The sequence below is a fragment of the Roseibium denhamense genome, from assembly GCF_009711415.1.
In the GTDB taxonomy this organism is placed as follows: Bacteria; Pseudomonadota; Alphaproteobacteria; order Rhizobiales; family Stappiaceae; genus Roseibium; species Roseibium denhamense.
Genome location: NZ_SMLZ01000102.1, coordinates 57672 through 101874, shown reverse-complemented (window position 1 = coordinate 101874; position 44203 = coordinate 57672). Strand labels below are relative to the sequence as shown.

At 57.7% G+C, this 44203-nt stretch carries 42 protein-coding genes (1 of these 42 running past the window's edge); 17 read left to right on the top strand and 25 right to left on the bottom strand.

The annotated features are described in order from the left end of the window. The first annotated feature begins 151 nt into the window (after positions 1 to 151). The 7 genes from E1180_RS08245 to E1180_RS08215 all read left to right on the top strand — a co-directional run bounded on the left by E1180_RS08245 (position 152) and on the right by E1180_RS08215 (position 7829). A complete protein-coding gene (locus E1180_RS08245; protein ID WP_155190695.1) occupies positions 152 to 1636 on the top strand; it encodes a replicative DNA helicase in 1485 nt (494 codons plus the stop codon). Positions 1637 to 1764: 128 nt separating this feature from the next. Continuing rightward, positions 1765 to 2907: an alanine racemase gene (gene alr, locus E1180_RS08240; RefSeq protein WP_283404454.1), complete on the top strand. Its 1143-nt coding sequence runs from the start codon at positions 1765 to 1767 to the stop codon at positions 2905 to 2907. Between the two features lie 18 nt (positions 2908 to 2925). After that, positions 2926 to 4326 (top strand): DNA repair protein RadA, encoded by a 1401-nt coding sequence (gene radA / locus E1180_RS08235; protein WP_155190694.1) that lies wholly within the window; start codon positions 2926 to 2928, stop codon positions 4324 to 4326. Positions 4327 to 4394: 68 nt separating this feature from the next. Next, the gene (locus tag E1180_RS08230; protein ID WP_155190693.1) at positions 4395 to 5006 is read left to right on the top strand and encodes a CvpA family protein; all 612 of its coding nucleotides are present in this window, start codon (positions 4395 to 4397) and stop codon (positions 5004 to 5006) included. Between the two features lie 69 nt (positions 5007 to 5075). Continuing rightward, a complete protein-coding gene (purF, locus tag E1180_RS08225; RefSeq protein WP_155190692.1) occupies positions 5076 to 6548 on the top strand; it encodes an amidophosphoribosyltransferase in 1473 nt (490 codons plus the stop codon). A gap of 115 nt (positions 6549 to 6663) precedes the next feature. Further along, complete coding sequence (locus tag E1180_RS08220) at positions 6664 to 7392, top strand: SDR family NAD(P)-dependent oxidoreductase (RefSeq protein ID WP_155190691.1); 729 nt, start codon at positions 6664 to 6666, stop codon at positions 7390 to 7392. Positions 7393 to 7457: 65 nt separating this feature from the next. Beyond that, the gene (locus E1180_RS08215; RefSeq protein WP_155190690.1) at positions 7458 to 7829 is read left to right on the top strand and encodes a VOC family protein; all 372 of its coding nucleotides are present in this window, start codon (positions 7458 to 7460) and stop codon (positions 7827 to 7829) included. Between the two features lie 8 nt (positions 7830 to 7837). Here E1180_RS08215 and E1180_RS08210 read toward each other — a convergent pair whose 3' ends face one another. From E1180_RS08210 to E1180_RS08165, 10 genes are all read right to left on the bottom strand, one after another. Beyond that, positions 7838 to 8638: an inositol monophosphatase family protein gene (locus E1180_RS08210; protein WP_155190689.1), complete on the bottom strand. Its 801-nt coding sequence runs from the start codon at positions 8636 to 8638 to the stop codon at positions 7838 to 7840. 99 nt (positions 8639 to 8737) lie between these two features. Next, on the bottom strand, positions 8738 to 10165 hold the full coding sequence (der, locus tag E1180_RS08205; protein ID WP_283404455.1) for a ribosome biogenesis GTPase Der: 1428 nt from the start codon (positions 10163 to 10165) through the stop codon (positions 8738 to 8740). 50 nt (positions 10166 to 10215) lie between these two features. Beyond that, positions 10216 to 11568, bottom strand: coding sequence for an outer membrane protein assembly factor BamB family protein (locus E1180_RS08200; RefSeq protein ID WP_208997009.1), 1353 nt, complete (start codon positions 11566 to 11568; stop codon positions 10216 to 10218). Then, positions 11565 to 12248 (bottom strand): tetratricopeptide repeat protein, encoded by a 684-nt coding sequence (locus tag E1180_RS08195; protein WP_155190688.1) that lies wholly within the window; start codon positions 12246 to 12248, stop codon positions 11565 to 11567. Before E1180_RS08195 ends, E1180_RS08200 begins: the two co-directional genes overlap by 4 nt. A 215-nt stretch (positions 12249 to 12463) precedes the next feature. Next, positions 12464 to 13039 carry an NnrU family protein gene (locus E1180_RS08190; RefSeq protein ID WP_155190687.1) on the bottom strand — a complete coding sequence of 192 codons (576 nt, stop codon included), beginning with the start codon at positions 13037 to 13039 and terminating at the stop codon, positions 12464 to 12466. Positions 13040 to 13254: 215 nt separating this feature from the next. Further along, the gene (locus tag E1180_RS08185; protein WP_155190686.1) at positions 13255 to 14388 is read right to left on the bottom strand and encodes a Gfo/Idh/MocA family protein; all 1134 of its coding nucleotides are present in this window, start codon (positions 14386 to 14388) and stop codon (positions 13255 to 13257) included. Between the two features lie 9 nt (positions 14389 to 14397). Then, positions 14398 to 15162: a sugar phosphate isomerase/epimerase family protein gene (locus E1180_RS08180; RefSeq protein ID WP_155190685.1), complete on the bottom strand. Its 765-nt coding sequence runs from the start codon at positions 15160 to 15162 to the stop codon at positions 14398 to 14400. 138 nt (positions 15163 to 15300) lie between these two features. Further along, the gene (locus E1180_RS08175; RefSeq protein WP_155190684.1) at positions 15301 to 15708 is read right to left on the bottom strand and encodes a Fur family transcriptional regulator; all 408 of its coding nucleotides are present in this window, start codon (positions 15706 to 15708) and stop codon (positions 15301 to 15303) included. Then, positions 15705 to 16532 carry a metal ABC transporter permease gene (locus E1180_RS08170; RefSeq protein ID WP_283404456.1) on the bottom strand — a complete coding sequence of 276 codons (828 nt, stop codon included), beginning with the start codon at positions 16530 to 16532 and terminating at the stop codon, positions 15705 to 15707. Before E1180_RS08170 ends, E1180_RS08175 begins: the two co-directional genes overlap by 4 nt. Next, positions 16522 to 17376 (bottom strand): ATP-binding cassette domain-containing protein, encoded by an 855-nt coding sequence (locus E1180_RS08165; protein ID WP_155190683.1) that lies wholly within the window; start codon positions 17374 to 17376, stop codon positions 16522 to 16524. Before E1180_RS08165 ends, E1180_RS08170 begins: the two co-directional genes overlap by 11 nt. 169 nt (positions 17377 to 17545) lie before the next feature. Between E1180_RS08165 and E1180_RS08160 the strand changes: the two genes are divergently transcribed. Both E1180_RS08160 and pcaF read left to right on the top strand, forming a co-directional pair. Then, complete coding sequence (locus tag E1180_RS08160; protein WP_155190682.1) at positions 17546 to 18931, top strand: mannose-1-phosphate guanylyltransferase/mannose-6-phosphate isomerase; 1386 nt, start codon at positions 17546 to 17548, stop codon at positions 18929 to 18931. 223 nt (positions 18932 to 19154) lie between these two features. Next, positions 19155 to 20360 carry a 3-oxoadipyl-CoA thiolase gene (gene pcaF / locus E1180_RS08155; RefSeq protein ID WP_283404457.1) on the top strand — a complete coding sequence of 402 codons (1206 nt, stop codon included), beginning with the start codon at positions 19155 to 19157 and terminating at the stop codon, positions 20358 to 20360. A 37-nt stretch (positions 20361 to 20397) separates the two neighbouring features. On the opposite strand, the gene E1180_RS08150 is transcribed toward pcaF, so the two are convergent. Then, positions 20398 to 20793: a hypothetical protein gene (locus E1180_RS08150; RefSeq protein ID WP_155190681.1), complete on the bottom strand. Its 396-nt coding sequence runs from the start codon at positions 20791 to 20793 to the stop codon at positions 20398 to 20400. Positions 20794 to 21053: 260 nt separating this feature from the next. Then, a complete protein-coding gene (gene puuE, locus E1180_RS08145; protein WP_155190680.1) occupies positions 21054 to 21962 on the bottom strand; it encodes an allantoinase PuuE in 909 nt (302 codons plus the stop codon). 171 nt (positions 21963 to 22133) lie between these two features. On the opposite strand from puuE, the gene E1180_RS08140 reads away from it, so the two are divergent. Continuing rightward, on the top strand, positions 22134 to 22289 hold the full coding sequence (locus tag E1180_RS08140; protein WP_155190679.1) for a hypothetical protein: 156 nt from the start codon (positions 22134 to 22136) through the stop codon (positions 22287 to 22289). A 72-nt stretch (positions 22290 to 22361) separates the two neighbouring features. Here E1180_RS08140 and E1180_RS08135 read toward each other — a convergent pair whose 3' ends face one another. Further along, a complete protein-coding gene (locus E1180_RS08135) occupies positions 22362 to 22730 on the bottom strand; it encodes a hypothetical protein (protein WP_155190678.1) in 369 nt (122 codons plus the stop codon). 287 nt (positions 22731 to 23017) lie between these two features. On the opposite strand from E1180_RS08135, the gene E1180_RS08130 reads away from it, so the two are divergent. The 4 genes from E1180_RS08130 (at position 23018) to E1180_RS08115 (ending at position 29765) form a co-directional block, all read left to right on the top strand. Continuing rightward, positions 23018 to 23575: a PadR family transcriptional regulator gene (locus tag E1180_RS08130; protein WP_155190677.1), complete on the top strand. Its 558-nt coding sequence runs from the start codon at positions 23018 to 23020 to the stop codon at positions 23573 to 23575. Positions 23576 to 23600: 25 nt separating this feature from the next. Continuing rightward, positions 23601 to 24704: an efflux RND transporter periplasmic adaptor subunit gene (locus E1180_RS08125; RefSeq protein ID WP_155190676.1), complete on the top strand. Its 1104-nt coding sequence runs from the start codon at positions 23601 to 23603 to the stop codon at positions 24702 to 24704. Beyond that, positions 24701 to 28672, top strand: a complete 3972-nt coding sequence (locus E1180_RS08120; protein WP_155190675.1) for an efflux RND transporter permease subunit — start codon at positions 24701 to 24703, stop codon at positions 28670 to 28672. Before E1180_RS08125 ends, E1180_RS08120 begins: the two co-directional genes overlap by 4 nt. A 133-nt stretch (positions 28673 to 28805) precedes the next feature. Further along, on the top strand, positions 28806 to 29765 hold the full coding sequence (locus E1180_RS08115; protein WP_155190674.1) for a helix-turn-helix domain-containing GNAT family N-acetyltransferase: 960 nt from the start codon (positions 28806 to 28808) through the stop codon (positions 29763 to 29765). Positions 29766 to 29782: 17 nt separating this feature from the next. Here E1180_RS08115 and E1180_RS08110 read toward each other — a convergent pair whose 3' ends face one another. The 4 genes from E1180_RS08110 to E1180_RS08095 all read right to left on the bottom strand — a co-directional run bounded on the left by E1180_RS08110 (position 29783) and on the right by E1180_RS08095 (position 33027). Continuing rightward, positions 29783 to 30304: a GNAT family N-acetyltransferase gene (locus E1180_RS08110; protein WP_155190673.1), complete on the bottom strand. Its 522-nt coding sequence runs from the start codon at positions 30302 to 30304 to the stop codon at positions 29783 to 29785. 31 nt (positions 30305 to 30335) lie between these two features. Continuing rightward, positions 30336 to 31148: a CDP-diacylglycerol--serine O-phosphatidyltransferase gene (gene pssA / locus E1180_RS08105; protein ID WP_341873549.1), complete on the bottom strand. Its 813-nt coding sequence runs from the start codon at positions 31146 to 31148 to the stop codon at positions 30336 to 30338. A gap of 67 nt (positions 31149 to 31215) precedes the next feature. Next, positions 31216 to 31920, bottom strand: a complete 705-nt coding sequence (locus tag E1180_RS08100) for a phosphatidylserine decarboxylase (protein WP_155190672.1) — start codon at positions 31918 to 31920, stop codon at positions 31216 to 31218. Between the two features lie 156 nt (positions 31921 to 32076). Then, positions 32077 to 33027, bottom strand: a complete 951-nt coding sequence (locus tag E1180_RS08095) for a LysR family transcriptional regulator (protein ID WP_155190671.1) — start codon at positions 33025 to 33027, stop codon at positions 32077 to 32079. A gap of 775 nt (positions 33028 to 33802) precedes the next feature. On the opposite strand from E1180_RS08095, the gene E1180_RS08090 reads away from it, so the two are divergent. After that, positions 33803 to 33985: a hypothetical protein gene (locus tag E1180_RS08090; RefSeq protein ID WP_155190670.1), complete on the top strand. Its 183-nt coding sequence runs from the start codon at positions 33803 to 33805 to the stop codon at positions 33983 to 33985. Positions 33986 to 34019: 34 nt separating this feature from the next. Here E1180_RS08090 and E1180_RS08085 read toward each other — a convergent pair whose 3' ends face one another. The 3 genes from E1180_RS08085 to E1180_RS08075 form a co-directional block, all read right to left on the bottom strand. Beyond that, complete coding sequence (locus E1180_RS08085) at positions 34020 to 35855, bottom strand: ABCB family ABC transporter ATP-binding protein/permease (protein ID WP_155190703.1); 1836 nt, start codon at positions 35853 to 35855, stop codon at positions 34020 to 34022. 150 nt (positions 35856 to 36005) lie between these two features. Beyond that, positions 36006 to 36395 carry an ArsR/SmtB family transcription factor gene (locus tag E1180_RS08080; RefSeq protein ID WP_155190669.1) on the bottom strand — a complete coding sequence of 130 codons (390 nt, stop codon included), beginning with the start codon at positions 36393 to 36395 and terminating at the stop codon, positions 36006 to 36008. A gap of 129 nt (positions 36396 to 36524) precedes the next feature. Beyond that, a complete protein-coding gene (locus E1180_RS08075; RefSeq protein ID WP_155190668.1) occupies positions 36525 to 38216 on the bottom strand; it encodes a LysM peptidoglycan-binding domain-containing protein in 1692 nt (563 codons plus the stop codon). A gap of 303 nt (positions 38217 to 38519) precedes the next feature. Here E1180_RS08075 and E1180_RS08070 point away from each other — a divergent pair, with 303 nt between their 5' ends. Then, entirely contained in the window at positions 38520 to 39137 is a 618-nt protein-coding gene (locus E1180_RS08070) for an LOG family protein (protein WP_155190667.1), read from the top strand. A 105-nt stretch (positions 39138 to 39242) separates the two neighbouring features. Then, complete coding sequence (locus E1180_RS08065; RefSeq protein ID WP_155190666.1) at positions 39243 to 40496, top strand: GGDEF domain-containing response regulator; 1254 nt, start codon at positions 39243 to 39245, stop codon at positions 40494 to 40496. A 10-nt stretch (positions 40497 to 40506) separates the two neighbouring features. Here E1180_RS08065 and rarD read toward each other — a convergent pair whose 3' ends face one another. The 5 genes from rarD to cysS form a co-directional block, all read right to left on the bottom strand. Next, positions 40507 to 41421 (bottom strand): EamA family transporter RarD, encoded by a 915-nt coding sequence (gene rarD, locus E1180_RS08060; RefSeq protein WP_155190665.1) that lies wholly within the window; start codon positions 41419 to 41421, stop codon positions 40507 to 40509. Positions 41422 to 41546: 125 nt separating this feature from the next. Beyond that, entirely contained in the window at positions 41547 to 43142 is a 1596-nt protein-coding gene (gene cimA / locus E1180_RS08055) for a citramalate synthase (RefSeq protein ID WP_155190702.1), read from the bottom strand. Then, positions 43142 to 43645, bottom strand: a complete 504-nt coding sequence (locus tag E1180_RS08050) for a GFA family protein (RefSeq protein WP_155190664.1) — start codon at positions 43643 to 43645, stop codon at positions 43142 to 43144. Before E1180_RS08050 ends, cimA begins: the two co-directional genes overlap by 1 nt. Beyond that, positions 43642 to 44121, bottom strand: coding sequence for a GFA family protein (locus tag E1180_RS08045; protein WP_155190663.1), 480 nt, complete (start codon positions 44119 to 44121; stop codon positions 43642 to 43644). Before E1180_RS08045 ends, E1180_RS08050 begins: the two co-directional genes overlap by 4 nt. 80 nt (positions 44122 to 44201) lie before the next feature. Then, positions 44202 to 44203, bottom strand: partial view of a cysteine--tRNA ligase gene (cysS, locus tag E1180_RS08040; RefSeq protein ID WP_155190662.1) — a 2-nt sliver only. It continues 1426 nt past the right edge of the window; only 2 of the gene's 1428 nt are visible here; its start codon lies off the right edge, out of view — the gene reads right to left on this strand; the stop codon is cut by the window's right edge — 2 of its three bases fall inside, at positions 44202 to 44203.

Genomic DNA, 44203 nt, shown 5'->3' with positions numbered 1-44203 from the left:
AGTCCTCAAACGGGATTGGAGTCAAGCCGGTTTCTGATATTTTCCCGCTGATCTGTGAATCGCGGTGGGAATCGGAGACAGCCATTTTTCGGCCTTGAGCACCTTCCTGGCAGCGGCTATTCCGGGTGAGCACTGGTCATCGGGGGACGATATGAAAGGCACATTACAAAAGGTCGATGCGGCAGAAGATGCCCAACGGCTTGCACCGCATAACGCGGAGGCCGAACGGCAGCTTTTGGGTGCGATCCTCGTCAACAACGAGACCTTCTACCGTGTGTCGGATTTTCTTGAACCACACCATTTCTTCGTTCCCCCTCATCAGGACATTTACGAGAAGGTCAGCCATCTCATCCGGGCTGGCAAGACGGCCTCACCGATCACGCTGAAGACCTTCTATCCGGCGGATGCGAAGATAGCGGACCTTTCGGCAACCCAGTTTCTTCTGCGCCTTGCGGGCGATGCCGCTTCGATTATCAACGCGGAAGACTATGGCCGGACCATTTATGACCTCGCAATCCGCCGGAACCTGATCCGCATTGGCGAGGACATGGTGAATATCGCCTTCGATGCACCGATCGACGTGCCGCCGGTCCAGCAGATCGATGATGCGGAACGGCGCTTGTTCGAGCTGGCCGAAACCGGCCGCTCCGAAGGCGGGTTTGTCGCCTTTGGCGATGCGCTGACAGAGACCATCGAAATGGCCCATGCAGCCTGGAACCGTGAAGGCGCCCTTTCCGGCATCTCCACCGGCCTGCACAACCTCGACAAGCTGATGGGCGGTCTGCAGCATTCCGACTTGATCGTCCTCGCAGGACGTCCCGCGATGGGCAAGACATCTCTTGCGACCAACATTGCCTATAATGTTGCCCAGGCCTATCAGGCCGAGGAGCAGCCCGATGGCAGCCTGAAAACGGTGAATGGCGGCGTCGTCGGTTTCTTCTCGCTGGAAATGTCCGCTGAACAGCTCGCAACGCGTATCATTTCCGAACAGGCGGAGATTTCGTCATCCAAGATCCGGCGCGGAGACATTTCGGAAGCGGAGTTTGAGAAACTTGCGGCCTGCGCTCAAACCATGCAGACGGTTCCGCTCCATGTGGACCAGACGGGTGGCATTTCAATCGCCTCCCTGGTCGCCAAGGCACGCCGCCTGAAACGTCAGCGCGGCCTTGATCTTCTGGTGGTCGACTATATCCAGCTCTTGTCCGGTTCCGCCAAGAACTCCGGCAACCGCGTTCAGGAAATCACCGAGATCACAACCGGCCTGAAGGCGCTGGCAAAGGAACTCAATGTTCCGATCATTGCGCTCTCCCAGCTGTCCCGTCAGGTGGAGTCGCGGGATGACAAACGCCCGATGATGTCGGACCTTCGTGAATCCGGCTCCATCGAACAGGACGCGGACGTGATCATCTTCGTGTACCGTGAGGAATATTATCTCTCCAAAACCGAGCCGGAAGTCGGCTCACCGGAATATGCCGCCTGGGAAGCAAAGCATGAAGCTGCCAAGGGCAAGGCCGAGGTGATTATCGCAAAACAGCGTCACGGCCCGACCGGAACGGCCAATCTTCAGTTCGAAGGGCAGTTCACCCGCTTCTCCGACCTTGCCGAAGACGATCATCTGCCGGAGCGGTACGAGTAGACCCGGATCTCACATTGACCGGCCTTGGCTGAGCGGTATTTATGGACCCATTGGCAGCAAGGACCGGTCCTGGGCTAAACTGATCCGGTGTGGCCCGATCCGATTCGTTCAGGAGACCCGTTTCCATCGTGAAAGCCCAAGCGGATATCCCCTTCCCCACCGGTCTCCAGAGCGGCCGCTTGACCATTGATCTCGATGCGCTTGCCGCCAATTGGCGCTATCTTCAGGGGCAGCTCTGCAAGGGGGCGGAATGCGCGGCCGCTGTAAAGGCCGATGCCTATGGAACGGGTCAGGAAAAGGCCTGTAAGGCGCTGGCGGATGCCGGGTGCCGGACCTTTTTTGTTGCGGTTGCAAGCGAAGGGATCACCCTGCGGCAAAGCCTGCCGGATGCGGTGATTTATGTGCTGGATGGGTTGTTTCCAGGCACGGCACCGCATTTCGTGGAACACGGCCTGCGTCCGGTCCTTGGATCAATCGAGGAACTCCGCGAATGGGCCGCATTTTGTGCCGCTGAAGGCCGCAGTTTTCCAGCGGCAGTTCATTTGGACACCGGTATACACAGGCTTGGTTTATCGGCGGAAGAATTTACGGCTGCGCTCGGCGATGCGGAGCTCCGGGCTTCCTTCGAGCCGTCCCTGAACATGAGCCATCTTGCCTGCGGCTCTGATCCGGATCACCCAATGAACCTGAGGCAACTCGAGAAATTCAGATCCGTGACGGCCCCCTTTGCAAGCATTCCGCGGTCCCTTGCAAATTCAGCCGGTGTGCTCATGGGCGCAGACTATCACTTCGACATGGCACGGCCCGGCATCGCGCTTTACGGCGGCAAGGCTATCGATACGCGGCCCAACCCCATGAGCCCGGTTGCCAAGGTGGAGGCACGTATCATGATCGTGCGCGATGTACCGGCAGGCGACACAATCGGCTACGGCGCGGCGCAAACAGCGCAAAGGCCGCTCCGGAATGCCGTTGTCGCGGCCGGATATGCGGACGGAATGCTGCGCAGGGCCAGCAGCTCTAATTTGAGACCCGGGGGCTACGCCATGATCGGCGATTACAAAGCCCCAATCCTGGGCCGGATTTCCATGGACATGATCACGCTGGATGTCACGGATATCCCGGCCGAACTTGTTCAGCGCGGCGCCTTTGTGGAAATGCTGGGACCGAGGGTTGAAGCCGCTGATCTCGCAGCGTATGCGGAGACCATCGATTACGAATATCTGACAAGCCTTGGCCGCCGTTTTGAACGGGTCTACGGCCCTCTGACCTGAGCGGAGCAAGCACCCAACATGGCCAGGCGGTCCACGTCTTTTGTTTGCCAGTCCTGCGGGGCGGTCACCGCCAAATGGGTCGGACGATGCGAATCCTGCGGTGAATGGAACACCATCGTTGAAGAGCAGACCGGAGGCGGCATTGGCGGCGGCCCCGGACGGGCGTCCAAGAGCAAGGGCCGCGTTGTCCAGCTTGTCGGCCTTTCCGGCGACAACAAGGAAGCCCCGCGCATCCAGACGAAGGTCGCCGAGCTTGACCGGGTGACCGGCGGCGGTTTCGTGCGCGGCTCTGCCCTTCTGGTCGGCGGAGATCCCGGTATCGGAAAGTCGACGCTTTTGATCCAGGCAGCTGCCCAACTGGCCCATCTCGGTCACAAGACCGTTTACATCTCCGGTGAGGAAGCCATTGGTCAGGTCCGGCTGCGGGCGGAGCGGCTGGGGCTGGCGGATGCGCCTGTGGCGCTTGCGGCCGAAACCAGCGTGGAAGACATTCTCGCGACGCTTGAAGCAGATACAGCACCGGCCTTGCTGATCCTGGATTCCGTTCAAACGCTCTGGACGGACCAGGTGGACTCGCCCCCTGGAACGGTTACCCAGGTGCGGGCATCCGCACAGGCCATGGTCCGGTACGCCAAGAAGAATGGCACAACGCTTGTCCTGGTTGGCCACGTGACGAAAGACGGTCAGATTGCCGGGCCGCGCGTGGTCGAACACATGGTGGATGCGGTCCTGTATTTTGAGGGCGACGGCGCCCATCAGTACCGCATCCTCCGTTCCGTGAAGAACCGTTTTGGCGCGACAGATGAAATCGGCGTCTTTGAAATGACTGGCAAGGGCTTGGTGGAAGTCGCCAACCCGTCGGCCCTATTTCTCGGCGACCGGTCAACCTCCGCGCCAGGAGCTGCCGTATTTGCAGGCCTGGAAGGATCGCGCCCGCTTCTGATCGAGATACAGGCCCTGGTCGCGCAATCCTCGCTTGGAACGCCGCGCCGGGCCGTCATCGGCTGGGACAATGCACGGCTTTCCATGATCCTTGCGGTCCTGGAAGCGCGCTGCGGCGTGCGCTTCTCCCAGCACGATGTTTATCTCAACGTTGCCGGTGGATTGAAGATCAACGAGCCGGGGGCCGATCTTGCCGTTGCGGCCGCCTTGATCTCCTCTCTCAGCGGGCTTGCTCTTCCGGCCAATTGCGTCTATTTCGGCGAAGTCAGCCTGTCCGGGGCCATCCGGCCGGTCGCCCAGGCCCAATCCAGGCTGAAAGAAGCGGAAAAACTCGGCTTCGATCAGGCCTATTGTCCGGAGGGAAACCTCAAGGATGGCGCTGCATCGGCATTCAAGGCAACTGGCCTGCCGGAACTTGGGGACTTTGTTGCCAAACTTTCGGCGGAAGCTAGTGCGAAAGGAACCGCTGGCGCATGATGGGCCGGGTTCAAACGTGAAGATTTGCGTGGTTTTCACCCACGCCAGTTAGAGGACTTTTCAGGGACATGCCGATTACGCTTCTGGACGGACTGGTTCTGGGGATCATGTTCATCTCGGCCATTCTCGCGATGATCCGCGGTTTTGTGCGCGAAGTTCTTTCCATCGTGTCCTGGGTTGCGGCAGCCGCTGCGGCGTTTTTCCTCTACGAACGGGTCACACCCTACGCACAACAGTACATTTCGCACGATTTGGTGGCGATGGGCGTTGCGGCCGCTGGTGTTTTCCTGGTGACGTTGATCGTGGTCAGCTACATCACCATGCGCATTTCAGACTTCGTGCTCGACAGCCGCATTGGTGCTCTCGACCGCACGCTCGGGTTTGTCTTTGGCGCCGCCCGCGGCCTCCTTCTCGTCGTCGTGGCGATGATGTTCTTCAACTGGTTCGTCCAGCCGGAACAACAACCGCAATGGGTCCTGGACGCTAAATCCCGTCCGGTCATGCTGTCAATTGGCGAGAGACTCGTCTCGGTCTTGCCTGAAGACCCGGAAAAGGCCATCTTGGACAAAATCAAGGAAAACAACGTAACAGGCGGGACCGCCAATACGCCGGCGGAAGAACCCAGCTACAGCGACTCCGAGCGCCAAGGCCTCGAGCAACTGACAACGGACAGCAACTGACGCCTGAAACAGCGTCACCCAAAACGACACTGCTGGGCCGGACAGAGCCCCATAAAAGGAGTGGCCGCCATGACCGGCGAGACCAACGCGCTCGATAATTTCGATATAAATGACGACACGCTTCGAGAGGAGTGTGGCGTTTTCGGTATCCTTGGCCACGAAGATGCCAGTGCCTTGACGGCCCTGGGCCTGCATGCGCTTCAGCATAGGGGCCAGGAAGCTGCCGGCATTGTGACCTTCGACAATGAGCAGTTCCGTGCCGAGCGGCACCTGGGACTGGTCGGCGATCACTTCTCTGACGCTGATACGATTGGACGCCTGACTGGGCGGGCCGCGGTCGGTCATGTGCGCTATTCCACGACCGGTGAAACCATTTTGCGCAACGTTCAGCCACTTTTTGCTGAACTTGATGGCGGCGGCATCGCGGTCTGCCATAACGGCAACTTCACGAATGCGCTCACATTGCGCCAGCAGTTGATCCGCGATGGCGCCATCTGCCAGTCGACATCGGATTCTGAAGTCGTGCTTCAGCTTGTGGCACGTTCGCGCAAGCAGAAGATCATTGACCGCTTCATTGAGGCGATCACGCAAATGGAAGGCGCTTACGCGCTCGTTGCCCTAACGTCCAAGAAGCTCATCGGCGCGCGCGATCCGCTTGGCATCCGCCCGTTGGTTCTGGGCGATCTGAACGGTGCCCCGATCCTGGCGTCGGAAACCTGTGCTCTCGATATCATCGGCGCGAAGTTCATCCGGGAAGTGGAAAACGGCGAAGTCATCGTCTGTACGTCGACCGGCATCCAGTCCTTCTTCCCGTTTGGCAAGCAACCGGCCCGCCCGTGTATCTTTGAGTACATCTACTTCTCCCGTCCGGACTCGATTGTCGGCGGGCGCAGCGTTTATGACGTGCGCCGGGAAATGGGCAAGCAGCTTGCCAGGGAAACCCATGTGGATGCGGACGTTATCGTCCCTGTTCCGGACAGCGGCGTCCCGGCGGCCATTGGCTACAGCCAGCAATCCGGCGTGCCGTTCGAGCTCGGCATTATCCGGAACCACTATGTCGGCCGGACCTTTATTGAACCGACCCAGCAGATCCGTGCCCTCGGCGTGAAAATGAAGCATTCCGCCAACCAGTCACAGATCGAAGGCAAACGCATCATCCTGGTGGATGACAGTCTGGTGCGCGGCACGACTTCCGTAAAGATCGTGCAGATGATGCGCGAAGCGGGCGCAAGCGAAGTGCACTTCCGCCTTGCAAGCCCGCCGATCAAATATTCCGATTATTACGGCATCGACACGCCGGTCCGCGAAAAGCTTCTGGCCGCCAAATACAGCCTTGAGGAAATGCGGGCCTACATTGGAGCGGACAGTCTGGCTTTCCTCTCCGTGGACGGGATCTACAAATCCATGGGCTATGATGGGCGCGATGATGCCAACCCGCAATTCACAGACCATTGCTTCACCGGTGACTACCCGACACCGCTGACGGATCTGGCCGAAGATCAGGATTTTGTCAGCGCCCCGCGCCTTGTCGAGGTTGGCTAGAGCATCTGCTGTTTCGTTCAAAGCCCCCCGCAGATGCTCGACCACTTCATGATCGATCAGCTTTGGGCGTTAAACCGGGTCCGTTTTATCGCCCGCCGATCTTAAGAGTTAGAAAATGGAAAAAGACTTTGACGGCCGCGTAGCTCTGGTCACAGGCGCTTCGCGCGGCATAGGCTACCAGCTTGCCAAACAACTCGGATCGCGCGGCGCGCATGTCATCGCGCTGGCCCGCACTGTCGGCGGCCTGGAAGATCTTGACGATGAGATCAAGAGCGCCGGCGGCCAGACGACCCTTGTTCCGGTCGACCTCACCGACTTCGACGCGCTTGACCGCCTTGGGGCTGCCATCTTCGAACGCTGGAAGAAGCTTGACATTTTCATCGGAAATGCCGGCATGCTCGGCACACTCGCCCCGCTCGGCCACATCAAGCCGAAAGACTTCGAAAAGGTGATGGCGGTCAATGTGACGGCGAACTGGCGTTTGATCCGCTCTCTTGACCCGCTTCTCCGGCAGTCTGATGCCGGCCGGGCGCTGTTCCTGACCGCATCTCAAGTGCGCAGCTGCACGGCCTTTTGGGGCCTCCAGACCATGTCGAAGGCAGCCGTTGAGGCAATGGCCCGGACATGGGCGAACGAAAGCCTTCAAACCCGGATGAAAATCAATCTGGTTGACCCTGGCCCAACCCGGACCGGGCTCCGGGCCAAGGCCATGCCTGGCGAACCGCCGGAAAAACTTCCGCATCCTTCAGAGATCACCGGAGATCTCCTGGCCCTGGTGACACCAGACGTCAAGGCGACCGGGCAACTCTTTGACCGCGTCAGCCGCGAGTGGCATTCCTTCTGATTTATCTCTGGTTTTAGGCGTCCAGATGGTGTCTCCTTTGAAAGGTTATCAAAGGAGATCAAGCCATGCAGCTTGGAGCTTTTTCCCTCAGTCTTGCCGTCAAGGATCTGGCAGCGTCGAAAGCCTTTTATGAAGGTCTTGGGTTTTCAGATCTCGGCGGCTCCGGATCGGACGACTGGGTTATTCTCAAGAATGGCGAGACGGTCATCGGGCTGTTTCAGGGCATGTTTGACAAGAACATGCTGACGTTCAACCCCGGCTGGGATCAGAACGCAAATCAGCTGGCCACTTTTCAAGATATCAGAGACTTGCAGAAGAAACTTAAGGCGAAAGGTTACCAATTTGCACAGGAAGCTGACGAGCGGGCGAGCGGGCCTGCCAGCTTTGTGCTGATCGACCCGGATGGTAATCCGATCCTTGTCGATCAACACAGGTAGGGAAGCGTTTATTCCGCTGCCTCTAAAGGGGCGAATGAGCTTTCAGCAATTTCTTTAAGCTCGTCAAAAACGCCCGGCGCGCCCACAACGATCCGGGCGCCGTGATACAGCGAGCGGCTGATGTCCTGGTCCATGACCTTGCCGCCGGCTTCCTGGGTTATCAGCATTCCGGCAAGACAATCCCACGCGTTCATGTGAGATTCCACATACCCGATCAGACGGCCTGACGCCGCATAGGCCAGCATGAGGCCGCCGGATGCATTGCGGAAAAAGATGCCGCCTTTTGAAACAAGCGCCCCGACAACATTTACGGCATCGGTGACTGCCGAGCGGCCGTTGAAGCCCACGCCCACAGATCCGTTGGACAAGCTGTCGCTCGAAGACGCCTTGATCGGCGTCCCGTTCAGATAGGCTCCTCCCCCGGCATAGGCCGTGAAGGTCTCGTTCGCGACCGGATCATGGATGACACCGGCGATGACTTGACCCTGGTGCACACAAGCGATGATGACGCACCACTGCGGGATACCGGTTACGAAGTTAGCCGTCCCATCGATCGGATCGGTCACCCAGGTATAGCCGGACTCCCCCTCCTCCATGCCATGCTCCTCGCCGAGGATGCCGTCCTGCGGATAGGCTTTGGCAAGTTCCTCGCGGATCAGCAGCTCCACATTGCGATCCGCTTCCGACACGAGGTCCTGATGGCCTTTCTGGGTCACCGTCAGCGTGTCCAGCTTACGGAAATAGTCCAGCGCAAGCGCGCCAGCCTTGCGGGCAAGATCACTCGCGAACTCAAGACGTTCTGAGGCCATTCGGAAATCTCCTTCGATGTCAAAACAATTGTTCCGCGCGCCAAGAGCCGCGCGCGTGGTCAAAGGTCATGCCGGGTGGCCCGGGGGCCGCCCCTGATGTTACTGAATCTTCCGCTTTTTCTTCGGAGCGTATGGATTTTCGCCCTTCCGGTAAGACAGGCGGATCGGCGTTCCATGAATATTGAACGTCTGCCGCAATGAGTTCACCAGATAGCGTGTATAGCTCTCCGGCAGATTTTCCGGGCGCGAACAAAAGGCCACGAAGTGCGGCGGCCGTGTTTTCGGCTGGGTCATGTAGCGCAAGCGGACACGGCGTCCGGCAACGGCAGGCGGCGGATGGTTCACTGTCACCTTGTCCAGCCAGCGGTTGAGTTTGGCCGTAGAAACGCGCGCATTCCAGGCATCATATGCCTTGAAAACACTCTCCAGAAGCCGGTCGATCCCCTGCCCCTGAATGCCGGACAAAGTGGCAATTTGCACGCCCCGGATCTGATTGAAATAGCGCTCATTGGCATCGCGGATTTTCTTCCATGCCTCCTCGCGGTCCTCAATCAGGTCCCATTTGTTGATCGCAATGACCAGGGCACGGCCTTCACGGGCAACCAGGTCAATGATCTGCAGATCTTGCTTTTCAAAAGACATCGTTGCGTCCAGCGTCACAACGACGACTTCCGCAAATTTAATGGCGCGCAAGGCGTCAGCGACCGAAAGCTTCTCCAGCTTCTCCTGGACCCGTGCCTTTTTGCGGATACCGGCCGTGTCAAACAGCTTGATGTGCCGGTCATGCCAGAGCCAGTCGACGGAGATGGAATCGCGTGTGATCCCGGCTTCCGGGCCGGTCAGCATCCGGTCTTCGCCCAGCATCTGATTGATCAGGGTCGATTTGCCTGCGTTGGGTCGTCCGACAATCGCGACCCGCAGCGGCCGCTCCTTCGTGCCGACCGGGTCTTCATCATCGATGATCTCGCCGTCTTCATCCACATCGACATTGGTGACGGCTTCTTCGCGCTTTGCGTCTTCTTCCTCGGTGATGCGGTCCACATGGGGCTTCAGCGCATCATAAAGATCAGCCAAGCCTTCGCCATGTTCGGCCGAGATGGCAATCGGTTCGCCAAGACCAAGTGAGAAGCTCTCGTACAGCCCGCTTTCGCCTGCCCGCCCTTCCGCCTTGTTTGCCAGCAGGATGACAGGCCGTGTGGTCTTGCGGGCAACCTCGGCAAAATGGGCGTCGAGCGGCGTCACGCCTGCCCGGGCATCGATAACAAAAAGAACCGCGTCCGCTGTCTCAACGGCTTCTTCGGTCTGCCGGCGCATGCGCCCTTCGAGCGAAGACTTGTCCGCGTCTTCCAGCCCCGCCGTATCGATAATTGTAAAGCGCAAGTCGCCAAGACGGGCGTCCCCGGGCCGCCGGTCCCGCGTTACGCCGGGCGTGTCATCGACCAAGGCAAGGCGTTTTCCGACCAGCCGGTTGAACAGGGTCGATTTGCCGACATTCGGCCGGCCGATAATGGCGACAGTTGCGCCCACGATACGTACTCCTGAAAGGCGGGCCTTCGAAGCGGGCCCGTCCCGTATTATTAATTGAATGCGGCGACGCCGTCTTTATCGGTCAACACCACGACCCGGCCACCGGCTGCGATCGGGGTGACGAAAACGTCGGTATTGGTCCGCTGGGTCGTCATGATGTTACCCGAGGCAGCATCCACGATGGCCAATTGACCATCACTGGAGAACGCGACAAGCGCCCCATTTGCAAGGATCGGCCCCGCCCAGTTTCTACGGCGCTTTTTCTTTTCAGGCCGCGGCAGAGAGGTTGCCCAAAGGGTTTCGCCGCTCGCTGCATCCAGTGCCACCATACGGTCGTCCAAGTCTACCATGAACAGCGCATTGCCGGATGCAACCGGCGTATGCACACTGCCGAGGTCCTGGTCCCAGCGGCGCTGCCCGGTGCGAACATCCACAGCAACTGTCCGTCCGGATACCCCGGTCGCATAAACGGTGTTCCCGGCCACAACCGGGCTCGCCGATACATCCGCCAAACCTGACAGCGCAAGGGTTCTGAAGCCACGGGTCACACCATCAATCCAGGCCGGTTCGCCCGACTTGATGTCGATTGACATGATTTCACCCGATGAGAACGGAACGATGACCCGGTTTCCGGCGATTGCCGGATTGGCAGCAGATAGAAGACCCGCTGTTTCCTCAATTCCCGCATAGGTCCAGGCCACGGTGCCGTCGGCCTCGTTGATGGCATAGACCTCGTTGGACTGTGTGACCACAATCACGTGGCCTGCACCGGCGACCGGTGCACCACGGGCAGGTGTGTCCAACTCGGCGCGCCAGACCTCACGGCCCGACCCTGCATCAAGCGCGACCAGTTCCCGGTAGCTGGTTCCAACATACACACGCCCGCCGGAGACCGTGACACCGCCGCCAGGGCCGATATCGCGTTCACCTTCGGGCCGGAGATTTGCTGTCCACTGGCGTCCACCGGCAGTCGACAGGGCAACCACTTCGCCATTGGGCTTGTAAACATAGATCCGGCTGCCATCGCTGACCGGACGGGCGGAAACGCGAAGGGCAGACGATGTAAGACCGCGCCCGGATGTACCGACATTGGTTTGCCAAGCACGCGAACCGGACACGGAGACTGCAACATTGCCCGGATTATTGGTCAGCCCGCCACCGGCCGTTGTCCAGGATTGGCCGCCGCTGGCAGATCCAATCTTTGCGGCCTGGCCGAGAGCTTCGGTTGCAGGATCAACGCCGTCGAACACAGGCTGACGTTCACCAGGCAATGTCTTTTCGCGATTGAAAGGATTGGCATTGGTCGCAAAATCGCTAACGGAGCCACAGCCAGTCAAAAACAGGGAAAATGCAATTGCGCTGAAAACAATGCGGCCGGTTCTAAGGTTTCCGTTCAAAATCACTGGGTATTTCCTTCAGCAACAGATGCCGTTTCGCCGTTTGCGCCGCGAAGAACTGCCGCCATGAGAGCGACACGCTGACGGATGTCGGCCGGCGTCTCGGGATCATCTTGCAGCGCAGACACCCAGCGTTGGGCCTCTGCAGCGTCACCGGCTTTCCAGGCACTCAGCGCAAGGATTTCCCTTGCAGCAGCGCGGAATGGATCACGGTCGCCGGTCAGACGCTCAACGCGATCCGCAACCGCGGCATAGTCTTCGGTGTCGACCGCCAGATAGCCCGCCCGCAGGACGGCTACATCCCGAAGTGATTCCGGCAAGCCCGTATCACGGGCAATGGCATCGAATTCCGCCAAGGCTTCCGTTGTCTCACCGGTCTGTGCAAGATCCGACGCCGCACGAAGCGCAGCAAGAGCGGGATAGCCGCCAATTGAATTCTCAAGCGAGCCGTAAAGCTGGGCTGCTTCCTGGAAGTTGTCGGCCTCGGACAGCTCGATCGCTTCCAGGAATGTATCGCCTGCCTGCTGGGCCTGTGTTTGCTGCCAATAAAGCCAGCCGCGATAACCGGCTGTGCCAATCACGATCAAGACCGCAAGGCCAATGACATAATAGCCAAATTTGTCCCACAGCCGACGGTACTTCTCCTTGCGGATGTCTTCATCGACTTCACGAAAAATATCAGACATGCGTGTCTTGTTCCTGCATTCATGTACGTGCTTCCGGCGCCCACGCCGAAGCCTTGCCCCGATCAGAGGGGCGCACATTATCCATTTGAACCGTCGCGGGCAATTCCCTGTGCGGGCTTAAAACCATTGTTCATGGCGCAAGTTGGGCGGTTTCACCGAAAAACGGCGAAAGCTGTCCGTTTCAAGGAGCCCGTGGCCCGCAAATGCCCGTCTGTCTATGCCACCGGAACGCCAATCAGCCAGGGGTGAAGCTTGAATGCGAAAAGAGCATAGGCGGCAAGGCCAATGAGAATCACGATCGCGTCGCCGAAGCGGACCGGCACAACGTCATCTGGCAGGCCACCTGCGAGACCACGCTTTTTCACCGAGATCCGGTCCACCACCGCCCAGGCTAGAAAACTTCCGAACAGCAACAGGGATGCCAGATCGCCATTGGCCAGAAGGTGGGAAAACGCCCAGAGCTTCACCGCAACCAGCATGGGATGCTTCAACGCTTTCTTGATCCTGCATGGAACGTAGGCGGCGACAAAGAAAATGAAGGCCGGGATCATGAACAACAGCGTCAGATGAGATAACCAGACAGGCGGTGTGTAGATTTGGATCGCACGCGCCTCATAAGCCGTCCCGTAGCCCTTGGCGATCAGAACCACCCCGGCAAGCGACACCAGAGAATAGGCCACCTTGTAGCCGATTTCTCCGAGTTTTTGCTGCATTCCTAACCTGACCGTTGGAAACATTGGCAAACTATGCGCACCCAAGAAGAGTACGAGACCCGCAACGAGTAGTATCATGCTGTCCTCTCAAATCCCTCATCCGGACCGCGTCAGTCCGGCAGCAATTGAAGGACAATAGAAACTACGCCTGCCAGCTGCAAGAAGGCTGCATCTGGAATGAGCGGTTGCGAACAGCAATCGCCGAGCGGTCCCCCGGCACACAAAATGCTAGTGGTCCGCTTTGCCCCAGAAACGACGGTTGGATTAAGTGCTTGGTTTCAACGTTTGAAGTATCAAGCCAGAAGCCCGGCCGCCTGTTCCGGTGTCAAGGCTTCGGGCTTGCTGGCCGTGTGTGCGATATTAACAAAGGTTCCAGTCTCACCAGACCTCAAAATGGAATTCAGAACGTCCAGGGCGTGGAGCGCTCCGTCCAGTGAGCACCTCGGCTGTCCGCCCGTCTTCAAAACACGAACCATGTCCGCAAGCCCTGCCCCGCGATAATTCGCACGCTTTTCATAACCGTCGTTGAAATTGGGCACTGCAAAAGGATGGTCTCCGGCCTTAAGTGTTTCGGTGACACCGGAGGGCGATGCGAACTCCACGTCTCCGCCAAAAAAATTCGGATCCGGCAGGAACAATGTCCCTTTCGTGCCATAGATTTCGATGGGCGAGTGTCTGTGCGACCACACATCCCAGCTTGTCGACAAGGTAAAGGTCGCATCATTGGCAAACTCCAGCAGAGCATGGACGTTTGTCGGTGTTTCAACGTCGATCTTTTCGCCTTTACGGTCCCCGCTCCCGATAACGCGGGTAGCCATTCCGGATGATGACAGGGACGCCACCCGCCGGACGGGACCAATCAGATTGACAAGGGCAGCGATGTAGTAAGGCCCCATATCGAGAACCGGCCCCCCACCCGGCTTAAAGAAAAAGTCGGGGTTCGGATGCCAAGCCTCCATACCATGGGACATCATATGACAGGTTCCGCCCGTCACACGTCCGATCACACCGGTGTCGATCGCCTGCCTGGCGGTCTGCGGGGCACCGCCGAGAAACGTGTCGGGCGCACAGCCGACCAGCAGTTGTTTCCGGTCGGCCAGCTCCCTCAGGGCTAGTCCATCCTCCAAACGCAGCACCAATGGCTTTTCCGAATAGACATGCTTGTCATGCGCGAGGATTTCTCGCGACACCATGTAATGGGCGTCGGGTACAGTAAGATTGATGATGAGGTCAATGTCGTCCGCAGCCAGCAGATCACGGACCGTCATCGCTTTGACGCCATATTCGGCGGCGCGGACCTCGGCAGCAGACCGCCTCAGATCCGCACAGGCCTTGATTTCATACCCACTAAACACCCGTGCCAACTCGAAATAGGTTCTTGAAATATTTCCGCAGCCTATGATTCCGACACCGAGTGGTTCAGCCATTCAAGCCTCCTAAAATTTCCGCCCCTGAAAATAGCTGGACAGTGTTCCGAACGATCTCGATGCAAAGCGTTCAAGATCCGATGGCAGATCATGTTCTGCAACAAACAAGCGGGTTCCGGCGCCGGTAAGGGCGTGCAAATACGCTGTCCAATCGAGCACCCCGAAACCGGCGTCCGCCCATCCATCTTCCCCCTGGTTCGTGCCTGCGGGTGCAATATCCTTCACATGGGCCGAGGTGATGCGCTCACCGTGATCTGCAATCCAGCACAACGGATCCGAACCACCGCGGACGATCCAGGCAAGGTCGGCCTGCCAGGTCATGAGCGGCGCATGTTCCAGCAAAATGTCCATCGGAATCGCACCATCGGGTAAACCGGCAAACTCGAAGTCGTGGTTGTGCCAGGAAAAGTCCCGGCCTTGGTCCTGCCATTGGCGCGCCAGAGCATTCAAGCGGCCGGCAAGCTGCCGCCAGCCCTCCGCGTCGACCGGGCGTTCCGACGCATCAAGGTAGGGACAGATGATCGTTCCGATACCGAGTGAGGCTGCCACGGAGCGAACCCACTCCGGCCGCATTTCAAGATCCGCCAATGAAAAATGCCCCGATGGCATCGCCAGACCGGACGCGCTCAATTGATCGCCAAATGCTTCGGGATGTTCGTAACTGGGAGCATACCCTTCGACCTGCTCGTAGCCGATTGCCTTGAGCTTGGGCAGAACCGCTTCGAGCGGGGGAAAATTTCTGGCGCTATAAAGTTGAAAAGAAATAGCTTTCATTCACAACCCCAGAACAAGCGGATCGGCGGGACAGCCCAACGTCACCGCTTTCAAAAAAATAAAGATGCCTATCTGGGCGCTATCAGGCCCTACTTTTCTTCGAATGGCCAGCCCTGGATCGAAGGATGCCGGCAGTGATCAGTTCGCCGCCGCACACTTCTGGCAAACGCCGCGCAGTTCAATCGTGGTTTTTGAAAGCTGAAAACCTCTGTCTTGGGTCCAGTTTGTTAGAAGATCAATTGCCTCGTCCGGGGAGAATTCAACAACCTGGCCGCAAGTATCGCAGATCGCAAATGCTGCAGACTTGTGGCTGGCGCACCCTGAATGGCTGCAGGCCACAAAGGCATTCAGGCTCTCAAGACGGTGAACGAGACCGTACTCAACCAGTTTGTCGAGGGCCCGGTAGACCTGCAATGGCGCGCGGAAACCGCTGTCGCGCAAATGATCCAGAATGGCATAGGCCGTCAACGGTCCCTCCGCCTCGGTCAGAGACCCGAAAACGAGCGCCTGGTTCTTCGTGAGATGCGGATGGACATGCGCTGTCAAGACCGGCCTCCTTTGATGCGTGATCCCGCCCACTTCAAGGCGGAAAGTCCAGGCAAAAGACTCAATATGAAAATGCCCATCGCAGCCACAACGATCGATGGCCCGGATGGGGTATCATAATAATAGGAGCTGTAAAGACCGCCAACCACGGCCACTGCTCCAATAAGTGCGGCCATGACGGCCATATGCTCAGGGGAAGCCGCCACCCGGCGTGCTGCCGCGGCCGGGATAATCAAGAGAGCGGTGATCAAAAGGGCTCCTACGATCTTCAACGCAATCGCAATGACAACTGCATTGAGAACCATGAAAATCACCTCCGCCCGGTTTGGGCTCAACCCTTCCGCCGCCGCCAGGTCCGAACTCACCGTAGCGGCAAACAACGGGCGCCAGATTATTGCCAGCACAGCCAGGACACCGGCTCCTCCGGCATAGACCATGATGATATCAACGACCGTGACCGACAGGATGTCACCAAAGAGAAGTCCTTGAAGATCGATCCTGACCCAGGTCATGAAGGCCAGGCAGACCAGGCCCAGCGCAAGCGCGGAATGCGACAGAAGACCGAGCAATGCGTCAGAGGACAGCGTGTTGCTCCGCCGCAGCAGCATCAGCAGAACTGCGATCAGCACGGAGACGCCGCCAACGGCCAAGGTCGTGTTGATCTGCAAAAGCAGCGACAGTGCCACCCCCAGAAGGGCGGCATGAGAGAGTGTATCGCCAAAATACGCCATTCGCCGCCAGACGATGAAACAGCCAAGCGGACCGGCCACCAGTGCTGCACCAATTCCAGCGATCAGGGCCCGGGTGAAGAAATCATCCAACACGGGTCAGCCTACCTTCATTCTGACTTCCGGCTGCCGAAGAAGCTTCCTGGTCCGGCGCTGTGTGATGCTCGCCGGAGCAATCATGGCAAGTCGTACCATCCTTATGCTGCACCTTGCCGTCCGGCAAGTGCACGTGATCATGGTGGTGTTCATATACCGCCAGGGCGCCCCCTGCCCGTGCCCCGAACAATTGCTGATAGCTCTGATGCTTGCTGACGTCCGAAGGTGTGCCGCGGCAACAAACGTGGCCGTTCAGACAGACGACCTGATCGGCTGCTGCCATAACAACGTGCAGATCGTGGGAGATCATCAACACACCGCAACCATGCGTGCGCCGGATCTCCGAAATAAGCTCATAGATCGCAATTTCGCCCCCATAGTCGAGCCCCTGGACAGGTTCGTCCAAAACAAGAAGATCCGGTCTGCGCGCGATTGCCCGGGCCAGCATTACCCGTTGCAATTCTCCTCCCGACAGATGGCGCATACTGGCGTCAATAAGATGGCCCGCGCCGGTGAGCTCCAGGGAAGAGCTGCATTCGTCCGCTGTCAAAGGGTTGGTCAAACGCATGAACCGGCGAACGGTTAGCGGCAAGGTCCAATCAATGCTGAGTTTCTGGGGCACGTACCCAACTGTCAGCGCATTGCGCCTGTGCGCCGTGCCTTCCGTTGGCGACAGAATGCCCAGCGCCATCTTTGCCGTTGTCGACTTGCCTGATCCGTTCGGCCCGATCAGCGTAACAATCTCACCTGGCGCGACACTCATGTCGACACCGCGAACCAGCCAGTCGGTATTGACGCGAATGCCAGCCCGCGCCAGTTCGACCAGGTTGCCGTCAGATTTCATAATGGAGCCTTTGGCCATGTTTCAGGGCGCGGATCCCGCACCCGTGTAATGTTATTACACGTTTACTCTTCCTGCGTCTCTCTTGCAACAATGCTGATGCATGCTAACAATCTGTGCAGGACAATTGCGAGTTGCCATCAACACCTATAATGATTTCAAGGACTTTGGCATGATTTTTCCGTGTATACTTTCAGGTGGTATCGGGTCCCGCCTCTGGCCCTTATCCAGGAAAGACAGGCCCAAGCAATTCCTGCCGTTGTTTGGCGGCGAAAGCCTTTTTCAAAAAACATGCAAACGGGTGGCACACCCCTCCTTTTCCAATCCGATTGTAATTGGCAGCAACAACCATCGCTTTCTGATGGGGGAGCAGCTTGCAGAGATCGGTACAGAAGCAGAAGCCATTCTTCTTGAGCCAATCGGGCGCAACACCGCTCCGCCAGCTCTGATGGCAGCGATGCTGGCTTATGAAAAAGACAAGGATGCGCTCGTCTTGCTATTGCCGTCAGATCACCTCATCCGGAAGGAAGACGTCTTTTTGCAAGCCGTCCTGAATGCACAAGATGCGGCCAAGGGCGGTGCCATTGTTACCTTCGGCATTACGCCGACGGAACCCAATACCGGGTATGGCTACATCAAGGTCGCTGTGGGAACAGAGCCGGTGCGTCCGGTCGAAGCCTTCGTTGAAAAGCCGGACCTGGCGCGGGCCGAGGCCTTTCTGGCCGAAGGTGGCTATGTTTGGAATGCTGGCATATTCCTTTATTCCGCTAAGGCAATGATCGACGCTTTCAAGACCCATCAGCCGGATCTCTTTGATGCTGTTGCCGGTGTTATGGAAGGGCGCCATCAGGATCTCGATTTCATTCGGCTCGACGAAGAAAAGTTCTCCGACCTTGCCAATATTTCCATCGACTACGCCATCATGGAAAAAATCAGCAACGCGGTCTGTGCGCCGGTTGCGCCTGACTGGGATGACCTCGGCTCCTGGTCTGCAATCTGGGATGTTCTGGACAAGGACGCGGATGGGAACTCCGGTTTGGGGGATGCCCGTTTTCTCGACAGCACCAATTGCCTGGCCTATGCAGACCGGAATCTGGTGTCTGTAATCGGACTTGACGATGTCATGGTGATTGCGACCAGCGACAGCGTCCTGGTCGCGCACAAAGACAAGGCTCAGGATGTAAAGAAAGTCGTTGAGCAGCTTGAGGACGAAGGCCGCAGCGAAGTCGATGTCCATCCAAGGCTCTACAAGCCATGGGGCTACACGGAGCGCATCAATGCAGGCGACCGTTTCTCCGTTCAATCCATGATGATCAAACCCGGTAAGAAGCTCAGCTTGCAAAGCCATTTGCACCGCGCAGAACACTGGGTGGTCGTCTCAGGCACCGTTGAAATTACAATCAATGGCGATGCGAGGCTTTTGACCGAAAACCAGTCCGCTTACGTTCCCCTGGGCGCCCAGCATACGCTGCACAATCCCGGCAAAATCCCTGTCCGGATTATTGAAGTCCAATCCGGAACTTATCTCAACGAGGACGATATCCTGCGCCACGGCTAGAGCATCGGGCGTTTAATTTGAAACGCCCAACGATGGCCCGCCCCCCACAACCGGACAGCTTTGGGCGGTCAACCGAATGCGGTTTATCGCCTGCCAATCCAATGCATCACACAATTACCCCAAAACTTCGTTTTCCGTGATGCATGGTTGCAATCGGCAGACGAAAGAGCAAAACTGCACGCTCATGTATCGCGCCCCCTCAAGCTAAAATCAGGATACACCCGTGCACCACGCCTTTATCTGTGATTACGTCCGCACGCCGATTGGGCGTTTCGGTGGCAGTCTTGCTGCGGTCCGCGCCGACGATTTGGGCGCGATCCCGATTGAGGCCCTGATCGAACGCAACGGTGATGTGGACTGGAAAGAGCTGGACGATGTCTTTTACGGCTGTGCCAACCAGGCCGGTGAGGACAACCGAAATGTGGCACGGATGTCGTCCCTTCTGGCAGGTCTTCCCGACACTGTTCCAGGGCTTACACTCAACCGCCTGTGCGGCTCCGGCATGGACGCCATCCTCACGGCAGCCCGCGCCATCAAGGCCGGGGAGATCGACCTTGCCATTGCGGGCGGTGTCGAGAGCATGTCGCGGGCTCCCTTCGTGATGCCCAAGGCCGACACCCCGTTTTCGCGGAACGCGGAGATACACGACACGACTATCGGGTGGCGCTTTGTGAACCCGCTGCTCAAGGCCCAGTATGGGATCGATTCCATGCCGGAAACCGCTGAGAATGTCGCAGAGGAGTTCCAGATCAGCAGGGCCGATCAAGACGCGTTCGCGCTTCGTAGCCAGATCCGCGCAGGCGAAGCGCAAAACAGTGGGCGGCTCGCCGAGGAAATCATCCCGGTCATGGTGCCGAACCGGAAAGGCGACCCAACCCTTGCGGATCAGGACGAGCACCCGCGCCCGCATACGGGCATTGATGACCTGAGCGCCCTCAGAACACCGTTTCGCGACAATGGCACGGTGACCGCCGGAAACGCTTCGGGCGTCAACGACGGAGCTGCGGCCCTTCTGATCGCATCACAGGCTGCGGTCGAAAAATTCAACCTGACGCCGATTGCACGCATTATCGGCGGCGCCACTGCGGGTGTCCCGCCGCGCATCATGGGGATCGGCCCGGCACCGGCAACACGCAAGCTCTGTGCCCGCCTCGGACTGGCACTGCCAGAATTCGATGTTGTTGAACTCAACGAAGCTTTTGCCGCCCAGGCCGTTGCCGTTTTACGCGACCTTGGCCTTCCCGAAGACGGCAACATGATCAACCCCAACGGAGGCGCGATCGCTCTTGGCCATCCTTTAGGCATGTCGGGCGCGCGGATCACCGGCACTGCAGCACTTGAGTTGAAAAAACGCGGCGGCAAGCTCGCGCTAGCAACAATGTGTATTGGTGTCGGTCAGGGAATTGCGGTCGCCCTGGCAGCTGCCTGACTTTGGGCTCGAAACCAGACCTTCGGTGTCGTCTCTTTTAGATATCTATTCCCGGTGCGCGCGGCCGGTTGACGGCGTCCCAGTCCTCTAGGGTCATCGGGCCCCGCATGCCTGCCGGCCGTTTGTTGGGCTTGGCCTGCTCCGCCGCTTCTTCAAGTTTCTCCGCAAGATTTTCCATGAGGAAGGTTGGAAGGCTGAATATGACGACCAGCACGGTCTTGGCTTCCTCGTAGGACCGTGACCAATGGCCTGTCCCGGGCAAATCAAACTTGTCTAGGGCCCGGTCTGCAAGATCTTGAACATCGGGGAGCTTCAGTATGTGCGGCGCGAGCGAGGCTTCGATATGCTCGTGGCTGCTCGAAACGTAAACAGCCGATGCCATTGCAAAGGCGAAGAAAATCAGAATGTGCGCATTCCGGCGGTAGAAACTCATGACAACTTAAACCAATGGTTAACAAATAATTAATTTATCAAGAGTTGTAGGTTGAGGCCATGCGGCGGGCAACACCAGGCGTGGAAATCCTCAGAAAGAAATCGCGTTATGGTTAATGCGCCGGAGCGGCCGCCATCGACGGGCGGCCGGTAAGAGTATCAGGCGTTTTCTGCAAAAAGCACGACGCTCGGCAACGCCACGGTCGATCAGCGGGTACCGCCCCCCCCGGGCGCCAAAGAATGGAAACTTGGCCAGCTGTCTTACCGGCTGTGATGCGCGTGCCAATGCCAGGCAATCTCAATCCGCTTGGCAACCCAAACGTCTTCAAAGCTCGCGATGTAGTCCAGGAAGCGCTCCAGCGCGGCTGCCCTGCCCGGTCGTCCGATCAACCGGCAATGCAGGCCGATGTTGAGCATCTTCGGCGCGCCTGCTTTGCCCTCTGCATAAAGAACGTCAAATGCATCCTTCACATAAGAAAAGAACTGGTCCCCGGAGTTAAAGCCCTGGGCGGAAGCGAAACGCATGTCATTCGTATCAAGCGTGTAGGGAATAATGAGGTGGTCACCGTCCGGCCCATCGACCCAATAGGGCAGATCGTCGGCATAACTGTCTGAACTATAGAGGAAACCTCCCTCCTCCATAACGAGCGCCTGTGTTTGCATGGAGCACCGCCCGGTGTACCAGCCGAGCGGTCGTGCGCTTGTGACCTCTTCATGGACGCGGATCGCTTCACGCATCTGCTCGCGCTCTTCGTCCTGCGGCATATCGGCGTGTTCGATCCACTTCAGCCCATGCGATGCGATCTCCCAGTCCGCTTCTTTCATGGCAGCGACGGCCTCGGGATTGCGCATCAATGCTGTCGCGACACCATAAACTGTCACCGGAAGCGACCGGCTGGTGAACAGCCTCCATAACCGCCAAAACCCCGCGCGTGAGCCATACTCGTAAATCGATTCCATGTTCCAGTGGCGTTTGCCCGGCCAGGGCTGCGCCCCTACGATCTCCGACAAGAAAGCTTCCGATGCCGGATCGCCATGCAGAATGTTGTTCTCGCCGCCTTCCTCGTAATTCAACACAAATTGAATAGCGATTTTCGCGCCGCCTGGCCATTGCGGATCTGGCGCCGTCCGCCCATAGCCAACCATGTCGCGTGGATAGGAAGCACTCATTCTGATCTCCGTTGTCACCTGATTCCAGCAGGAAACAGGAACCTGGCACGCTGCGCAACGGCGGCTGTGCCACCATCGGCATTTTTGCCGGTATTTAAAACTTTAGAGATCGTGTTATTCAGGTTTTATATTATCAGATATACAACTTTACCGGCAAACGGGAGACTGCTGATGTTCGACAGGTCTGGACAGCTGAAACTGTCATCCGCAGGTTTCCTGCTCCTGATGACCGCTGCCGCCATGGTGATCTTCGCCCATCCAGCGCACCATGACGGAGGCGAGACCATTCATGTGGTCCACACGGTCTATCCCACACAACACCCATGACTGTAACCGCCGCTGCAGGGTTCCGTCCGGCAAGCCAAGTTAATGAGCATCTGCCGAATGCAATGGCACCGACTACCGGCGCTCGGGCGCTCTTGCGGGGACAAGCACCGGTTCCAACTGCAAATTCTGTGGCGTCAGCCGCTGTTTGAGACCCGGTCCAGATCCAGCGTCATCCTCTTTCTCACCAACCAGCATGATCGCCGACCCGATCACAACCGACCCAAGGGTGACAAACAGACCAAATCCAAGCATCAATACCGGAAGGACCGGATCGTCCGCCGTGGATATCAAATAGCCCAGGTTGCCGATGTTCATATAGAGGACCGCTGATGTCACAAAAACGGAGATGAAGGTCCCGGTCATGCCATTCACCACAAGAAGCCGCATCAAAGGATTTTCCGGCAAGTACCGTTTTGCGACGGTTTGAAGGAGAGTAAACACGGCCTAGCCCCGCTGCTTGGTTGGCGATTTACCGGTAAGCTAGCGCAATTTTTCTCGGGCGCCACCCTGTCATTTTGCCCCGGTGTTTCATGCCGGGGTGGTTAAGACTCGATTCAGCCTCTCAAAAAATTGTGCGCTGCACTCTTGCTGTTTATCTGAACGATATATATTTATTCGATATATCGGTCCGGCATAATGATTTCTGACAGTGCAGCCGCAATCCAATTGCGGCCGGAAATCGTAACGGCCGTGATACCGGAACAGGCGTTCCGGGAACGGAGACGTCCATGAGTGTACGCAGTCTTTGCCTTGCCATCCTCTCGTTCGGAGATGCTACAGGCTATGAAATCCGCAAGGAATCCACCGAAGGGCGGTTCAGCTACTTCGACGATGCAAGCTTCGGTTCAATTTACCCTGCGCTTGCGCGATTGGAAGCCGAAGGGCTCGTCACTGTCCGGGAGGAAGCTCAATCCGGAAAGCCGGCACGGAAGGTGTACTCCATCACCGAGACCGGCAGAACCGAGTTTATTGCCACCCTCTGCGAACCTCAGGCGCCTGACACGTTCAAGTCACCGTTTCTGCTCATTGCTCTAAACGCGGCGCAGCTGCCGCCTGTTGTACTGAGGCGTGCGCTCGACCGCCGCAAGGCGCAGGTTCTGGAGGAACTGCGCCACCTTGAAGACACCGAACACGACAAGGAATGCCCGCATCCCGGCTCAACCTGGACCCGGAATTACGGCATTGCCTGCATGAATTTCACACTTCGCTATCTCGAAGAGCATGGCGAGGCCTTGATCAAAATCGCTGAAGATGCTGCGCAGCCTGCCGCGGCCGCAGCGGAATAGATATACGTTTTTGGAGTTTCACCCGATGCGCATCAAATTCTCCTATCTTCTGGCCACAGGTATTGCAGTTGGCATCGGAATTTGGATGTCGAGCGGCACGGTTGTGGTCGGCGGCGTTGGCGACGGAGCCAACGCAGTCCCTGCCCCCGCCGACCGCGTGAATGAAGGACGCGAAGAAGCGTTCAAGGTCGAGGTCGCAAAGCTGGTCGCACTGGATCGCCAGTCGGTTCTGGAAGTGCGCGGACGGACGGAGGCCGAAGCCAAGGTTGCCGTGCGCTCCGAGACAGTCGATGACGTCATCCGGCGGCCGGCGAAAGAAGGGACACACGTCTCCGCGGGCGAAATCCTGTGCGAGCTTGATCCTGGAACCCGTGAAGCGCGTGTACTTGAAGCAAAAGCCGCTTTGGCCCAGGCCCAACTCGACCACGACGCTGCAAGCCAACTGGTGACCAAGGGCTTTACCGCGCAAACCCGCGCTGCTCAGACACAGGCCCTGCTTGACGCGGCCAGAGCCCGGTTGAAAGAAGCCGAGCTGGAGCTGGAGCGCACAATCATCCGTTCTCCCATCGACGGCACCATTGAGAGCCCAATGGCGGAAGTCGGCGCGCAACTCGACAATGGCGGCATCTGCGCAACTGTCGTGAATTCTGACCCGATGATCGCAATTGGCCAGGTGAGCGAACTCAACATCGGTCAGATCTCGATCGATATGCCGGCAGAAGTCAGCCTGGTAACCGGTGAAACCCTGACGGGACGTGTGCGCTACATTTCACCGTCTGCAAATCCCGACACCCGGACCTTCCGGATTGAAGTTGAACTCGCCAATCCGGACGGGACGGCGCGCGATGGGATCACAGCACTCACGCGGCTGGCGCTGCCCGTTGAAAAAGCACACAAAATTACCCCTGCCTTTCTGACCTTGAGCGACACAGGTGAAATTGGCGTGCGTGCCGTAAATGCCGACAACAGGACCGCATTTTATCCTGTGACGGTTCTGGGCGGAGAAGAGGATGGCCTTTGGATTACCGGGCTTCCTGACGAGATCACTGTCATTACCGTCGGACAGGAATATGTGGGCGACAACGAAATTGTCGACCCGATCTTTAAGACCGCGGAGGTCACCCAATGATTGATATGCTCGAAGGCGTCCTCAGACGCCCCAAGACAGTTTTCGTCTTGATGTTGGCTCTGCTGGTGGCCGGTGTTTTCAGCTACATCAGCATTCCCAAGGAAGACAGTCCGGACATTGATGTTCCGATCTTCTATGTCTCCGTCGGACAACAGGGCATTTCTCCTGAAGATGCCGAGCGGTTGCTTGTGCGGCCCATGGAAACGGAGCTGCGCGGACTCGACGGCCTGAAAGAAATCACGGCAATCGCCTCTGAGGGTCACGCTGCCATCATCCTCGAGTTCGACATTTCTTTCGACAAGGACGAGGCATTGTCCGACGTCCGGGACAAGGTGGATGCGGCAAAGGGCGAACTTCCCGCCGACGCGGACGAGCCGACGATCACCGAGACCAACTTCGCGCTGGTTCCGACAATCACGATTGCCCTGTCGGGCAGTGTTCCGGAGCGGACACTTTATCAGCACGCACGGCGGCTGAAAGACGTTGTCGAGGCGATTGACACGGTTCGCTCGGCCGATCTCAAGGGCCACCGGGAGGAGCTGCTCGAAGTCCTGATCGATTCCCAAAAGCTTGAGTCCTACGCAATTACCCAGCAGGAGCTTCTGGCATCCCTGTCTGAAAACAACCAGCTGGTTCCGGCCGGCTATATTGATGGCGGGCAAGGCCGCTTCAACGTCAAGGTACCCGGCCTTGTCGAGACGGCGCTTGATGTCTACTCCCTGCCGATCAAGCAGTCTGGCGAGGGCGTCGTCACCCTGCGCGATGTCGCCGATATCCGCCGCACCTTCAAGGATGCGGATTCCTACACCCGCGTGAACGGCCAGCCGGCAATCGCGCTGGATGTGACGAAGCGGATCGGCACTAATATCATCGAGAACAACATTGCCATCCGCGCTGCCGTAGACGAGGCGACGAAGGATTGGCCAGAGACGATCCAGGTCGATTACATGATCGACATGTCCTCGAACATCTTCGAGGTTCTCGGCTCCCTTCAATCGTCGATCATGACCGCGATTTTCCTTGTGATGATCCTGGTTCTTGCCGCGCTTGGCCTACGCTCCGCGCTGCTGGTCGGCCTGGCAATTCCGACCTCCTTCATGGTCGGCTTCCTCATCTTGTCCGGTCTTGGATACACCGTGAACATCATGGTCATGTTCGGCCTGGTGCTTACCGTCGGGATGCTCGTGGACGGCGCCATCGTGATGGTCGAATACGCAGACCGTAAGGTCAGCGAAGGCATGGAGGACCGGGAAGCATTCATCCGGGCCGCCCGCCTCATGTTCTGGCCGATTGTGTCCTCAACCGCGACAACACTGGTGGCCTTCCTGCCGATGTTGCTTTGGCCGGGTGTTGCGGGCGAGTTCATGAGCTACCTGCCGATCATGGTCATCATCGTCCTGACGGCGGCCCTTCTCACGGCCATGGTCTTCCTGCCGGTCACCGGCGGTATTTTCGCGGCAATTACCCATTTCCTGAACCGCTATGCAGCAGCTGTCCTCGCTGTGCTCATCGCGGCAGTCAGTTCCGTTGCAACGCTCGGCTTCTTCGGTGTCCAGCCAGGGAGTCCGGAATTCGGTGCGCAGATTTCCGCAGCTCCGCTTGCCATCCCCGCCGCAGCCCTGGTTCTGCTCGGTGTCGGCATAGGGTCGTTCCTGGTGTTGCGTCCTTTCGTGCGCCGCCGTAAGGAGCGTACGGCCCTGCAGGTGGACATCGAGAGCGAAAAGCCGCTCAAACGCTATCGGTCGGTCACGTTCGTATCGCTCGCGTTCGAGGCTGTCGCGGTCGGGTTCGGGGCCTACTTCGCGTTCTTCCTTCTGTCGACCCGCCCGGACATCGTTGTCGGGCCGATCACGTCCGTGTTCGTCTTCTTATCCGGTTTGGCACAGCCGCTTGCGGCACTTTCCAATCCCATCGCCATTGACGTCGGCTTTTATCTGGTCGTGGCCGGGCTCACACTCTTGGCGATCTGGGCTGGTTATCAAGCGATCTCACCGCTTGTGCATTTGTGCGAACGTCTTTTCGGAGGCGTCCGGACCAAGCTCGGGTTCAATGCTGAAGACGGCAGGACTGAAACCGCCAAACCGGACGATCTTCGCTTTGATCCGTCCACAGCAAGCGGTTTCACCGGGCTTTATGTCCGCCACCTGAAACTGCTGGCCGGCAATCCGATTGGCAATGTGCTGACGATTGTCGCGGTGCTGGGCGCCTGCGCCTACATCTTCACGAGCTTCGCGACCAACCCGACAGGTGTCGAGTTCTTCGTTGACGAAGAGCCGGACCAGGCGGTGGTGCTGGTGTCCGCCCGTGGCAACATGTCGGCTCTGGAATCCTTCGAGATTGTGCAGCAGGTGGAGGCGGAAGTCCTTCAGACGACCGGCATTCAAAACGTCATCACCTCCGCGTTTCCGCCAGGTGGCGGCAGCGGGCCGGATTTCATTGGCGGGGTTCAGGACAAACCCGGTGATGTCATCGGTGAGATGACACTGGAGCTGGCCAAATATTGCTGCCGCCGGACAGCCGCCGAGATTTTCGCCGAGATCCGGGATCGTACGGCCGATATTCCCGGCGTAAAGGTGGAAACCCGTAAAATCGAGGGCGGCCCGCCGACCGGCAAGGATATCCAGCTGGAGGTCAAGTCCACCGACTATGATACCATGGTCGCCGAAGTCGCCCGGATCCGCGCGCATCTGGACCAGATGGAGCACCTTCTGGACCAGGAAGACGACCGCCCGTTGCCGGGTATTGAGTGGCAGATCGCCATCGACCGGGAACAGGCCGGCCGCTATCAGGCAGGCATTGGCTCTGTGGGGGCAATGGTTCAGCTGGTCACCAATGGTGTGCTCATTGGCAAATACCGGCCGACAGATTCCGAAGATGAGGTGGACATCCGCGTCCGCCTCCCATCTGATGAACGGACTCTGGACCGTTTCGACCAGCTGCGCCTGCAGACACCTCTGGGACTGGTTCCGATTGCGAACTTTGTCGACCGGGCGCCCGAGCCCAAGGTCTCGTCCATCACGCGCCGTGACGGCCTCTATTCGATGATGTTGAAGGCAACTGTCGACAAGGCCGCTATGGACGAGGACGGAAAACCCATCACGGTTGATGCAAAGGTACAGGAGCTGACGGCCTGGCTGGATTCGCAGGCTTTCCCGGATAACGTTTACCTGCAGTTCCGGGGGGCAGACGAAGATCAGAAGGAATCGGGTGAGTTCCTCATGCGCGCCATGATGGCCTCCCTCTTCCTGATGTTCCTGATCCTGCTGACCCAGTTCAACTCGTTCTACCAGACGTTCCTCACCCTCTCCACGGTGGTCATGTCGGTCATGGGCGTCCTCCTGGGCATGATGCTGACGGGACAGAAGTTCTCGATCATCATGACCGGGACGGGCATCGTGGCTCTGGCGGGGATCGTGGTGAACAACGCCATCGTGCTGATCGATACCTATAACCGGTTCCGCCATGACGGCTTCGAACCGCTGGATGCGATCCTGAAGACGTCGGGTCAGCGGATACGTCCGATCCTTTTGACAACCGTGACAACGATTGTCGGCCTGATCCCGATGGCAACCGCCGTCAATCTGGACTTCTTTACGCAGACTGTAGCGGTCGGCGGCATTACAGCGATCTGGTGGATCCAGCTGTCCACGGCGGTCATCTTCGGCCTGGCTTTCTCCACTGTGCTGACCTTGATCATGATCCCGGTCATGATTGCGATGCCAAGCACCTGGATCAACAGCTTCACTGCGATCTGGAGCTGGGCGATGAGCCGCAAGTCTGCCAGACAGCCGGTATCAGACGAAAGCCCGGATGTCCCCGAGGCGCCGTCAGCCGGTCTCGAGCAGGATGTGGAGTGGACCGACCCGCAACAGGAAAAGGAACGCCCTGCAGCGCAAGTGGTCTCCATGCCCAAACCGGCGCCGCCGAAGGTTCCGCCGCAAAAGGAAACCCCGCTCGCAGCCGAGTAAGGCACTGCGAAACAATGTTTCCAAGAAAAGCCGCCGGGCCGATCCGGCGGCTTTTTTCATGTTTGCAAAATCCCGCTTGCCAGTATGCAGATCACCTCATATAGTTGCTTTATACAACTATATGGAATTTCCGATGACCTCCCCTTCTCCCGATCTCATTCATTCCATCCGCGCGGCCTCCCGTCAGCTCGTGCGTGAACTTGGGTTTCTCGACAAGACCATCGCCGGAACGGATCTGTCCGGATCGGGCGTGCATGCAATTGTCGAAATCGGCCAGCGCCCCGGTCTTACCGCAAAAGATCTTGGTGCTATCCTCAAGCTTGAAAAATCGACCGTCAGCCGCCTGGTCAAGTCACTGGAAGAACGGGGGGAAATCTTTCTGACACGGTCAGAGGCCGATGGCCGTGCCTTCGGACTTAGCCTGACCCGGACCGGCAAGGAGACCCTGAAGGCCATCGACGGTTTTGGAAACAATCAGGTCCGCACAGCCCTTTCGAAGACGAATGGGATGAGCGGAGAGGCAATCGCCGAAGCTCTCAGGATATATGCCGAAGCCCTGCGTCCGCCCGAAGCAGCCGGTTTGCCCACCTTTACTGAGGAAACCTTCGAGATTGCCGAAGGCTATCAGACGGGAATGATCGGCGATATCGCCGCCCTTCACGGCCGCACGCATGGCCCTATCGTTGGGATGGGGCCCACATTTGAGAGTGTTGTTGCGAAGGCCATGGCCGAGTTCATGCCAAGGGTCGACCGGCCGATGAACAACAGCTGGAGTATTCTGGAAAACCAAGCCGTGATTGGCTCCATCTCGATTGACGGCGAAGACCTGGGCAACAATGTTGCACACCTGCGCTGGTTCATCCTGTCAGAGCGCCTGCGCGGAAAGGGATTGGGCAAAGTTCTACTCCGCAAGGCAGTGGAGCATTGCGACCAATTGGGATTTGAGGAAATCCATCTCTGGACGTTAAAGGGATTAGATGCTGCCCGGGCGCTTTACGAAAAACATGGTTTTGATCTGGCCGATGAATATCTCGGCGATCAGTGGGGCCGGGAAGTGATCGAACAGAAGTTTATCCGGAAGCGGCCGATGTGATCCAGAGCGCGGCAGGCTCACGCCCAGAGAGCGGGATCCTGCCACGGCCCGGGGACAACAAGTTTTCCTGCAAGGCCCTGACCGGCAGGTGTCAAATCCATGGACTGCCAGGCGCTTTTCCAGGCATCGGGGATTGGGTGCGGCGTGAGGATGCCCACCTCTTCCCGGAAACCAAACCGGCCATAGTAATTGGGATCGCCAAGGACCAGCACTTTCCCGATACCGTCCTTTTGAAGGCGCATATTTCCGTGTTTGATTAAGGCGGATCCGCACCCAATCCGTTGATTTTCCGGGGCAACACAAACAGGACCAAGAAGTGCAACCGCTCTCTCAACGCGGTCCATACCACACAGTGTGAAAACACAATGCCCGGCAACCAAGCCATCGCACAGGGCAGTCAGGGACAGGCAATCCGTCCCGGCAGCGAGCAGGTTTCGCACAAGCGGCAAAAGATCCTCGTCGGGAAATGCGGCTGGGTAGATCCGCTCAATAGCGCCGTGGTCTTCAGAGCAGGTCGGCCGGATCTGCAGATTGGTCATTCTCTGCCCTTCCTGAGAAACTCAAATCAAATCAGCTGCCATGATCCTTGTCGCGGTCGCCGATATGGTCGAGATCAATGTCGCCTTCATCGCCATCATCGTCCACTGCAAGATTGGCGTCGGCCAGTATGAGGTTGCGATGAGCGCGCCACGAGAGCGGAATTGAAGCCAGATAGAGCACCGACCCCGCAGCCAGCATGCGGAATGGGTAGCTGACGGTCAGCGCAACAATCAGCACCGCCAAAACGAACAAGGGCAACACATAGTCGCGCCGCACACGTGTTCCCAGCGTCTTGCCCGAATAAGTCGGCAAACGGCTGATCAACAGAAAGGCAATCGCGATCGTATACGCAGCGACGACGGCACTTTCGGCGAACCAATGCGGGAAAAGCCCGAGAAATTCGAAATAGAGCGGCAACAAAACCGTCAGCGCCCCGGCCGGAGCTGGCACACCCGTGAAGAAACGCCCAGCCCAAGCCGGTTTTGCCGGATCGTCCAGCGCAACATTGAAACGGGCAAGACGCAGCGCGGCGCAAATGGCGAAGACCAGGGCTGCGATCCAGCCGAGATTGCCCGCATCCTTGAGGATCCACAAATAGAGCATCAAGGCCGGTGTCACGCCGAAATTCACGAAATCCGCCAGCGAGTCGAGCTCCGCTCCGAACTTTGAGGTGCCCTTCATGAGCCGCGCGACACGGCCATCCAGCCCGTCCAGCACAGCTGCAAGCAAAACGGCTCCGACCGCGAACTCCCAGCGCCCCTCCATTGCCATACGCACAGCGGTGAGCCCTGAACACAGGGCCAGCAGTGTCACCATGTTAGGGATGATCAGGCGCAAGGGCACCCGGCGGAACCTTGGGCTCCGCTTGGCCTTCGCGCCCGGACTGGAAGGGACTTCGCTCACGATTACCTCAGCTTACCCGTGTCATGACTTGGCCTTCCGGCTGTTGCTCCGCCAGATCAGCCAGAACGGTTTCGCCGGCAATCATCGTCTGGCCCAAGGCAACCTTCGGTACTGTGCCTTCGGGCATGTAGACATCGAGGCGGGATCCGAAACGAATGAGCCCGAACCGCTCGCCAGCGGAAAGCGCCTCGCCTTCCCGGACAAAACAGACAATCCGGCGGGCAACGAGGCCGGCGATCTGAACGACGCCGATTTCAGTTCCATTGTTATCGATCACGAGGCCGTTGCGCTCGTTGTCATCGCTAGCCTTGTCCAGCTCCGCGTTGAGGAACTTGCCTGCCCGGTAAGCAACGCGCTTGATCTGCCCAGAAACCGGCGCACGGTTCACATGACAATTGAAAACGTTCATGAAAATCGACACACGAACCAAAGGCTCTGATCCAAGGCCAAGCTCTTCAGGTGGACGCACCGGACCCACATGGCTGACTACCCCGTCGGCCGGGGACACCACCAGCGTGTCGCCCACCGGCGTCACCCGTTGCGGATCGCGGAAGAAGTAGCAAACCCAACCGGTCAACGCGAGACCGATGTAAAAGAGCGGATCGACAAAGTAACCGATCACCAGTGTCGCAACGAGGGCGATGGCAATGAACGGCCAGCCTTCGCGGTGAATTGGAACCAGGGATTTAGTAACGGAATCGACAATCGACATAATTCAGCTTTCAGCATCCTGAGACGGAAACGTATATGGAACGCCCTGTAAATTCTCGACAAGTAAACAGAGCCGACAAAGCGCAATCTCCGCACCCCGCCTTTCGGTCCGCTTCTAGAAGCTTTTTCTCGGCATGAGAACCGTTTTCGGCGCATTTCATGCGCTTTTTGCAGCCGGGATACCGAGATTGACCGCGCCGGCGTCGCGGTAGTCGCTCTCCCAATATGGTGGGCGGCCATATTTTGAGATCAAGAAGTCAACAAAGGCCGAGATTTTTGGTGCCACAAACTTTGCGGGTGGATAGACCGCGTAAATATTGCCGGTTCGCGCAACGGGATATCGGGTCATAACTTCGACAAGCTTACCGTCCCGCAAATCCTCCCAGACATGAGCCATCGATTTCACTGTCAGCCCAAGACCATAAACCGCGGCGTCATACGCAAAGTCGCCGCTATCACCCGAAACAACTGGATGGTCCGGCTGAAACGGAACCTCGCCGTCCGGCCCCTTGAAATACCAGACGCGCATCGGATCAAATCCGATACAGTCGTGCCGCCGAAGATCTTCTGGGGTCTCTGGGACACCTTTTCGGTCCAGATAGGCCGGGCTGGCGCACAAGACGCGCGGATTACCACCAAGTTTGCGAGCCATCAGGCTGCTGTCCGGTAATGGAGCCCCGCGGATCGCCATGTCATAGCCCTCCCCGACCAGATCAACCAGACGATCCGTCATGTTAATTTCCAACCGAAGGTCCGGATGAAGCTGCCGGAATTCAGCCAGGTACGGAAGCATGTGTTTCCGGCCAAAAAAGACATTCGAGGAGATCCGCAAGGTCCCACGTGGCGCCTCTTCAGACGCACTAATCTCCGAACGCGCAAGGCTCAATTCCTGAAGAGCGACCCGAGAGTGCTTTAGGAACACTTCGCCCGCCTCGGTCAACGACGTCCGCCGCGTGGTGCGTGCGACCAACTGTGTGCCAAGCTCCTTTTCCAGATTGCTCAAACGCGTACTCGATGCCGATGGCGACAAGCCGAATTCCCGGCCAGCCGCGGACAGGCTGCCAAGCACTGCAACGCGCTCAAAGAACTGTAGATCATCAAAGCGCATTATTCGATTTCCCAGAAAGGTGACGTGCGATAAAGCCCAATTCTTCGATAAATCATTATATCCGATAACAGCTCCGTCGCAAAGAAGGAGACCAACATGTTTCATACAGGAGATCAATACGAAGTACGGGCCCGCGCTGAACGCCACCTTGAATTGCGCAGGCTCATGCAGTGTTTCATCGCCTTTTTCAAGGCGATTCCAAATAGCCGGCATCGCGATACCACAAAGACGTCCTGCCACGGTGAAGGTACGGATCGCACAGCGCCCAGCAATAGCTAGAGGAGCCAATGCCATTATTCGAATTATTTGAAATATCCCTTCAATCGAACCCCAATTCTTCAACACTCCAACACATGGGATAACACGCTCATCAACCCGAAGGAGATCGTCATGTTCCACACAGCAGACATATTCGAAACTCGTGCCCGCGCTGAACGCCACCAAGAACTACGCCGTTTGATCTCAGCCCTTTCAAGCTTTTTGAAAAGACGTCCTACCGGAAAAAACGGAACGTCACCGGACCCGCTAGCATGTGCCAATGACATCGATACTGGAACACTGCGCGCAGCTTAGCTCACCGGCTCTCCCCGGGCGGAAGCGCCACGACAGACTTCTTCAATCTCTATGTTGCCGCGTCACGGCACACAGACAGCCCAAGAACAGCGATATGGACATCCATTCTTCGATTTTCTTGAAGGATGTCTTCAAGACAACCCCAATTCTTCAAAACCGCAGTACATGAGATAACGCAGTCATCACCTTAGAGGAGACCGACATGTTGCATTCAGGAGATACTTTTGAAATCCGCGCACGGGCAGCCCGCAACAGCGAACTACGCCGTTTGGCAAAAGCCGTTACCAGCTATTTCTGGAGCCAGGGGCCGTCCCGTCCGGCCAGGCAGCAAGGCCAGATGGATGGTGCCAACGATCATCACGTCTCAATTTCACGGGTTGCCTGACAGACCGTGATGGCGATCGCAGACCGGCTTCCCCCTATGACGGCACAAAATCTGCGGGCTGCCCCCTCGTGACGATACCGAACTCATCATTTTCACGTGCAGCCCGCAACCTTTCCTCGGCTTCGTCCGCTTCCCGTTGACGGGCCCACATGGAGGCATAAAGGCCATTCTTGTCGAGCAGTTCCAGATGTGTTCCCCGCTCGGCAATCTGACCGGCTTCCAAAACAATGATCTGATCCGCATTGACCACGGTAGAAAGCCGGTGGGCAATCACGAGCGTGGTCCGGTTTTTCGATACCTGATCGAGCGCTGACTGAATTTCCCGCTCCGTATGCGTATCGAGTGCAGACGTGGCCTCATCCAGAATAAGAATGGGCGGGGCTTTCAGGATCGTCCGCGCGATGGCAACACGCTGCTTTTCCCCGCCGGAGAGCTTCAATCCGCGCTCGCCGACCTCGGACTGATAGCCCTGCGGAAGATTCTCGATGAAATCCTGGATTTGCGCCATCCGCGCAGCCTCCCGCACCTCTTCATCGGTTGCATCCGGCCGCCCGTAGCGGATGTTGTAGGCAATGGTATCGTTGAAGAGCACGGTATCCTGCGGGACCATACCGATTGCAAGCCGGACGCTTTCCTGGGTGACATCTCTGACGTCTTGTCCGTCAATCTCCACCGCTCCCCCGCTGACATCATAGAAGCGGAAGAGAAGACGGGAAATCGTGGACTTCCCAGCACCTGACGGTCCGACAATGGCGATGGACTTTCCAGCCGGCACTTCAAAATCGATCCCCTTCAGGATGGGCCGATCAGCATCATAGTGAAAGCGGACGTCCTTGAAGCGGATGGCGCCTTCAACCGCCTTGAGCGGGGCCGCATCAGGTTTGTCCTTGATCTCCGCGGGAACCAGCAGGAGATCGAACATGGATTCGATATCGGCAAGACCTTGCCGGATCTCCCGGTACAAGAACCCGATGAAGTTGAGCGGGATCGAGATCTGCATCAAGAGCGCATTGATCAGCACAAAATCGCCAATGTTCTGCTCTCCCGCCATCACGGCCCGCGCCGACAGCGCCATACATGCCGCCATGCCGATCCCGAGGATGACGGATTGCCCAAGGTTCAGCCATGCCAGCGACGTCCATGTTTTCGTTGCCGCCTTTTCATACTTTTGCATCGAGACATCGAAGCGGGCTGCTTCCATCTTCTCGTTGCCGAAGTATTTGACCGTTTCGAAGTTTAGCAGGCTGTCGATGGCTTTGGAGTTGGCATCCGTGTCACTGTCATTCATCTCCCGGCGAATGCCGATCCGCCAGTTGGACGTTTTGATCGTGAACCAGACATAAGCCGCGATCATCACGGCAACGATGATAACGTAGGAAAAACCGAACTGGTACCAGATCACGGCTGCCATGATGGCAAACTCGAAAATTGTCGGAACCCCATTCAGGATCGTGAACCGGACGATGGATTCGATCCCCTTCACCCCCCTTTCAATCACACGGCTTAAACCGCCGGTGCGCCGGGCCAGATGAAAGCGCAAGGACAGCTGGTGCAAATGGCGGAAGGTCAGATTGGCAAGCTGGCGCACGGCATGCTGACCCACCCTTGCAAAAAGCGCATCGCGCAACTGATTAAAGGCAACGGCAAAAATCCGGGCAGCATTGTATGCGAGAACCAGCATCACCGGAGCTACGAGAAAAGCAGGCAGACCATTCTCCTCGCCCGCAAGCGCATCCGTTGCCCAGGCAAAGAAATAGGGCGACAGAACCGTGATAAATTTGGCGATGATCAGCGCGAAAACTGCAAGAAGGACGCGTTTTTTCAGGTCTGGCCGGTCTGACGGCCAGATATATGGCCAAAGGTTGCGCAGGGTTGAAAGCGTATCGCCTTCGTCCGCACTGACAACCTTGTTTGAAGGGTTCGATTTGGGTCCGCTCTCACCGGAAGAGGCCGTCGTTTGCGGAGCTGATGTGGTCTGATCTGTCAAAAATTATCTCCCGGCCATGGGGTGGCCGATCTATTACTTTGTCTTGGCGTGCGTTTTAAAATCGGGCAATTGCTCGATGTTTACTCTGGCCTGGTCAAGGCGTTTCCAAAATGACTGCGCGCTTTGCTCAGCCTCAGCCATCTTGTCCCAGTTCAGGCAGTAATGGCAGTTCCGGCCACGTGTGACACACGTTAGAAGCCCAGCGTCTTTAAGCACCTGCAGGTGTTGTGAAACAGTCGACTGGGCAAGAGGCAGGGCGTCGACAATGGCACCGCAACAGGCCTGCTCCTCTGCTGCGAGTTTTTGTATAATCGCTAAACGTGCCGGATGGCCCAAAGCGCGGAAGATCGACGCAAGTCCATCGCACATCGAAGCTGTTTCAGACGGTGGCGCGGAGCTCGAAGAAACAACGGTTTCTGTCATTTCGTGTCTCCCTTTCTTTCCGCATCTCATCGTAGATATGCGATGGTTTGGACAAAAGACAAGGCAAAACAAAAAAGGCCGGGTCCCAATCTGGTCCCCGGCCTTTTAACAGAAAGCAAGATGGTCGGTTTATCCGTTTTGGCCATCCTGACCGGTTTCTTGCGGCCAGTTGAGGTCACCTTCCGGAGTTAAGAAGACCTGGCCCGGGTAAATGAGATCCGGGTTCCGGATTTGATCCTGGTTGGCCTGATAGATGGTCGTGTACCGGATGCCATCGCCGTACAGGCGGCGGGAGATCCGCCACAAGTTATCGCCCTTGCGGATGATCACAACCGGAAGGGCCTTTTTGACGTCGGCTGCCTGCGCATCGGAGCCGGACGCCTCGCCGCTTGCGACCACTTTCGTCAAGACGATCTGTTCGTCCTGTTCTTTTTCGAAAGTCACGGCCGCCCGTGCATCGACCGAACTTCCGTCTTCTGCAATCAGGTCCGCGCGGACTTCGACATCCCCCTCGGCAACGTTCTTGTCGCCTTCGACCAGCCATTTGCCGGTTGAGCCGACCTGAGCCTCGCCCTGGAAATCGTCCCCGACATAGACCCGGACGGAAGACCCCGGCTCTCCGGTTCCGGCGACAAAAACCTTGTCTTGTTCTGATTCAACCGCTTCCACGGTCACCGTCGGTGCGGCATCGGTTGCGGGGGCAGGTGCTTGCGCGTCCGCCGTTTCCTGGCTGGTGGCCTGGTCCTGCGCATCCGGTGCTGTGGCAACACCGGCTTGTTCAGCTGGCTGATCGTCAACCGGAGCATCCGCATCCGGTGCCAATGCCAGGGTGTTCGCATCTGCGCCGCTCTCGACGCCCGTAGCGGATTGAGACGCTGTCCCGGCAGGATCTCCGCCGGATTGGTCTTGCGAAGCGGCGGCAACAGCTTGGGTCTCCGACCCGTTGTCTGTTGCACCTGTTGGGGATTGGTCCGCCAGCGGCTCATCGGTTCCTGCGGGCGCTGTTGCAGATGCGGTTTGGGCCGCACCGCTCTCCTCCGCACCGGCAGCAGATTGGGATGCATCCGGCGCCGGTGCGACGGCAGCCATAGCGGTCTCGGTCCCTGCTGCGTCGGCAGGTGCTTCCGCAGTAGCGGTTACGTCCGTTTCCGGAGCTGTTGAAGCCGTGTCCGTGCTCTCAGGCTCTGGTGTTACAGGGGTCTCGTCCGCCTGCGCTACCGTAACGTCTTCGGTGTCCGGTTTTTGCAAAATGTCAGACGGCCCGTCCGGTGTATTCAAGACAACCAAAGGCTGCTCCTGCCCGCCTTCCGGAAGGGACACGATCACGCGCTCCTCGGAAGTGCCGAGTGCTTTACCGGTATCGTCCTGAACCTCAAGACCGACGTCATAATCGCCTGGCTTCAAGGGCTGGTCGAGGATGATGGTCCATTCCCCGGCCTCATTGGCAACGCTTTTGCCAACCACCTCGCCATTCGCCGTCAAGGCGACGATTGCACCGGCGTCGGACCGTCCGGCGACAACCGTTTCCCCTGTTGGCTCGATCCCGACCACATCAAAGCTCGGGCCGATCCGGTCCGCTATCCCGGCAGCGTCACTGGCAGCTTCCGCGACCGCTCCACCGTCTTCCGTCGTATCGGCGGGCTGGTTCGTTTCCGGTGCGCTTGCGGCGGTTTCAGTCGCGGCACCAGCCTCTTCCGAGGCCTCTTGCGTTTGCTGCGGGGTGACAGATCCCTGCCCCTGGTAGAGATATCCAATACCCAAAGCCGCCAAACCAATCGGCACAGCAGCAATCAACGCCCAGGTTAAAGTGTTTTTATTCATCTCTCGTCCCCAGAAACCGTCGCCGAATGAAGCATTCCGGTTCTCTTCCCAACCCGCACTGAAGCAAGTGCCAACGCAGACCTTGTTCAGATCAGCAGGCGATAAACCGGATGCATCTATCGCCCATAGCCAATCTCATTTTAAAGTGGCAAGCACTTGGCGTTTCCTTCAAGCTGCCTGCTGACCCTGTTAAAGTTCTGCATACCCCTTCTTGCATCATCCAGCAAGAAATCACCGGGCATCCGTTTGCTTTCAAACAGAATGCTTGACCAAAACCAGCCGTCAATGCCACACAATTGAGCCATGAATACGATTTCTGAAAATAAGCTCACAAGTGTCTGTGTTTATTGCGGCTCCAGCTTCGGCGCCGACCCGCTTTATGAGGCGGTTGCGACCCATCTCGGCCAGCTTTTGGGGGATGCCGGGCTGCGCCTTGTGTATGGCGGAGGCGCTGTAGGTCTCATGGGCACCGTCGCGCGCGCGGCCCTGGAAAGCGGCGGCAAAGTGACCGGAATCATCCCGCACTTCCTCGAAGAACGGGAAGTCATGCTGGACACGCTGGAAGATTTGGTCATCACGGACAACATGCATGAACGCAAACAGTTGATGTTCCAAAAATCGGACGCCTTCATTGCACTTCCCGGCGGGATCGGCACCCTTGAAGAGACCGTGGAAATGATGACTTGGGCCCAGCTTGGGCAGCATCGCAAACCGGTTGTCCTTGCCAACATAAACGGGTTCTGGTCGCCACTCCTGGAACTGTTCGATCACATGAGATCGCAGGGCTTTATTCGCCCGGAAACCGAGGTCCCCTATCTCGTTGCCGACAGCCTTGACGATGTTCTCCAGATGTTGCGGGAAGCTGTCTCATTTACAACCGCAGAACACGCAACGGGTGTGGCGGCGATTAAGGATCTGTGATCAGGAGCAGATCGCCAGCCAATCATCAGCATCTTTACTGATTTGAAGTGATCCGCCTGCGAATATGCCGTAAGGTGAAATAAAGAGGAATGGAACCCCCGCCCGATGCAAACGACCCTTCTCGTTGAAGATGCAGCGTTTTTTGAGAAGGCGATCGTCAAGAAATTGCACGAAGTCGGCCGCAACCAGATCATGGTTGCCCGCAACTATGCGGAAGCTGAAAGCTGTCTGGACCTTCCTATTGGCGAACCCGATCTTGCCCTAGTCGATCTGACCCTACCCGATGCGCCGGACGGCGAAATTGTTGAGTTGTGCCGCCAGCGCGGAATTCCGACAATTGTTTTCACCAGCCGGCTGGACCCGAAGGTCCGGGCGAAAATGCTCGATCATGGCGTGATCGATTATGTGCTCAAGGATTCGCCCGGCAGTCTGGACTATGTCGCGGACCTGATCCGCAAGTTGGCTCAGAACCCGAAAATTGGCGTTCTTGTTCTGGATGATGCGCCGGTCGAGCTGGACGCCATCGCCCAGATTGTCTCTAAACATCTTTATAAGGTTTACAAGGCGAGGTCTTCCAAGGAAGCGTTGGAAACCCTGAAGACTCATCCGGATATCAAACTCGTGCTCAGCGACTATTTCATGCCGGAGCAGGATGGCTTTGCTTTTTTGAAGGAAGTCCGGCGCCGCCACAGCCGGGACCAGGTCGTCGTGATCGGCATGTCTTCCTTCGCCAATCCCGACAATCGGGTCCGCTTCTTGAAATACGGAGCGGCTGACTTTGTCGACAAGAATTGCTCGCCAGAAGAGCTGCTCTTGCGGATTTCGCAGAACCTTGAGTTCATCTACCGGATCGAAGAGCTCAACAACATGGCAATGCGAGACTTTTTGACCGGTCTCTACAATCGCCGGTTCCTGTTCGATACGGCCGCACCGCAAATGAAAGGCTGGCAGGACGAGGGAGATAGCGGCAACTGGCTCGCCTTGTTTGATCTGGACTCTTTCAAGGAAATCAACGACGAACTTGGTCACGATTATGGGGACGCCGTTCTCGTGAACTTCGCGACGCATCTGAAGAAGATGAGCAACCAAGCTGACTATATCATCCGGCTCGGCGGTGACGAATTCTGTGCCATCCTGCGTAACCGCACCGAGGCCGAGGTGACCGATCTTCTGTCCAACTTTTTAGAGCAGATCGACAAGACACACGTCCGGTGCAACGGAAAAATGCTCCAGATCAAGACTAGCATCGGAACGGCCCGGATCGAAAAGGGCAATCTTGCAGATTCCCTTCGAAATGCTGACATGCGTCTCTACTCAGCCAAACGCGCCGGACGCGGACGGCTCGTATCATCCGGCTGATCTATCTGCTTCAAGCGTGCCTTTTGCGGAAACGCCGCCAGCTGTCATAGGTAAAGACAGCGAGTGCACCCCAAATCATCAAAAAACCGATGAATTTCGTCTGATCAAGAGGCTCACCCCAGACATAGACTGCCATCAGGAAATGGATGGACGGTGCTATGTATTGCATCAGCCCAATCATGAAGAGCGGCAACCGGCGCGCGGCCGACGAAAAACAGATGAGCGGCAAAGCCGTGATGATCCCGGTTCCGGCAAGTGCCAGGAGCACCGGTATATCGCCCAAGACCAGTGCGTCCCGCCCCATGCCGAGGCCAACCAATATGTATAGCGTTGCGAGTGGGAACAGCAGGACCGTTTCCACAAACATGCCCGGTGTTGCCTTCACCGGCGTTACCTTGCGCACATATCCGTATCCGGCAAAGGAAAAGGCAAGAACCAGAGACACCCACGGCAACCCTCCGGCAAGAACGGCCTGTGTCAGGACCGCGATTGCAGCAACGCCGACGGCTATCCACTGACCGGTTGTCAGTCTTTCATGCAAGATGACAAGACCTGCCAGAATGCTGACGAGTGGATTGATGAAGTAACCGAGGGACACGTCCAGCACTTGTTCATTGGCAATCGCCCAGACGAACACGAGCCAGTTCACGGCGATCAGTGAGGCAGACGCCATAAGCCCCATGACCACCTTGGGTTGACGGAAAACCTCGCGGACTTCCGGCCAACGGCCGCGGATATACAAAAACAGGCCGACGAACAAAACGGACCACAGGATCCGGTGCGCCACGACCAGATCCGCCGAGACCGTGTCTGTCAGCTTGTAGTAGGCCGGAAAAAAGCCCCACATCCCGTAGGCTGCAAGGCCGAACAGCACGCCTTCCCGGTATTCACGTTCGGCAGCGGAGCCGGATGTGGCCTGCGTCATGAAGACAGCCTTTCTGAAGCAGCGCAGGCGTAGCCGGGCGCTTTACCCTTAAGAATGCGCAGGGCTCTGCGAACCACTGTCAGAGCGGCTGCAATCAGGACCCCGTCGGAAACGCTCTGCCGGTCTCAGGAAGATCCGGCTTTCAGCAGCGCAAATGTGATGGAATCGACCAATGCCTGAAACGACGCATCGACGATGTTGGAAGAGACACCTATGGTGAACCAGCGCCGCTGGGTCCTGGCATCATGGCTTTCGATCAGAACCCTTGTCACTGCGTCGGTGCCGCCATTCAAGATGCGCACCTTATAGTCGATCAGCTCCAGCCCTTCAATCGCGGCCTGATACTTTCCAAGGTCCTTGCGCAAGGCCATGTCGAGCGCATTGACCGGGCCGTTTCCTTCGGCCACCGACATCCGGGTTTCACCATCGACAGCCACCTTGACCACCGCTTCGGAGACCGTGATCAGATCACCGATGGCGTTGAACCGCCGCTCGACCATGACCTTGAAGGAATCGACCTGAAAAAAGTCTGGAACCTCGCCCAATGCACGCCGGGCCAACAGCTCGAAGGACGCATCAGCAGCCTCATAGGCATAGCCCTCGGCCTCCCTCTCCTTTACCCTGGCCAGCAGAGCGTCAAGGCGGGGATCGCTTTTGTCGACCGTAATGCCGACCCTTGAAAGCTCGCCGAGAAGATTCGACTTTCCAGCCTGATCGGACACAAGAACCCGGCGCTGGTTGCCAACACTTTCCGGCATGACATGTTCGTAGGTCCGCGGATCCTTCAAGATGGCCGAAGCGTGAATACCGGCTTTGGTGGCAAAAGCAGTCTCCCCGACATAAGGCGCGTGCCGGTTGGGAGATCGGTTCAAGATCTCATCGAACGCATGAGAAACCGCCGTGATATCCTTGAGCTGGGCTGCCGAAACACCGATTTCCAGCTTGTCCGCAAACTGCGGCTTCAGCTTCAACGTCGGGATCAACGTGATCAGATTGGCATTGCCGCAACGCTCGCCCAGACCATTCAAAGTGCCCTGAACCTGACGCACACCTGCATCAACTGCCGCCAATGAATTGGCGACCGCATGCCCCGTGTCGTCATGCGTGTGGATGCCGAGATGACTGCCGGGCACAACCTCCTGGACCTGTGTCACGATGGCGTGGATCTCGTCGGGCAGCGTACCGCCGTTTGTGTCGCACAAAACAACCCAGCGCGCACCCGCCTGATAGGCTGTCCGCGCGCAGGCAAGCGCATACTCAGGATTGGCCTTGTACCCGTCAAAAAAATGCTCGCAATCGATCATGGCCTCTTTACCGGCCGCAGTCGCTGCTTTCACCGTGTCTTCAATCGCCTCGAGATTTTCTTCGTTGGTACAGCCAAGCGCGACGTCGACATGATAGTCCCAGGCCTTTGCCACAAAACAGCAGGCGTCCGACTGGCTGGCCAGAATCTGCTGAAGACCGGGATCGTTGGAGGCCGACCGCCCGGCCCGCTTTGTCATGCCGAATGCTGTAAAGATCGCGTTTGTTGTCCGTTTTTCGGCGAAAAACTCTGTATCGGCAGGGTTTGCGCCGGGGTAACCGCCTTCCACATAGTCGACCCCCAGGCGCTCAAGCAGGTCTGCAATCACGATCTTTTCGTTGACGGAAAAATCAACACCGCTTGTTTGCGCGCCGTCGCGCAGGGTCGTGTCAAAAAGGTAAAGGCGGTCTTTGGTCATCATTCTGTTCCGTCGGACATCTTAGGCGCTTCTGGCCATTCCTTGGTATCGTGGTCTGGATGCTGGTGATTGCTTGCGTCAATCTCGGCGATCACATCTGCAAATTCCGGATCATCTTCGGGCCCGCCCGGCAATGTGTGCAGCGCCTCAAAAAATGAAACCTGGTCCCGTAGCCAATGCTGTTTCGTAACGGGGACGCGATCCGGCTCATCAAAAGCTCCGATTGCCAGCCCGATCAATGGGTAGTCGCGATAGGCAAAAACAAGCGGTGTCCCGCACTTGCCGCAGAACCCGCGATCAACCAAATCCGAAGATGCGTAATAATTTGGCTGCCCTCGGGTCCAGGTCAGGTCTTCGTGGCGCACATCGACCAGTGGCGCGAAGAAGTTGCCGAATGCCTTCTGGCACATCCGGCAATGGCAAATACTCGCCTCGCCAAGGGCACCTTGAATGCGGAAGCGAACCGCACCGCATTGACAGCCTCCTGTGTAGGTCTCCGTCATCGGCCGGCCTCCGGCCAGGTATCCGTATCCTGATCTGGGTGCTGGAAGTTGCGGATGCCAGAGAAAACGACTTGAGCTGCAGCTTCCGCGTCTTCTGTCCGGGTGGGAAGTTCTGCAAGCCCCTCGCACCAGGTCAGGCGGCTTTCCAGCCCCAACTGGACTTGCGGCGCAACAAGATCCGGCCGGTCAAGGCTCGCAATCGTGATATCAATATGGGAGCCCTCGAACTCGTAGGTCAGCGGCGTCCCGCAGTCGCGGCAAAATCCGCGCCGGACAAGGTTTGAGCTTTGAAAATATGCCGGTTCTCCGCGCGTCCAACTAAGGTTTTCAACGACAACCAGCGCTGCGAACGGGCCGCCAACGGCCTTTTGACACATGCGGCAGTGGCAAATCGAAGGGCGTTTGAAGCCTTCGGCACAGTACCGGATTGCACCGCACTGGCAGCCTCCTGTGCGGGTGTCTGGTCCTTCCGCCATCCGTTTTGCCTCTCCCTTTTGCTTTAATGGTTCTTCGTGAACTGCGAAGAAACGTTAGGCCAGTCTTTCCCTAACCCGGTTC

What these genes read in the sequence shown, in the direction of transcription:
- E1180_RS08115 (WP_155190674.1), top strand. Translation starts at nt 28,806, where the DNA reads ATGACCTCCCCTTCTCCCGATCTCATTCATTCCATCCGCGCGGCCTCC.
- E1180_RS08160 (WP_155190682.1), top strand. Translation starts at nt 17,546, where the DNA reads ATGATTTTTCCGTGTATACTTTCAGGTGGTATCGGGTCCCGCCTCTGG.
- E1180_RS08215 (WP_155190690.1), top strand. Translation starts at nt 7,458, where the DNA reads ATGCAGCTTGGAGCTTTTTCCCTCAGTCTTGCCGTCAAGGATCTGGCA.
- puuE (WP_155190680.1), bottom strand. Translation starts at nt 21,962, where the DNA reads ATGAGTGCTTCCTATCCACGCGACATGGTTGGCTATGGGCGGACGGCG.
- rarD (WP_155190665.1), bottom strand. Translation starts at nt 41,421, where the DNA reads ATGACGCAGGCCACATCCGGCTCCGCTGCCGAACGTGAATACCGGGAA.
- E1180_RS08150 (WP_155190681.1), bottom strand. Translation starts at nt 20,793, where the DNA reads ATGAGTTTCTACCGCCGGAATGCGCACATTCTGATTTTCTTCGCCTTT.
- E1180_RS08050 (WP_155190664.1), bottom strand. Translation starts at nt 43,645, where the DNA reads ATGACGGAGACCTACACAGGAGGCTGTCAATGCGGTGCGGTTCGCTTC.
- E1180_RS08125 (WP_155190676.1), top strand. Translation starts at nt 23,601, where the DNA reads ATGCGCATCAAATTCTCCTATCTTCTGGCCACAGGTATTGCAGTTGGC.
- E1180_RS08075 (WP_155190668.1), bottom strand. Translation starts at nt 38,216, where the DNA reads ATGAATAAAAACACTTTAACCTGGGCGTTGATTGCTGCTGTGCCGATT.
- cimA (WP_155190702.1), bottom strand. Translation starts at nt 43,142, where the DNA reads ATGACCAAAGACCGCCTTTACCTTTTTGACACGACCCTGCGCGACGGC.
- E1180_RS08180 (WP_155190685.1), bottom strand. Translation starts at nt 15,162, where the DNA reads ATGAAAGCTATTTCTTTTCAACTTTATAGCGCCAGAAATTTTCCCCCG.
- E1180_RS08165 (WP_155190683.1), bottom strand. Translation starts at nt 17,376, where the DNA reads ATGAAATCTGACGGCAACCTGGTCGAACTGGCGCGGGCTGGCATTCGC.
- E1180_RS08080 (WP_155190669.1), bottom strand. Translation starts at nt 36,395, where the DNA reads ATGACAGAAACCGTTGTTTCTTCGAGCTCCGCGCCACCGTCTGAAACA.
- E1180_RS08195 (WP_155190688.1), bottom strand. Translation starts at nt 12,248, where the DNA reads ATGTCTGATATTTTTCGTGAAGTCGATGAAGACATCCGCAAGGAGAAG.
- E1180_RS08090 (WP_155190670.1), top strand. Translation starts at nt 33,803, where the DNA reads ATGTTGCATTCAGGAGATACTTTTGAAATCCGCGCACGGGCAGCCCGC.
- E1180_RS08220 (WP_155190691.1), top strand. Translation starts at nt 6,664, where the DNA reads ATGGAAAAAGACTTTGACGGCCGCGTAGCTCTGGTCACAGGCGCTTCG.
- E1180_RS08070 (WP_155190667.1), top strand. Translation starts at nt 38,520, where the DNA reads ATGAATACGATTTCTGAAAATAAGCTCACAAGTGTCTGTGTTTATTGC.
- E1180_RS08100 (WP_155190672.1), bottom strand. Translation starts at nt 31,920, where the DNA reads ATGTCGATTGTCGATTCCGTTACTAAATCCCTGGTTCCAATTCACCGC.
- E1180_RS08045 (WP_155190663.1), bottom strand. Translation starts at nt 44,121, where the DNA reads ATGGCGGAAGGACCAGACACCCGCACAGGAGGCTGCCAGTGCGGTGCA.
- E1180_RS08190 (WP_155190687.1), bottom strand. Translation starts at nt 13,039, where the DNA reads ATGATACTACTCGTTGCGGGTCTCGTACTCTTCTTGGGTGCGCATAGT.
- E1180_RS08140 (WP_155190679.1), top strand. Translation starts at nt 22,134, where the DNA reads ATGTTCGACAGGTCTGGACAGCTGAAACTGTCATCCGCAGGTTTCCTG.
- E1180_RS08130 (WP_155190677.1), top strand. Translation starts at nt 23,018, where the DNA reads ATGAGTGTACGCAGTCTTTGCCTTGCCATCCTCTCGTTCGGAGATGCT.
- E1180_RS08120 (WP_155190675.1), top strand. Translation starts at nt 24,701, where the DNA reads ATGATTGATATGCTCGAAGGCGTCCTCAGACGCCCCAAGACAGTTTTC.
- E1180_RS08110 (WP_155190673.1), bottom strand. Translation starts at nt 30,304, where the DNA reads ATGACCAATCTGCAGATCCGGCCGACCTGCTCTGAAGACCACGGCGCT.
- E1180_RS08230 (WP_155190693.1), top strand. Translation starts at nt 4,395, where the DNA reads ATGCCGATTACGCTTCTGGACGGACTGGTTCTGGGGATCATGTTCATC.
- purF (WP_155190692.1), top strand. Translation starts at nt 5,076, where the DNA reads ATGACCGGCGAGACCAACGCGCTCGATAATTTCGATATAAATGACGAC.
- E1180_RS08245 (WP_155190695.1), top strand. Translation starts at nt 152, where the DNA reads ATGAAAGGCACATTACAAAAGGTCGATGCGGCAGAAGATGCCCAACGG.
- E1180_RS08210 (WP_155190689.1), bottom strand. Translation starts at nt 8,638, where the DNA reads ATGGCCTCAGAACGTCTTGAGTTCGCGAGTGATCTTGCCCGCAAGGCT.
- E1180_RS08095 (WP_155190671.1), bottom strand. Translation starts at nt 33,027, where the DNA reads ATGCGCTTTGATGATCTACAGTTCTTTGAGCGCGTTGCAGTGCTTGGC.
- radA (WP_155190694.1), top strand. Translation starts at nt 2,926, where the DNA reads ATGGCCAGGCGGTCCACGTCTTTTGTTTGCCAGTCCTGCGGGGCGGTC.
- E1180_RS08185 (WP_155190686.1), bottom strand. Translation starts at nt 14,388, where the DNA reads ATGGCTGAACCACTCGGTGTCGGAATCATAGGCTGCGGAAATATTTCA.
- E1180_RS08065 (WP_155190666.1), top strand. Translation starts at nt 39,243, where the DNA reads ATGCAAACGACCCTTCTCGTTGAAGATGCAGCGTTTTTTGAGAAGGCG.